We start from the raw sequence: 57671 nt of genomic DNA on the forward strand, positions 1-57671 counted from the left end.
CCCCGCATCGCCCTCCATCGTCACGATCCAGCAGCCCGCCTCGACCACCGTCGGCAGTTCGATCGCCGACAAGGCGATCATCAGCGGGGGCTTCAACCCGAGCGGGACCGTGACATTCCGCCTCTACGACAACTCGGCGGGCACTGGCACTCCGCGCTTCACGGATACCGAGACGCTCGTCGGTGGCGTCGCAACCAGCGCCGGCTATACCGCCACCGCCACAGGCACTGACTACTGGGTCGCCACCTATAACGGCGACTCCAACAACGCCAGCGTCACCAGCGGCGTCGCCGACGAGCCCGTCATCGTCAGCCCCGCATCGCCCTCCATCGCGACGGTACAGCAGCCCGCCACCATCACGGTCGGGGGTTCGATCGCTGACAAGGCCATCATCAGCGGTGGATACAACCCGAGCGGGACGGTAACCTTCCGCTTGTATTCTAACCCCAACGGCACGGGCACTCCGCTCTTCACTGACACTGAGAGCTTGGTCGGCGGCGTCGCGATCTCCAAGGGGTACACCGCCACGGCTACGGGCACAGACTACTGGGTCGCCACCTACAACGGCGATTCCAACAACACCAGTGTGACGAGCGGTGTCGCCGACGAGCCGGTCATCGTCAGCCCCGCCACGCCTTCCATCGTGACGATCCAACAGCCGGCGTCCGCCACGGTCGGAAGTTCGATCGCCGACAAGGCGATCATCAGCGGGGGCTTCAACCCGAGCGGGACCGTGACATTCCGCCTCTACTCCAACCCCAACGCCACGGGCACCCCGCTCTTCACAGATACCGAGACGCTCGTCGGTGGCGTCGCCACGAGCGCCGGCTACACCGCGACTGCGACCGGCACCGACTACTGGGTCGCCACCTACAACGGCGATTCCAAGAACATCAGCGTGGCCAGCGGCCTCGCAGACGAACCTGTCGTCATCAGTCCCGCCACGCCTTGCATCGTGACGATCCAACAGCCGGCATCCGCCACAGTCGGATCGCTGATCGCCGACAAGGCGGTCATCAGCGGAGGATATAACCCGGGCGGAACCGTGACCTTCAAGTTGTACTCCAACCCAAATGGCACGGGCACTCCGTTGTTCACGGATACCGAGACGCTGGTGGGCGGCGTCGCGATCTCCAAGGGGTACACCGCGACGGCCGCGGCGACGGACTACTGGCTGGCGACGTACAATGGCGACTCCAACAACACCGGCGTCACCAGCCCCGCTTCAAGCGAGCCGGTGACCATCACCAAGGCGTCCCCGACGATCGTGACGATCCAGCAGCCCGCCTCCGCCACGGTCGGAAGCTCGATCGCCGACAAGGCCGTCATCAGCGGAGGCTACAACCCGAGCGGTACGGTGACGTTCAGCCTCTACAACAACCCCAACGGCACCGGCACCCCGCTCTTTACCGACACCGAGACCCTGGTGGGCGGCGTCGCCATTTCCAAGGGTTACACTGCAACGGCCACAGGGACCGATTACTGGTTGGCGACGTACAACGGTGATTCGAACAACGCCGGCGTCTTCAGTCCCGCCTCCAGTGAGCCCGTGGTCATCACCGCGTTGAGCCCAACCATCACCACGACACCCGGCGGGACGGTCGCGCTGGGCAGTTTCACCATCAGTGGGACCAAGTACCTCGACACGACGGGGGACGGCTTCTCGTCCGCCGATACGCCGCAGGCCGGCGTGACGATGAACCTCTACTACAACACCAATAATTCGACCGGATTGCAGGCCGGCGACATTCTGGTCGGCTCGACGACGACCACGAGCAACGGCACGTACAGCTTCACGCTGACGAACCCGGGTACCTACTTCGTGCAAGAGTCCGTGCCCTCGGGCTACCTCCAGACCGGCGGAGGGCCCGGCGGCAGCGTCGGGAATACGTATTACACGGTCAACGCAACCGCCGGGAACAACTATACGGGCAATAATTTCGCCGACTTCATGACCAGTTGTTGCAACTGCGACTGCTCGTCCTTCTCCTTCAAGGTGACCGCGCCGAATGGCTCGACCCAGACGGTCTCCGACCTGTCGGACAACACGGTTCAGGGCAGCACGGTCTCGGTCACGCTGCCGGCAGGGTCCACTCAGCAGTACACCCTGGTCGTCTACACGGCCCCGAGCGCAACCTTCAGCGACTCCAATGCTTACCAGCAGACGATCTACCAGGTGGCCACCGGGACCTACGCCTCCGCGCCAAATCACAAGCTGACGGTCACGATCCCGAAGACGTATTACCAGATCGATTTCGTCTGCGGATCGGCGATCACTCAGCTCGAGCCGAACCAGAACAACAACGCGTACGGCCCGGACAGCGCGAACATCCTCTACCACGCCCAGGATCGCTTCATCTCGGGCGACAACGGTGGGACCACGGCCCCGAGCACGATGCCCACCGGTACTCCGGTCGCTCCACCGACCCCGCAGACGCCCGCTCTGCCGCCGGTGACGCTCACCGACTCGGCGACCCTCGCGGGCGGGAGTACCCCGACCGGCACAATCATCTTCTACCTGTTCGCGCCGGGCGTCACGCCTAATGGCAATTACAGCAACAACGTCTACACGACTACGGTCCCAGTCAATGGCACCGGAACCTACACCACGGCCAAGGGGACCAGCAGCACCGGCAGCAATATCCCGACGCAAGCCGGCACCTACCAGTGGGTGGCCGTCTACAGCGGCGACTCCAAGAATGGCAGCGTCACGAGCCCATACGGTAGCGAGCCCGAGACGGTCTCCAAAGCCTCTCCGTCGGTCTGCACCACGCCGAGTATCTCCGACAGTTGCGGGACGACCTCGACGATCATCAAGGATACGGCGATCATCTCGGGCGGCTACGCGGAGACCGGAACTCTCACGTTCAAGCTGTACGATCCCAAGGGCAACCTCGTGGACACCGAGACCGTGGCGGTCAACGGCAACGGCACCTACTCGACCCCGACCGGCTACAAGCTCCCTTCCACGGCGTGCGTGACCGGCACCTATCAATGGAACGTCACCTACAGTGGCGACGGCAACAACGTTTCGGTCGCCGACCTCAACAACAAGGGTGAGCAGATCACCATCGGTAGCAGTTGCACGGGCCAGGTTCAAGGAGTTTCCTACTGGTGCGGTACGCAAGGCCAGAATCTGATCAAGTGCCTCAACGGCAGCTCGTCCTGCACGAACCTCGGCAACTGGCTGGCCTCCTCCTGTCCGAACCTGTTCGGCAATCTCAAGGGCTGCAGCAACTCCTACATCGCGTCCTACTGCAAGACGCTCTCCACCGGCACGACCAACCAGAAGGCGTGCGGGCAGGTGCTGGCGACAGCCCTGTGCGCGTATGTGACCGACCGTGACCTGGCGGGAACCTCGGGCGCCTCGTATGGCTTCGCGATCACGGGCAACGGGTTCGGGTCGAGCAGTTGGAACGTCGGCACGAACGGGTCGGCCATCGGTCTGACCAACAACCGCATCTGCAACATCATCGACTTGATCTGCCAGGTCGACAGTCAGTGGCAGAACGGTTCGTTCGGCACCGCGTGCAGCGCGGTCAACTCGATCTTCACGGGGGTGAACAACCAATAATGAGCCGATCCCGTTAATCAAGGCTTCCCGATGAGGCCGAGAGTCTTCCTGAATCTTTGAACGGAATTGGTCGGGGCCTCTCTCGAGCGGATCTTGATGGGCACTAACCCTCCCATCCATTTCCGCACGGAGGTGCCCCGATCGTCGACATGCCGCACGCTCGGAGGATCTGGCTGGGCTTGCCCCGACACTTCGCCTGGTTCCTCACCTTCTGACGGGGATGAAAATCGAGGTTTGGGTCGTTCTCTCCAGTCGTGGGGATCACGTCACCAGGCCAAATTCCATTGCACTTGACGTGGTTGAGCAGCGGAGGCAAAACCGGCCGCCTACCTCCCGGCTCTACCCGGAATTGTGCGACCCTTTTTCGGGTCGGGCCGATGAGATTTCAGAGACAGCCTACGCGATACGACTGAGGGAAATCGCACGGATTCGTGCGGCCTGGCAGGTAGGATGACTGGGCCGACCCGGTGTCGATAGCGGACTTCAAGGCGTCCGTCGGATCACGAGATCGTCGGAGGCTCGGCGTCGAGATCGTCGCACTCCGACGGTGATGTGGGCAGGGGTGAGAAAGCCGGGGCGGCGACCGCGACCATGCATCGAGCCGCCTGGCTTTCGATTCGGGAGCGTTGAGGGGAGGAGATCCGTTCTCGTCAGTGCCGTTCTTCCGGGGTAGGCAAAGCCCGGGTTTGACACATTTCCTCAAGGCTAATTGTGAGCCGAGAGCGGGGTGCGACTTCCGTTGAGTTGCCGGTTGATGATGCTTGCCACGAGGTGTTTAACAGGAAGCAGAGCCGAGGTGGGAAGTTCAGCGTGTCGAGATCAGGGATCAAAGAGCAGAGTCGAAGGTGAGGACACGAAGACGGTGAGAGTGGAAAGCCATTGAGATATGCGTCTGCGTTCCGAGAGACACGGCACCGATCAATAGGTGGTCGAAGACCGTTTCAGGGCGACGTTGCGAGTCCCGAGGATCGCCTGAGCCGGGAAGTGCTTGCCGGGGCAAGCAGTGGGGGACTTCGCGAGTTGGGCGTGGGTCCCGACGTGATCGGCGGGGATGGCGTAGCGCTCGCCGAGGTAGGCGATCAGGGCACGAGCCGCGGCGACTTGGCGAGGGGTGGGGGCCTTGTTGTCGAGGTCGCCGACGAGGCAGATGCCGATCCCGTACTCATTCATCGCCGAGTTCTTACTATCGCGGCAGTGGACGCCGTGCTTCTGGTTCGACCAGCGCTGGGAGACTTCGATCTGGCCGTCGGGGCTGCCCGTGCCGTTGCCGATGATGAAGTGGTAGCCGCAGCCTTCCCAGCCCAGGACCTTGCGGTGTTCGCGGTCGATCTCGTCGTAGTTCCCCGTCTCGTGGGCGCTGTGGTGGACGACCACATACTTCCAGGGGCGGTCGGCCTTCGGCGGGAGGAAGAGGTCGGCCGGGTCATTCACATAGGAACGGACGTCATCCCTGAGGCTGGCCTGCCGCAGCCGCCCGGTGGAGGTGCGCCGGGCGCTCGGGTCGACCGTGGACTTCGGCGTCAGCATCGACGTCCCGCCGCTCGATCGGGCGGCCGGACCACCAGTCGGCCCTTCGAGGGGCGGCTCGCTGGGGGCCGGCGGTGTCGAATTCGAGGAGTTAGGTGTGCTCGGGATCACGGCCGACGGAGCCCGTTCGGGCAAGTCGGATTCGGCGGCGGGGGCGGGACCGTCGAGTGGAGCGGTCTCAATCGTCGTCGTCGGGGGCGAAACCACGGTCGCAGGGGCCGGGACGACCGTCACGGGACGGGCCGGACCGACATAGACCGGACGCATCGCCGATCGTCGACTGCCACTGCATCCCACCACGGAAGACGCGAGCAGGACCGGGACCAGGAGTAACGCCATTCGGCGCGGGCGCACAACGATCGGGGCCAGCGATTGCAGGACCATGACACATCTCCAATGCCAAGGTTCGGGGAAGTTCTCTCGATGACGGGTTAGGCGATTGCCCTGGTTGCAAGCGGGGTGCCGAAGGTTCGTAAAAGGCTCGACATTCGATCTCTCCCAGAACCGGGCTTTCGACTCAAGTCTACACGCCGATTGGTCGATGGGCGGAAATCGCTCGAGTTTTTCTCTTTTTTTCCTCAAGCCCAGTCGCGTCCCGACCGGGTGTCCTTTGTAAGTTCGACTCGATGATTTGTAGGGGTTGACATACCCCAGCACGATCGTGCAATCCCCGAAAGTCCCCGTATTCCGGACGGCTTACGGCCAATCACGCCTCCTGGCCAGGAGGCGACGATCGCGTTATCCTGGAGGGCCTGTGTGTGGATGCCCCCGAACTCGCGGCGGGCTTTTTTTGTCAGATTTCCGAGTTGAGCTGCGCCCGTTTCGGGAGTGCCGGTCATGCCTGCGTATCACGTCCAACGGATCGAGAAGAAGTGGCAAGCCTACTGGGAGCGGAACAAGACGTTCCGGACTCCCGACCTCGTCGCCGGCAAGCCGAAGCTCTACGTCCTCGACATGTTCCCCTATCCCAGCGGCGCGGGCCTGCACGTGGGACACCCCGAGGGGTACACGGCCACCGACATCACCTGCCGTTACAAGCGGATGCGCGGCTTCAACGTCCTGCATCCGATGGGCTGGGATGCGTTCGGCCTGCCGGCCGAGCAGTACGCGGTCCAGACCAATCAGCACCCGTCGATCACCACCCAGCAGAACGTCGACAACTTCCGCCGGCAGATCAAGTCACTCGGCTTCTCGTACGACTGGGACCGCGAGATCGATACGACCGATCCCAACTACTACAAGTGGACCCAGTGGATCTTCCTGCAAATCTTCGACACCTGGTACGACCCCGAATACGAGTGGACCGACGCCGAGGGCCGTCCTCATAAGGGGAAAGGCCGGCCCATCGCCGAGTTGCCGATCCCGCCCGGGACCGCCGACCCCAACGTCTACCGCGATGGGAAGCGCCTCGCCTTCCGGGCCGAGGTGCCCGTCAACTGGTGCCCCGAGTTGGGCACCGTTCTCGCCAACGAAGAGGTCATCGACGGCAAGAGCGAACGCGGCGGCTACCCGGTCGTCCGCATGCCGTTGAAGCAGTGGATGCTCCGGATCACCGCCTACGCCGATCGCCTGGCCGACGACCTGGAGCTCGTCGATTGGTCGCGCGCGATCAAGGACATGCAGCGCAACTGGATCGGCCGGAGCGAAGGGGCCGAGGTCGACTTCTACGTCGGCGACGATCGGACGAGCTGGACCTCGGGCCGTGCCTCGAATGGTTGGCCCGAGGCCACGGGCATTGACGTCATCCGCGTCTTCACGACGCGGCCCGACACGCTCTTCGGTGCCTCCTACATGGTGCTCGCCCCCGAGCACCCGCTCGTCGACCGCCTGACGACTCCCGAGCAGCGCGACGCGGTGGCCGCCTACCGACTGTCCACGGCCTCCAAGAGCGACCTCGACCGCACCGACCTGGCGAAGACCAAGTCCGGCGTCCCCACCGGGGCCTATGCGATCAACCCCGTCAACGGGTCGAAGATCCCGATCTGGATCGCGGATTACGTCCTGATGGGATACGGCACGGGCGCCATCATGGCCGTCCCGGGCCATGATATTCGCGACTTCGAGTTCGCCCAGACGTTCGGACTGCCGATCTACCGCGTCGTCGCGGCGAGCCTGGACGACGCCGGCAAACCGCTCGAGGTCGCCGAGGCGGAGCACGGCGTCGCGGTGAACTCGCGCAACGACGAGGTCCAGCTCGACGGCCTCGCCACGGCCGAAGCGAAAGCGAAGATCACGGCGTGGCTCGCGGAGCGCGGGATCGGCCGCAAGACCGTGAACACCAAGCTCCGCGACTGGCTGTTCAGCCGCCAGCGGTACTGGGGCGAACCCTTCCCCATCCTGCTCGGTGAGGGTGAGTCGATCCAGGCCGTGCCCGAGTCGGAGCTCCCCGTCTTGCTGCCCGACCTCGACGACTTCCGCCCGTCTGGCAAGCCCGAGCCGCCGCTCGGCAAGGCCGAAGATTGGGTCCGCTACTCGGAGAAATACCGGCGCGAGACCAACACGATGCCCCAGTGGGCCGGCTCGTGCTGGTACTTCCTCCGCTTCCTCGACCCGAAGAACGCCGAGCGCCCCTGGGATCCGGAGCTCGAGAAGTACTGGATGCCGGTCGACCTCTACATCGGCGGCGCCGAGCACGCGGTCCTGCACCTGCTCTACAGCCGGTTCTGGCACAAGGTCCTCTTCGACCGCGGGCACGTCAGCACGCCCGAGCCGTTCCGGAAGCTGGTGAACCAGGGGATGATTCTGGGCGAGACCGAGTACACCGCGTACATCGACCCGAGCAATGGACAGTGGTACAAGCGAAGTCGGGTCATCTTCGATGAGTCGGACACCCCGAGGGTTGACGGTCGTACGTTGGAACGGCTCTCCAACGCCGAGTCGAGCATCGTCAAGAAAGAGGGTGAAGTCGAGTTCACGAAGAAGCCCGAGACCTTGAAAAACACGCTGATTCGCGTCCCGGAAGGCGAGTGCGAAACTCGCTCTCACAAGATGTCGAAGAGCCGGGGGAACGTGATCTCCCCCGATCGTGTCGTCGACGAATACGGCGCGGACAGCCTTCGCCTCTACGAAATGTTCATGGGTCCACTCGAAGCGGTGAAGCCCTGGAGCATGAAGGGTGTCGAGGGCGTCTACCGGTTCCTGGGCCGTGCGTGGCGGATGGTGATCGACTTCGAGGCCGATGAGATCCAGCTCGATCCCAAGGTCCAGGACGTCGAGCCGACCCGCGATCAAGCGAAGGTCATCGCGAGGACCGTCGCGGCCGTTACAGACGACCTCGAAGCCATGCGCTTCAACACGGCGATCAGCCGCCTGATGGAGTTCACCAACGTCTTCACGGGACAGGAAGTCCGGCCGAAGTCCGCGATGGAAACATTCACCCTGCTCCTCGCGCCGATGGCGCCCCACCTCGCCGAGGAGCTCTGGGAACTGCTCGGTCACCAGGAAACCCTGGCTTACGCCCCCTGGCCGAGCTTCGACCCGGCCTTGCTGAAGGACGACGAGCTCGAAGTTCCCGTCCAGATCAACGGCAAGCTCAAGACTCGCGTGGTCGTCCCCGCCGAGTCCTCGAAGGACGCGATCGAGGCCGCCGCTCGCTCCGACGAACGGGTCATCGCGCTCCTGAGCGGCAAGACGATCCGCAAGGTCGTCGTCGTCCCCGGCAAGCTCGTCAACTTCGTCGCCACCGACGGCTGAGGCTGACGGAGGGGAGGATTCACCACAATGGCACAAAGGGCACAAAGGGCACAAAGGGCACAAAGAATACCGAAATAGGACTTACAAGCATTTCTTGTTTTTCCCATTGTGTTCTTTGTGCCTTTGTGGTGAATCCTCCCCTCTCCACTCCCTGTCATTTCGCGAGGGTGCCAAGAAGCTGATATGATAGGAACCGGGACGCGAATGAATCGAGGTCCCGGGGGATGGCTGAGGCATGGCACGCTCACGTTTTATCGTCGGGATCGACCTCGGGACGACCAACTGCGCGGTGTCGTACGTGGACACACGAGGGCGAGAGCGGCCGACGGCCGATATCCGGGCGTTCGAGGTCCCGCAGCTCGTCGCCCCGGGGGAGACGGCGCCCCGGGCGATGCTCCCGTCGTTCCTGTACCTGCCCGGGACACATGACCTGCCCCCAGGTGCGGCGCTGCTGCCCTGGAAAGCCGACGCGGATCGGATCGTCGGGGAATTCGCCAGGATTCAGGGGGCGAAGGTCCCCGGGCACCTCGTCGCGAGCGCCAAGAGCTGGCTCTGCCATCCCGGCGTCGATCGGGAGGCGGCGATTCTCCCGTGGGGCAGCCCCCCCGAGGCCCGCAAAGTCTCGCCGGTCGAGGCGTCCGCCGACTTCCTTCGACACATCCGCGACGCCTGGAACGCGAATTTCGCCGTCGACGACCCGACGCGGCGGCTCGAGGTCCAGGAGGTCGTCCTCACCGTCCCGGCCTCGTTCGACGAGGCCGCCCGCGAGCTGACCCTCGACGCCGCGAAGCAGGCTGGCCTCGAGTCGGTCACCCTTCTGGAAGAACCCCAGGCGGCGTTCTACTGCTGGATCGTCTCCCACCAGGAGGGTTGGCAGCGCGAGGTCCGAGGGGGAGAGCTGATCCTCGTCTGCGACATCGGCGGCGGGACGACCGACTTCAGCCTCATCACCGTCGTCGAGACGCCGACCGGCCCGGGATTCCGACGGGTGGCCGTCGGCGACCACCTCATGCTCGGCGGCGACAACATCGACCTCGCCCTCGCCCACCGCGTCGAGAAGAAGCTCGGCGGGGCACGGCTCGACGCCGAGCAGTGGAGCGCCCTCCGGTACGCCTGCCGGACCGCCAAGGAGAAGCTCCTCGGCGACCTCCCCGTCGAGCGCTGGCCGGTGACCATCGCCGGCCGAGGGTCGAAGATCATCGGCGGGAGCATCCAGTCCGAGCTGACCCGCCCCGAGGTCATCGAGATCGTGATCGACGGGTTCTTCCCGAGGACGCCCCGAGGCGAGGAGCCGAATCGAGGGGCCAAGCTCGGCCTCCAGGAGTTCGGGCTGCCGTTCGTCGCCGACCCGGCCATCCCCAAGCACCTCGCGTCGTTCCTCAGGCGGCATCGCGCCGAGGCGGTCGGGCAGGGGGGATTCTCCGGCGACGATCGACCCGCGCGGCCCGACGCCATCCTCTTCAACGGAGGGGCCCTGACCCCCGCGATCGTCCGCGACCGGATCGTCGAGGTTGTCTCGGCCTGGTTCCAGGACGACCCGGGGACGGCGTATGCCCCTCGGGTCCTCGCCAACGCCTCGCTCGACCTCGCCGTCGCCCACGGAGCGGCGTACTACGGGGTCGTCCGGCGCGGGGGTGGGATCCGGATCGGCGGAGGGACGGCCCGGTCATTTTACGTCGGCTTCCAGGCCGAGGAGTCGTCGGCCCCCTGGCTCTGCGTCGTCCCCCGAGACGCCCAGGAAGGAGACGAGATCACGATCGACCACCGCGATTTCGACCTCCTCATGGGCCAGCCGGTGGCGTTCCCGCTCGCGAGCAGCTCGGTCCGCCCCGACGACAAGCCCGGGGACCTCGTCGCCTCCAACCCCGACTCGATCCGGGAACTGCCCCCGTTGCAGTCGCTCATTCGTGTCGGCCGCAAGGCCAAGGCCGAGCGCGTCCCCGTCCGACTCGCGGCGCGGGTGACCGAGGTTGGAACCGTCGAGCTCTGGTGCCAGTCGCGTACCGACGACCGGCGCTGGCGACTCCAGATCCAGCTCCGAGGACCCGCCGGGCAGCCCGCCTCCCGCTCCCTGGTGACGGGCGAGGAATCCGACCGCGTCATCATCGAGCAGTCGGAGCTCGACTCGGCGGTCGCGGCCATCCGCGAAGCCTTCGGGCCGACGACCCCGAGCGAGGAGGCGGGCCCTTCGCGCCTGGTCAAGCGCCTCGAGGACCTGCTCGATGTCCCGAGGGATCAGTGGCCCCCTTCGGCCCTCCGAGCCCTCTGGGAACCGCTCCGCGACCTCGCCGAGTCTCGCCTCAAGGGGCCCCGGCACGAGTCGCGCTGGTTCAACCTCGCGGGGTTCTGCCTGCGGCCGGGGACCGGGTATCCCCTCGACGAAGGCCGGATCAAGGCCCTTTGGCCCGTCTTCCACCAGGGGGTCAAGTACGCGAAGGATGTGCAATGCTGGGTCGAGTGGTGGATCCTTTGGCGCAGAGTCTCCGCCGGCCTCTCGAAGGCCCACCACGACGAGATTTATCGTCGGGTCTCGCCTTATCTCCTGCCCAGTAAGGGCGGGGCGGCCAAGAAGGGGGGCAGGCCCAAGGTCGAGACCCACGAGCTCGCCGAGATCTGGCGGACCGCCGCGAACCTCGAGCGGCTCTCCCCCGACCTCAAGGTACAGCTCGGCTCGGTGCTCGTGAAAGAGCTCGGGAAACCGAGCCTTGCCAATCACGTCTTGTGGTCTCTCGGCCGGCTCGGCGCCCGGGTTTTGCTCTATGGACCGGCGAACACCGCGGTCCCTCGCGAGACGGCCGAACGTTGGCTGCTCGCCCTCCTCGATCGCCCTTTCTCCGAAGGCCGGGAGACGACCGACGCAATCTTCGCGCTCGCGCAACTGGCTCGCGTTTCGGGCGACCGTGCCAGGGATGTCGACGAGGCGATTCGCACCCGGGTCCTCGCCCGGCTCGAGGAGCTTGGAGCGGACGAGGCAGAGCTGCGCCCCGTCCGCGAGTTCCACGAGCTGGAGACCGAACAGCAAGGCCAGGCGCTCGGCGACGCCTTGCCCGTCGGCCTGCGGCTCATCAGCGGGACGACCGCACAAGGCGTCTGACGTCGACCTTCGAAACCCGGTTTCTGAGGAGTAGAGCGGTTAACGTTTGTCTGACACACGGCACGATGTGACCCGAACCCGAGAGCGGAGACGGAAACGAGGACTGGCTCCGCAGCGAAGCGCAGGTGCCTGGCGCCATTTCCGCCGCAGCGGACGGCGACGGCCCGGAAAATGGGGACAGGCACCCGGCCTCGACGTCGATCGCGAGAGTCCGGGTCCGACCCTGCCGGGAGCCAGTCCCCGCTTTCCTCCGACGTGCGCAATGAAAGCGAGAGCCGCTCTAGGCTCCGAGATCCCGGAAGGGGTCGACGTTGACCGCGACAGAAACCCGGTGTTGGAGAAAACACCGGGTATCGAAGACGGAGGGACGTTGGTGTTGGGTCGTACTTATCTCGACGCCTGCTTTGATGAATCACTCTGAATCTTGACGACGTCCGTGCCGCCCGAGTCGAAGGTGATCGGGACGTTCCAGACGAAGTTTTTGACCCGGCAAAGGCTCGAGTTCTCGCTGCAGACGAAGGTGCCGAGGGAGAGCTTGATCGAGGTCGACTCGCCGGTCGCGGGGGTCTTGGCCAGGGCGACCTTGATGTCGAGCGACTTCGAGGGTTTCTCCTGGCGATGGCCGGAGGCTTCGTCTCCGGCGAGGAGGCCTTCCTGCTTCGGCGACTCGAAGAGGTAAGGCATGGCGACCTCTTCGTTGAGCTTGTAGCCCGCCTCGAGCGGAACCTCGACGTGGAAGGCAACCTGGGCCGATGGCTTGACCTTCACGGCGGGCAGGTCGATGACGACGGGGTTGGGGAACCGGGGGGCGCGCCTCGGGGGCGTCGGCGGTTTCAAGCCCTGGAGTTCCAATGTCTTGACGGCGTTCGTATTCAGGTCGACGACGCGGATCGCCTGGTTGTTCGTGTCGGCCACATAAAGCTTCGTCCCCGCGACGCTCAACCCACCGGGCTGGTAGAACCGAGGGGGGTTGTCGGTCTTGCCCGAGCCCACGTTTCCAACCAGGGTTTCGACGCTCTTGGCCGCGGGGTCGCACACCTTGATCTTGTTGTTGTAGGTGTCGGCCACGTAGAGCTTGCCGTTGCCGTAGGCGACGCCGAGGCAGTGCTGGAGGCGGACATCTTCCCCGACGCCGTCGCGGTCGTCGAACTCGAAGAGGCCCAGGCCGACGATCGTGTGGACGTAGGGCTTCTTGCCGAGCTCGATCGAGCGGAGGGCCGAGACTTCCGAATCGGCGACGAACAGGTGATGGCCGTCGGTCGCCAGGCCGCTGGGCTGGGCGAAGAGGGCCTGCTTGATCGGGCCGTCGCGGAGGTTCTCCTCACTGGTCCCGGCCCAGACCTCGATGACCTTCGTCGGGATGTCGTAGCGCCAGATCTGATGCGGGCCGGCCATTGCGATGGCCAGTGCGTTCGTGCCGGGGATCAGGACGAGGTCCCAGGGGCTGTTCAGTCCGGTCGACTTGCCGGCCCCCGTGCCGCTCCGACGGTGCGACTGCTGGCCGTTCCCCGCGAGGGTTTCGACGGTCCTGGCCTTGAGGTCGACCACGCGAAGGGCGTGGTTTTCGGTATCGGCCACGTAGAGGAGGTCGTCGATGAGGTACATCCCCTGCGGGCGGTGGAACTGGGCCTTGGCGAAGTCGCCGTCGACGAGCCCGGCGACGCCGTTGCCGATCGCAACGGCCCCGGCCCCGTCGAGGTCGGTCATCACCAGGCGATTGTGCGCGGTGTCGGCGATGAAGAGTCGATTGCTCTTCGGGTCGGCGACGACCTTGCCCGGGTAGGATAGGGGGGTCTCGTCGGGCTTGTCGCTCTCGGGGAAGAAGGTCAACGGGCTGAGATTCAGGTCGCCCTTCTCCTTGTGCTTCGCCACGAGCAGGCCGATGTGGTGGTCGAGCGCCTCGTAGTTTCCTTCGCCGCTCGCCGACCCGTAGTAGTGCCCTTGGGGATCGACCAGGACGATGGTCGGCCAACTACGGACCTGGAAGCGGTTCCAGATGACCTGGTCGGCGTCGTTCACCACGGGGTGCTTGATCTGGTACTCGTGCACCTTCTGGCGGATGTTCTCGGTGTCGCGCTCGCCGAAGAACTTCGGCGAGTGGACGCCGATGACGACGAGCTCGTTCTTGTATTTCTGCTCGAGCTTGGCGAGGTCGGGCAGGACGTGGTGGCAGTTGATGCAGCAGAAGGTCCAGAAGTCGAGGAGGACGACCTTGCCTCTGAGCTCCTCGAGTCGGATCGGCCCGGTGTTGATCCAGCCGGTGCCCCCCTCGAAGCTGAGCGCCGGCTGCTCCTGGAACCGAACGGTCTTCTCGACGCGGATATTCCCGCCCCGACGCTTCGGCGGCGCGGCCGAGCTCGACCGATGGACGCCGGCTACGACGATCGCGGCCGATACCATGGCAAAGACACTCAAGAGCCATCGGGCTCTGGATTTAGGCTGACGCATGCCGGCGACCCCTTCGGGATAGAACGTCGAGGCGGAGGATTGCGGACAAACGTTATGACTCAATCCATTGTAATCGGCCCGCATCGAGGGGGAATCTTTTTTTCCTTCCGCGACCTCGCCGAAGCGAGCGTCGGGCCGGCTGGCAATGGTTTCCCTCCCCCGGTTAAGATAACGTGTAGCCTCGGGTCATCGCGACGCGAGAGCGCCCGGGTCGGTCGATTTCGGATGAGAACGCCCTCCATGGACAAGTCCCTGATCGGTTGCAACAACTCATCGAAGCAAACCGACCCGTTCGGCGAGCTGAAGATCTTCGCGGGGAATGCGAGCGGCGACCTCGGCAAGAATATCTGCAGCCAACTCGGCATCGACCTCGCCAAGTCGGAGACGAAGGTCTTCAGCGAGGGGAATGTCTTCGTCCGAGTGCTGGAGAACGTCCGGGGGCGGGACGTTTTCATCGTGCAGGGGACCGAGTTCCCGGTCAACGACAACTTCATGGAGTTGTTATTCTGGATTGATGCGTTCAAGCGGGCGAGCGCGACGCAGGTGACGGCCGTCATCCCGTTCTTCTCGTACGCCAAGGGCGATAAGAAGGACGAACCCCGGGTCTCGATCCGCGCGAGGGTGTGTGCCGACGCGATCGAGGCGGCCGGCGCCGACCGGGTCTTGACGATGGACTTGCACAGCCCGCAAATCCAAGGGTTCTTCAAGATCCCCGTCGACCACCTCTACGCGATGCCCGTTTTGGTCGACTACTTCCGCAAGAAGCAGATCTCCGACCTCGTCGTGGCCTCCCCCGACGTCGGCTTCGGCAAGCAGGCCTACCGCTTCGCACAGCTCATGCGCGCCCCGGTCGTCTTCGGCAACAAGGTCCGCACCGAACATGACGAGCGGGCCCAGATGCTCGACATCATCGGGACCGTCGAGGGGAAGAACGTCCTGATCGTCGACGACTTCACGATCTCCGGCGGCACCCTGATCGAGATGGCCAACGCGTGTCGCGCCCGCGGCGCCAAGGACATTTACGCGTGCGTCTCTCACGGGGTCTTCTCAAAGGGCTCGGGCGAGAAGATCGCGCGGAGCCCGATCAAGGAGCTGGTCATGACGGACACGATCGGATACCGATTCGAGCCACTCGCGCCGTGCTGTCGGGTCGTCAGTGTGGCCAACATGTTCGCCGAGGCAATCCTCTCCATCCACCGCAGGGAGAGCGTGAGTCGACTCTTCGACTTCTGAGCATCCGTTCGGGGCATGGCCTCCGGCTGGCCGACCCCGCCACTCGTTGACTTCGCTCTGGCACACCCCTAGCATGACCAGGGGCGCCCTCGGAACGCGCCGAGCGAATCCAACCGGAGTGTGCAGCATGGCGACGGAGCGGCCCAGGACGCTGGGCGAATTGCGGTCGAGCGGCTATCGGTCGGAGTCGGTCAAGGACGAGATGCGGCGGAACCTGATCGCCAAGATCCGGCAGGGACAGCCTCTCTTCCCCGACATCCTCGGCTATGAAGAAACCGTGGTGCCGCAGGTCCAGAACGCCCTCCTCTCTCGGCACGACATGCTCTTCCTCGGGCTCCGCGGTCAGGCCAAGACCCGGATGCTCCGCCAACTGGTCCACCTGCTCGACGACGCGATCCCGGTCGTCGAGGGCTCGGAAGTCAACGACAACCCATTCGACCCGCTCTCGAAAGAGTCGCGCGACAAGGTGACGCAGCTCGGCGACGCCACCCCGATCGCCTGGGTCGGCCGCGACGAACGTTATCAGGAGAAGCTCGCGACGCCCGACGTCACGATCGCCGACCTCGTCGGCGAGATCGACATGATCAAGCACGCCGAGGGACGCTACCTCTCGAGCGAGCTGACCATGCACTTCGGCCTGATCCCGCGCTCGAACCGCGGGATCTTCTGCATGAACGAGCTCCCCGACCTCTCGCCGAAGATCCAGGTCGGCCTCTTCAACGTCCTCGAAGAACGCGACATCCAGATCCGCGGCTATCCGATCCGGATGAACCTCGACCTCTGCATGGTCTTCTCGGCCAACCCCGAGGATTACACGAACCGAGGCCGGATCGTCACCCCGCTCAAGGACCGGATCGGATCGGTCGTCCGCACGCACTATCCCCTGACTCGCGAACTCGGCATCGCGATCAGCGACCAGAACGCCTGGCTCGACCGCTCCGCGGGACGCCTCGCGATCCCGCTCTATATCAAAGAGATCGTCGAGGAAGTTTCTCGGCTCGCGCGGGCGTCGTCGCACGTGAATCAGCAGTCGGGCGTCTCGGTCCGGATGTCGATCGCGAACCTCGAAAACGTCGTGTCGAACGCCGAGCGTCGTGCCCTCCTGAACGGTGAGAACTGGATCATTCCCAGGGTCTCCGACCTCGTCTACGTCGCGGCCAGTTCTCGAGGCAAGCTCGAACTGTCGATGAACGAGGACGATGGCCACGAGGACAAGCTCATCGGCCGGATCGTCGACGAGGCGGTCAAGAACGTCTTCGCCCAGCACCTCGACGCCCGTGAGTTCCGCGCGGCGGTCGACTTCTTCGAGTCGGGCAAGGGGATCGAGGTCGGCGACATCCTCTCGGCCAAGGACGTCCTCAGCCGAATCGAGAAAATCCCGCAGCTCCGCAAGCGGGCCGAGGAGTTCGCCCGGCAGGTCCAACCCGACCTGGCCGACGCCGACGCGAAGGACGCCGCCACCGCCGCGGCGGCCGAATTCATCCTCGAAGGGCTGCACGTCCACAACAAGCTGAACAAGAACGTCAAGCCCGGGTCAACGTCCTACAAGCGATGAAACCCAGCCATCTCCCCGAAGGGCCGGCCATGAAGGCCGGCCCTTCGTCCGAGTCCAGCCTCCCGCCGCGCGGTCGATCCACCCGACGAGGTGATTGATGTCTTTCCATGAATACACGAAGTGGGACGGCTCCCAGGAGTTCCAGCCCCAGTCGGCCGACAAGGCCTTCGACCAGATCACCGAGTATCTCCTCCAATACGGCGACGACGTCCTCAGGAACCTCGACCAGTTCGACGAAGACGACCTCCCCGACGTACTCGACCAGATCCAGAAACAGGGGCTGATCGAACAGGACGGCGAGGGGAAGTGGCAGGTCAGCCCCAAGGGGATCCGTCGGATTCAGCAGAACGCCCTGACGGACCTCTTCCAGACGTTCCAACGCGACGCCGTGGGCAAGCACGACACGCCCCAGAAAGGCGAAGGGAGCGTCCGGCTCGACGACTCGCGCCCCTACGTCTTCGGCGACTCGCTGGCGAACCTCGACCTGCACGAGACGCTCAAGAACGCGATGATCCGCCAGGGGGGCGGGCTCCCGATCCGGCTCAAGTCCGAGGATTACGTCGTCCACGAGACCGAGTACCAGACGCGCTGCGCGACGGTCGTCCTGATCGACATGAGCGGTTCGATGGGCCGCTATGGCAAATATGCCATGACCAAGAAGGTGGCGCTGGCCCTCCAGGCCATGGTCAGGGCCCAGTACTCCCAAGATACCTTGCAGATGGTCGGGTTCTACACGTATGCCAACGTGATGACCGAACGCCAGTTGCTCGGCTCGGCCCCGAAGCCCGTCAGCCTGTTCGACAGCCGGGTCCACATCCGGTTCGATATCGACAATCCGCCGAAGCGCGTCCCCCAGCACTTCACCAACATCCATGCGGGCCTTCGCCTCGCACGGAACATGCTCACTCGCCAGGGGGCCCAGAACAAACAGATCATCGTCATCACCGACGGCGAGCCCACGGCGCACATCGAAGGACGCGACGTCGTCCTGATCTATCCCCCCTCGGAGAAGACCGCCGCCCACACGCTGACCGAGGTCCGTCGCTGCGCCGCGGCCGGGATCCGCGTCTCGAGCTTCGCCCTGATCGAAGACTACTTCTACCTCGGCCTGGTCAACTTCGTCGAGGAGATGGCCCGCGTCTCCCAAGGCGTCGCCGCCTACTGCTCGGCCGACGACCTCGGCAAGTACGTCTTCGACAGCTTCGTCGGCGGACGTCGTAGCCGACGCATGAGCCATTGAGGATCAGGGGAGGATTCACCACAAAGGCCACGAAGGGAAAAGGCAAGAAAAGAACAAGCGTTTTCTTATGGTTATCGTGCTTCAGCGGAGAATCCGCCAAAATCGGGTTCAGAACCCGAACAGGACGCGAACGATGGAAACGCCCCACAGGACGCTGAGGAGGAGCGATCCGACGACACCGACGAAGGCCGAGTATTCCCAGATACGTTGATAGATCGAGCTTCGTGTTCGAAAAAGTTCGAAGAGGATTCCGCCACCGCTCAAAGGCGGCAACGGCATCAGATTGAAGGCCGCATTCTTCGCGGCAATCACGCCGAAGGCTACGGGAAACGGCTGGTTTCGGAGGAGATCGAACATCGATCGGACGAGTGAATCCCGGACCGGCATCGGGGATACCGCCCCGATGAGGATTTGCCTGAAGCCGTGATATACCGAAGTGAGCCCGTGTAAGGGCCCCAGGCAGACCATCGCGATGACGACGCTGGCGTAGCACCCGGTCGCGATGATGAGGATTCGAGACCACCTGCCGAGGTCAACCCACCTCGTCCCAAGCTCATGAGACGGCATGTCGAGACTGGTAGGTTCCGCCCGAGCCTCATCCTCCTCCTCGCCCCGAAGCTTGACCGATCCGCCAGGGAATGGCACGGCCCGCCACTCGAACGGGATGCCGCCGACTCGGAATCGAGCGGCCACCGGACCCATGCAGAATCCGACCGATTCGATCTCGGCCCCGATCAACCGAGCAACAATGGCCTGGACGATGAGGCCGAGGTCCGAAACCAGAATACAAAACACATAGAATAATAAAAATAATTTGAACATCATATTACCCAAATCTCATCGGACCCCGAGAATTCGATCACCATGGGGCCATCCATCTCGGATGAGGATCAGGCATCGCGTCTCGGCCGAGTCCGACGTGAGGGAGCCTTCCCCACGAAGAGAACAGACTACCCACAAACGAACTATCCGCTTCTTCTTTACATCCTTTGTGCCTTTGTGGTGAATACCTTCCCCGCTCGACTCCTATAAAACCAGCTTCGCGCGCCGTCCAAGCGCATCATACGCGGCGTATTTGTAGACTTCGGTCAGCGTGGGGTAGTTGTAGCAAGTCTGGATGAAGATGTCGGCATTCTGGTTAAGGAGGAGGGCGGTCAGGCCGACGTGGATGAGCTCGGTGGCTTGCTCGCCGATCATGTGGACGCCGAGGAGCTTCATGTCGTCGGTGCGGAAGAGGAGCTTCAAAAAGCCCTTGTCGTCGCCGATGATCCTGCCGCGCGCGTTGGCGGCATACGTCGCCTTGCCGACGACGTAGGAGACCCCGGCCGCCTTGAGCGACTCTTCAGTCTCGCCGGCCATGGAGCACTCGGGGATGGTGTAGATGCCGTACGGGAGGATGGTGGCGACGCTGCTCTTGTACTTGAGGTCGAAGGCGTCGACCATGGCGACGCGGGCCTGCTCCATCGCGGTCGACGCCAGGCCGGGGGAGCCGATGACGTCACCGGCGGCGTAGATGTGCGGGACGGCGGTCTGATATCGCGAATCGACGTGGATCAGCCCACGCTCATCCACGGGCACTCCCGCCTTGTCGAGGCCGAGGGTCTTCGTGTTTCCCCCGCGACCCGACGAGACGAGGATCGTCCCCGGGCTCAGACGGGCCCCGGACTTGAGCTCGACGTCCAACGTCGAGCCGGCCTTCACCGAGACGACGCCGTCGTTGAAGAGGAAGCGGACGCCGATCGACTCCATCTGGGCCCGCAACGACCCCGCCACCTCGGCGTCGAGGGACCCGATGACCCGGTCACGCCGCTCGACGACGGTGACGTCGACGCCGAGGATCGCGAACATGCAAGCATATTCGCATCCGATGACGCCCCCGCCGACCACGAGCATGCTCTTGGGCAAGTCGGTGAGCTGGAGGATCGTGTCCGAGTCCCAGACCCTCGGATCCTCGAACGGGAAGAGGCTCGGACGGAATGGTGAGGAGCCGACCGCGAGCAGGACGACGTCCCCCTGGATCGTCGTGTCGACACCGTCCGGCGACTTGACGGCGACGGTGTGCGGGTCGAGGAACGAGGCGGCCCCGTGGAAGACCCGGATGTGGTGTCGGGCCAGGTTGTTGACGATCCGGATCCGCTCGTCGCGCGTGACGTGCTGCTCGTGGACGAGGAAGTCGCGGATCGTCACCTGATGCTTCAGGCTGAGATTTACCCCGGAGAGGTCTCGGTTGCGAAATCCGGAAAGGAAGAGCGCCGTCTCCCGCAAGGTCTTCGAGGGGAGCGTCCCGGTGTTCGCCGCCGCGCCGCCGTAGACGGATTCTTTCTCGATCAGGGCCACCGACTTGCCGAAGTAGGCGGCCTGGGCCGCCCCCTTCTCGCCCGCGGGCCCGGAACCGATCACGATCAGGTCGAATTTGCTCGGATCCATGTCAAGATCACGCTCCCGGACCAGGGCCCCCTCGGCCATCCCGAAGCCGGCCCGATCGGGTGAGACTATGCCCGACCCGCGATCGTGTCAAGGCTCACCGATTCAAACGTATACGCATCTTGGGGCCACCGGAGGAGCTTAGCTGCCCTGTTTCTCGAGAAGATAGGGCATGACCTTCACCCCTCGGCCCGTGCGGAGCGACGTCAGGGCCTGTTTGAATCGGGCCTGCTGCGTGTCCCATGCCTGTCCAATGAGTGGCGAAAACCCGAGAGCCTCCGCACGAGGGTCCCGAACCTCTTCGGCATCGAGCAAGGCGATCAGGTCGCCCTGGCCGAGCGGGAGCTCCTGGAACAGTTCAGTGGTCGATGCAACGTGACGATCGGAGTGCTCGAGACCTCCGGCACCGACGAGCACCGCCAACGAAACTCCGAGTCCCGCCTGTTTCGCGTCGGCCACGGTCGCGATCAGGTCGTCGTCCCGCCAAGTCTTCCCGTAAAGGACACGCACCTGGGCATCCCCCGACTCCACCCCGAAGGTGATCCGGCGGAGGTGGAGCTTGCGGAATCGTTTCCAATCCTCAAGCCCAGCGGCCATCCCGACGAAGTCGTCGAGGAACGCGTGAATCCCTTCGAGCGCCGGAGTGACACCGACGATGTCTCGGTTCCGAGGCTCGCTACGTTCCGTGATCGGGAAGACTCGGCCGATCGTCTCGAGATACGAATCGACTTCTCCTGCTGGCCTGCGCAGGACGTCACTCGCACCGAGAAAGATATTCCGACACTGGAGTACCCGATGTCCGAGTAGGGTGGAGACGGCCCGCGCATGCTCCTCGAAGTCGGACGCCGAGCGGACGCGATGCTCGGTGACCGGCCCTCGGCCGAACGCACGACCTCCGAGGTTGCCCACGCTGGCCTGGAGGATGACAGCGTTCTGGCACTCCGGGGGGAGGAGCGGAATCGGGCCGTAGGTGTCCTGGTACGTCACGCGATTCTCGGTCCAGCGCGAGGCATCCCAACGCGACACTCCCTGGAGGAATTCGCAAAGGGGCTCGACTTCGAGCGGCCTGGCGTGTTCCGGAGGTCTGACTCGCTCGAGACGCGAGGACTCCAGGGCGTCGATGAGCTCGAGGGCCGTCGAGCGGACCCGAGCGTCGAGGCCGGCGGCCTCGGAGTCGTCGAGCGTGCGCCGCTTGAGGACGAGGTTCTCGCCCTCGCGGACTCGATCGATGGCGCGAATGGTGGTGTCGAGCCCTTTGAGGTAATGGACGCCGTCGACGTAAGCACGCTGCCAGCGTCCTTCGCCGTCGAAGTGATAGATCGGTTCGTCGCCGAAATAGAGGGAGAATGCCCCGGCCTTGAACCCGGCGAAGATCGGATCCCCCTCGAGTGGGCGGAGGAGGACCCTGCGGCCGTAAAGGGCTCCCGACTCGAGCAAGCAAGCGGCCTCGGTTTGCTGGACCATCAAAGACACGCTCCTCGAACGACCCGTCAGTCAGCCGAAGTCAGGGATGAGAGAGAATCGCGCCGGCCCGAAACGAAGGGGTTCATCCCCGCAAAAGCTCTCTCCTCGCGGTTAGGGAACTTCATTATACTCCCCGGCCGAATCCACCGCGTCCGGAGTGTCGCGGCGAGCGAAGCAGTGAACCGTCCTGGACACACGGAGGGAACCGTGTCACCGACGCCGCCAACCTCGGCATCCCCCCCCACGCAAAACCGGTCGAGTCGACGATTGCTGGAGCCCCTCTTCATCGGGCTCCTGGCCTTGACGCTCAACCTGGCGGGCAACGGGAGGGTGAGCCTATGGGACCGCGACGAGCCGCGCTACGCCGGCTGCGTCCGGGAGATGCAGGCGAGAGGCGACTGGATCCACCCGACTTTTAACGACGAACCGCGTTACCAAAAGCCTATCCTCATCTACTGGTTGATGCGGGCGGGCTACGCCATCGGGGGAGACAATCCCTTCGGCGCCCGGCTTGTCTCGGCCTTCGCGGGGACGGCGACTTGCCTCCTCGTCTGGAGCCTTGGCCGGCGGATGCTCGGCGAACGCGCGGGGAGGCTCGCGGGCCTGATGCTCGCGACCGCACCGATCATGGTCGTCGAATCCAAGCTCGCGACGACCGACGCCACGTTGACCTTATGGCTCGTGGGGGCACAAGTCTGCCTCTGGGAGCTTTCCCGACGGTCTTCGCGATGGCTCGCGGCGACCTTCTGGGTCTTGCTGGCCCTCGCCACGCTGACGAAAGGGCCGGTCGGGATCGCCATCATCGCGTCGGCGGGACTCGTCTCGTGGTGGTGGGGCGGACCTCGCGAATGCTGGGGACGACTCCACTGGCGCTGGGGGCTGCCGCTGTTCGTGCTCCTGACCGCCCCCTGGTTCGTGGCGGTCGGACTCCTTTCCCACGGCGATTTCTTCCGAGTCGCGGTCGGCGAGCAGGTGATCAACCGGGTTACCTCGGGCATGGAGAAGCACAACGGCTTCCCCGGCTACTACCTCGTCACGATCTTCGGGACCTTCCACCCGTGGTCCGCGCTCCTGCCCGCAGCCGCCCTGGCGGCGTGGACTCGTCGCCGATTGGGGCCGGAATACGGCTTCCTGCTCGGCTGGATGATCGGCCCGCTCATCCTCCTCGAATGCGTCCGGACCAAGCTCGTCCACTACTACCTGCCCGCGATCCCCGGCTGCACGCTCCTCGCGGCCTGGCTCGTCGTGGCGGTGGCCGAGAGCGGGCTCAGCTTGAGACTCTGGCCGCTCGGACGGCTTGGGGTCGGGCTCCTCGGCGGGACGAGCTTCGTCATGTCGATCGCGTTCGTCGGGGGGGCCGTTTGCCGGGACTCGGCACTCAGCCTGCCCCTCGTCACGCTCGCGGTCGTCATGACGTCGGGGACGGCCCTAGCCGTCTGGCGACTCTTTTCCGGGGCCACCGAACGTGCGGTCATCTCGCTCGTGGCGACCTGGGGTGTCGTCATGCTGGGCATGGGCGGCTGGCTCCTCCCCGCCGCGGAGCCCTATCGGGCACCCCGGCACGTGGGCGAGCGGCTCGCGGCGCTCGCGAAGGATCTCAACGCCCAGGCAGCCCTCCATTCGTTCCAGGAGCCGAGCACCATCTATGCCTTCGGGCACCCCTTGCCGACGATCCGCAAGTGGTATGAGCTCTACGACCTCGTCCTCGAACGGGGGACCGTCGTCACGGCGGTGCTCCCGCACGAGCTGAAGGAGTTCCTGAAGAAGCCCTATCTCAACGTCGAGCTTCGCGACCGCCTGACCTGGCTCAACCTGAACAACGGGCAGGAAGAGACGCTCCAGTTCATCCTGGTGCGGGCCAGGCAATCAGCGGGCATCGTGCCGCCCAAGAAGCCTCTCGTAGAGTGAGCGGAGCTCGCTCGTCATCGTCTCGTGACGGAACTGATGCGCGAACCGCCGCCGCCCTTCCTGGCCGAGCGCCTCGCGACGCGCGGGGTCTTCGGCCAGGCGGAGGACCGCGGCCGAGAGTGCCGGCAGGTCTCGAGGCTTGAGCAAGATCCCGGTCTCGGGGAGCACGACCTCGCGGGCTCCGTCGACGTCGTAGCTGATCACCGGCCGGCCCACGAGCAGCGACTGCGGGAGCACTCGGGCAAGCCCTTCGCGGAGGCTCGGGTGCACGACCGCGTCGATCGCGCCGAGCAGTTCGGGGATCCGTCCGGGCGGGACCAGCCCGACGAAACGGAAGGCGTGCCGGACGCCCAGCCGTTCGGCCTCGGCGATCAGGGGATCGCGGAGTATGCCATCCCCGATGAAGACGAAACGGATCTTGGGGTTCGCCTTGAGGACCTCGGGGGCGATCGCGAGGATGTCGTCGTGCCCCTTGCGTTCGAAGAGCCGGGCGACCGTGCCGAAGGCGACCTCGTCGTCGGCCAGACCGAGCTCGCGACGGACCTCGTCGCGGGGCCTCGGCGGGTTCAGGAAGGACTCGACGTCCATCCCGCTGTAGACCGTCGAGAACTGTTCGGGTCGGCCTACCCTTTCGGCCAGGGCCTGCTCGGTCATCGCGTCGCAGACGCTGACGATCGCGTGGCAACGCTTCGCCGCCCAGCGTTCGAGGGCGATATAGAGCCGATTCTTCGCCGGCGACTCGGAAGGCCCGAAGGGCAGGCCGTGGATTGTGTGGACGACCGCCGGGACTCGCTCGTGCCATCCCGCGGCCCGGCCGATAATCCCGGCCTTCGAGCTATGGGTGTGGACCACGTCGGGCTGGAGGCGACGGATCGATTCGCGGAGCCGTCGATACGCTCGAAAGTCGACCCGAGGATCGATGGCGCGGATGAGCTCCGGCATCAGCTCGATCTTCAGCCCTTGCCGCTTCGCCCGGTCGAAGAGCTCTCCCTCCGGGCCTTCGGCCGGCCCGGCGATGAGCGTGACGTCGTCGCCATGGTGATGGTGCAGGCCCTCGACCGTCAGCAGGGTGTTCTCCTGGGCCCCCCCGAGGATCAGCCGGGTGATGACGTGGACAATTCTCATCGACGGTGACTCGCGAGGGAGACAACGGGAGCATCCGGTCGCGTGTTCACATCACGACGCGTAGCGGACCCGGACCAGGAAGAGCCCCTGCGGAGGGGCGGTCGGCCCCGCCTCTCGGCGGTCCTCGGCGACGAGGGCCTCGGCGACCCAACTCTCGGGGCGTCGACCGTTGCCGACCATCAGGAGCGTCCCGGTGATCGAGCGGACCATGTTATACAGGAAACCGTCCGCCTCGACGTCGACCCAGACGAAGTCGAGCATCCGGCTCACCGCGATGTGGGTGATCGTCCGGACGCTGCTCGTGCGGTTCGGCCAGTGGGTTTCGAAGCTGTGAAAGTCGTGTCGCCCCTTGAGTGCCTGGGCGGCGCGGTTCATCGCCTCGATGTCGAGGGGCTGATAGACGTGGTGGCTGTAGCGCCTCTGGAACGGGTCGGCGATGACTCCGTTGTCGATTACGTAACGGTAGAGCTTCGACTTGGCGTCGAGAGTGGCGTGGAACGCCTGCGGCATCTCCCAGGCCCCCTTGATCCGCACATCCTCGGGGAGCATGGCGTTCAGGGCCTTGACGAAGACCTCGGGTGGATGGCGAGACGCCGTATAGAAGTGGACGACCTGGCCGAGGGCATGCACGCCCGCGTCGGTGCGGCCGCTCGCGTTCGTCGACGGTTCGACGCCGGTGAGTCGTCCGAGGGCCTCCTCGAGCTCCTGCTGGACCGTACGCCGGTCCGCCTGGCGCTGCCAGCCGGAGAACTCGGTCCCGTCATAGCTCAAGAGGAGCTTGATGTTCCGCATGAAGGTTCAGAGCCAGCCCCGAAACCCGGTTTTTTCTCAAAACCCGGGTTTCTGTCAGAGTAGGCGATGACGTCCCGCCGGGGGTTGTCCGCATTGACTGGGTCAGAAACCCGGTTTTGCAGAAAAAACCGGGTTTCAGGGAGGATGCTCAGGCCCGGACCGGGTCGAGCTTCAGCAGTTCCTCGGCGATCTGGACGGCGTTGGTGGCCGCCCCCTTGCGGAGGTTGTCGCTGACGCACCAGAAGAGCAGGGCGTTGGGGCGTTGGAGATCCTGTCGGATCCGGCCGACGAAGACCTCGTCGCGGTTGGAGGCGGAGGCAGGCAGCGGGTAGCCGCGAGCGACGGGGTCGTCGACGACGACAAGGCCGGGGGCAGTGGCCCAGATCTCTCGGGCGGCGTCGGGGGTGATCGGACGCTCCGTCTCGATGAGGATCGACTCGCTGTGGCAGTTCAGGACCGGGACCCGCACGCAGGTCGGGCAGACGTCGATCGAGTCGTCCCCCATGATCTTGCGGGTCTCGTGGACCATCTTCATCTCCTCCTTCGTGTAGCCACTCGGGAGGAAGTCGTCGATCTGCGGGATGCAGTTGAAGGCGATCGGGTGGGCGAACTTCGACGGCGCGGGGGCTTCGCGGCCGTTCACCTGGGCCTCGGTCTGTTCACGGAGCTCGTGGATCCCTTTCTGTCCGGCGCCCGAGACGGCCTGGTAGGTGCTGACGACCACGCGTCGGATCCGGAAGGCGTCGTGCAGGGGCTTGAGGGCGACGACCATCTGGATCGTCGAGCAGTTCGGGTTGGCGATGATCCCGCGATGCTTGGCGACGTCGCCGGGGTTGACCTCGGGGACGACCAGGGGGACGTCTGGGTCCATCCGGAAGGCGCTCGAGTTGTCGACGACCACGGCGCCGGCCCTGGCGGCGATCGGGCTGTACTCTCGGGAGATCGAGGCCGGGGTGCTCGAGAGGACGATGTCGACACCTTCGAAGGATTCGGGGGTCAGCGGCTCGATCGGGTACGACTCGCCGGCGAACGTGAGGGATTTGCCCGCGCTCCGCGCGGAGGCCAGGAATTTGATCGAGCCGATCGGGAACTTCCGCTCCTCGAGCAAGCGGATCATCACGTCTCCCACGGCCCCACTGGCCCCGACCACGGCAAGGCGCTTCACGGCGATCTCCCCTCGTACGGCTGATTCGGTCCCGAACGGTCCTCGACCGCGCCCCTTCGGCCCGGCGCCCGGTTGCGAGGACACCACCTGCGGCGGTCGGGTTCGCGGCTCAAGGGTACCCCCATTTTGGGAAGGGTTCTATCATACGATCGGGCCCGAAAACTTTCCAACATCGCCCCGGGGTCGCGATTTTTGGCCCTGTGCGGCCGGGCGAATCGCCTTTAGAATGGGGACGCCCTGTTCGTGCCGGAAGATCCTTGATGAGGTGGTTGCGTTGAAAGTCCTCGTGATCGGCAAGGGAGGGCGAGAGCATGCCCTCTGCTGGAAGTTGAAACAATCGCCCCGGGTCAAGGCCGTGTTCTGTGCCCCGGGCAACGCAGGCACCGCACTCGAGGCGAAGAACGTCTCGATCGAAGCGGGGGACATCCGCGCGCTCGTCCAGTTCGCGAAGCGGGAAGGGATCGGGCTGACCGTCGTCGGCCCCGAAGAACCCCTGACGAACGGGATTGTCGACGCCTTCCAGCGCGAGGGCCTGCGAGTCTTCGGCCCGCGAAAGGACGCCGCCGAGCTTGAGGGGAGCAAGGTCTTCGCCAAGGAGCTCATGCGGCAGGCGGGCATCCCCACGGCCGACTACCGGATCTTCCGCTCCGCCCCCGACGCCGAGCACTACATCCTCTCGCGCGAGGTCTCGCTCGTCGTCCGCTCGAAAGGGCGCTCGACCCTCCGCCACACGCTCCTCTGCCGGACCGCCGCGGAGACCCTCGAGGCCATCGACCGGATCATGGACCCGCGCGAGCAGCTCGGGCCGGGCGTCCAGGTCGAGATCGAGGAGCGGAGCCAGCGACGGCTGTTCAACACGGCGGCCGAAGCACGCGACTACGTCCTCGGTCGTCCGCTCGGCCTGGTCTTGAAGGCCGACGGGCTCGCGGCCGGCAAGGGGGTCTATGTCTGCGACAACCTCCGCCAGGCGCTCGACGCCATCGACCAGATCATGGTCCGCCGGATCTACGGCAAGGCCGGCGACCGCATGATCCTCGAGGAACGGCTCGACGGGCAGGAGACGAGCATCCTCGCCCTGACCGACGGGCGGACGATCATCCCGCTGGAGTCGAGCCAGGACCACAAGCGTGCCTTCGACCACGACGAGGGGCCGAACACGGGCGGCATGGGGGCCTATTCCCCCGCGCCGATCGTCACGCCGGAGCTCATGGAGCAGGTTGAACGCGAGATCCTCGTCCCGATCGTCCACGCGCTCAAGCGGGCACGCCGGCCGTTCCGAGGGGTCCTCTACGCGGGACTCATGCTCACGAACCAGGGGCCGAAGGTCCTCGAGTTCAACGTCCGGTTCGGTGACCCCGAGTGCCAGGCCGTCTTGATGCGGCTCAAAACGGATTTGTTCGAAGTCCTCGACGCGGTCGTCGACGAGCGGCTCGACACGGTCAACCTCGAGTGGGATCCCCGCCCAGCCGTGACCGTGGTCATGGCCTCCGAAGGCTACCCGGGCCACTACGAGCGGGACCGAGTGATCAACAACCTCGAGGAAGCCGACCGGATGGCCGACGTGAAGGTCTTCCACGCCGGGACGATGCACCGGGCCGACCCGACCCTCGGCCGGGACGGCCGGATCGTCACCGACGGCGGCCGAGTGCTCGACGTCACCGCCCTGGGGACGACCCTGGCGGACGCCCAGGCCCAGGCCTACGAGGCCGTGCGCTCGATCCGATTCACCGGCGGCTGGTATCGTCGTGACATCGCCGATCGGGCCCTGCGCGCGTCTCGAGATTGAGACGAGCGTGTCGCCCTCCGGGGTGAGAATCCGAACGGATGGAAGACGGCTGAGACTCCGCAACGGCGGAGCCGGCCGGCCTTGGCCCATATTCCCCCGGCCGCGTCCACCGAAACGTGAACGTGCCGGGGCGTAGGTCCGGGTGCGCGCCCCGCGACCGTCGAGGGGCGTCCCGGGGCGATTCCGGTCCTGGGCTGTAACCGAAAACCCCCTCGGTGCCTCCTTCTTACGTGAAGGATTCCGAGGGGGTCTCATAGCTAGACTAGATCGCGCGGAGGGCGTCTTTAGTTGTTCTGGTTCTTGAGGACTTTGCTCCGATTCCGCACGCCCGCGAGTCGAATCGGCCTCTCCGGCCCGACGTACGGCTCTTGGGGCACGTTCGGCGGAGTGACGGGGCCCTTGGCACTCTTGACTTCCTTGGCGAAGACCGCCTGCGTGCTCGGCCCGTTGACGATGGCACTGTTGTTGACGGTGCCCTCGATCTTGGCGTTGATCCGGCCGAGCGGCAGCGTGAGGTCGCCGTCTCCGAAGATGAGATTGTTGTTGCTGTCCTGGCCGACGGGCTGGACGGAGGCCGCGAAGACCGAGTTGGTGACGTCGCCCGCGACGAGCACGGTCATGCCGCCGCCGGCCTGGGCCCCGGTCGGCAACGGTGCGGCCACCGGCTGGGGAGTCGTCGAGAAGGTATTGATCGACGCCTGACCTGTCACATCACTGAAGATGGTCGAGTAACTCTGTGCGTATCCCGTCAAGAACGTCGAACCCTGGACGTCACCGCCCAGTTGGAGCCGGCTGATCGTGCTGTCCGAGACGACCGTCGAGTCGATGGCCCCACGATTGGCCTGAATGTTGTTGATGATGTGACTATAAATCTGGACCTGGTCCATGCCATGCCCGAAGTAGAAGTTGCGCGAGCCGTTCGGGGCGACGGCCAGGACGTTGCTCGTCTCGCCGCCGATCGAGAAGTTGCTGATCCTCGCCGCGTTCGTGCCCGTGGAGTCGAAGACCGCGACCGAGAGGTTCGTGGCGTTCCCGCCGACCCGGAGGTCGCCGATCGAGCCGGTGACAGACCCGCTCAGCCCTGCGACGTTGAGGAAGGGGCTGGTCCCGGTCGTGCCGGAGACGACCCAGGTCCCGCCGAACCCGGTCGCGTTGGAGACGACGTTGGAGAACTGTCCGGGCGGGGTCGCGGAGTTGCCGTCGATCTCGTTCGCCTGGAACAGGTCGATTCGACCCGACACGGCGAAGACCACGGCATTCTGGAAGGTCGAGGTCGCCGTCGACGAGCCCGTGGGGGAGAGCGCGGTTTGGGCGCTGCTGATCACCTTGTCGAGGATGATCCGCGTCCCGCCGTACTGGGGGGCTCCCAGCGTGATATCGGTCTCAGTGCTCGCGGTCGTGCTCGTGGGCGTGCTCGGCAGGTTGTGCGTCGTGTCGACGCCGCCGAACTGGAGGGTCGCCACGCCGTCGGGAACGCTGATCGACGGGGCGCTCGGGGCGGTCGTGCTCGAGCCGGCCGGGGTCGTGTTCCCGAGCCAGAAGCCGGGGATGCTGATCGCCAGCGGCCCGTTCCCCCCTCGACTGTCGGAATGATTCGGTAGTTCGACGAGATTCTGGAAGAAGACCTTGCCATCACCGCTGGCACCCTTGTGCACGGTGCCGATGAGGCGGCTGCTCAGAGGGTTCGTACCCCCGATCGTGATCGTGTCGATTTCCGACGGGGAGCTGAGATCCGCTCCGTTCTGCTTGGTGACCCCGATCGAACCAGGACCGATCAAACGGAGAGTCCAAGTGTCTCCATCGATGTCGACCCCGGACACCGATCCGGTGAGCAGTCGGCGATCTTCCAGGCCTTCCGCCGAGGGCTTGAGGGCCCGATTCCGTGGCGAGCTTTTCCGCGTCGGCATTGACCTGACTCCCAATGCACAAGGGGCAGACCGGCCCGAGCGACCGGCAAGGGAAGCGCACCCATTCGCGCTCTCGCCCGTGCCCTGGCAATTCCGTTGGCCTTTCCTCATAATCGGCAGCCGAATCCGTTCGCTTGAGAGAATCCGCAAAATCGTTCCAATCGACACAATCGCTACGACATCTCAATCACGCCGGGAGACGATCCCGGTACGGAGTACGCCCCCTCTGCATCGTCAGAGCGAGGACGCGGGCACCCCGCCGACTCGGGGGACTCGAGGCCTCGTCGAGGAAGCGCCGCCATGAAAGCCGCATCGAGTCGTCGACGACGCCCCGCCGTTCATATCACCCTGGCTCGCGCTGCGCGGCTGCACCGCCTCGTGATGTTCCTCGCCGAGCGCCCCCGGAGCCGGGATGCCGTCCTCGCGGAGCTGCGGATCGGCCTGCGAACCTTCTATCGCGAGCTCGAGTTGCTCACCCGCTGCGCCGTCAAGGTCCAGCAGAAGGACAAGTCGTATACACTGCTCGCCACCGCCTGGGAAGCGGAAGGGCGACTCCCGTTTCCCGACCCACAGCTCAGCTTCGCGGAAATGGCCGAGCTTTCGCGAGGGCAGGGCGAGGCCGCCAAGCGGCTCGCGGAGTTACTGGCAACCGTCACGAGCCACACCTCGGCCTCCGCCAAGGGGGCGAAATCTCGAAGCCGGAAGACGACCAAGACCGGCCGAGACGAGTGATCCGGGGAAGTTCGCGGACAGGGGAGATCGGTCTCGCCGCGACCTCGCCTTACCCCAGACTAACCGAGACGTCCGCGCCCAACTCGCTCCGCGACGGTCCCCGAACCCGGCCGAACCCCTGGGATTCTGGAGCCGGCCGCGTCCGGGACGCTCGGTTAGTGGTGCGCGCTCCGCTTGAGGACGCCCCCCTTGGCATCGGCCAGGGGGAAGACGATGACGAACGCCCCCTTGTCGATCCCCTGGGCGATGTCCATGACCTTGCCGATCTCGAGGCGGGTCACGACGCAGAAGAGGATCTCTTGCTCGGTCCCCCTCATCCCTCCCCGTCCTTTATAGATGGTCACACCTCGCCCGAGCGTCCCCGTGATCGCCTGCCGGATGGCGTCGTTCTGCTCCGAGATGATCGTGATCGCGTTGAACTGCTCGATGCCGTGGAGCAGGAAGTCGAGCGTCCTCGACGCCGCGACGTAGGTCAGGATCGAGTAGAGCGACGACTCGACGCCCAGGAAGAAGGCGGCGGTCAAGAAGATGACGATGTTCAGCCCGAGGATGATGTCACCGACCCGGAACAGGTGGCTCCGCTTGCTGATCAAGAGCGCCGCGATGTCCGTGCCATCGAGCACCGCGCCGCCCCGCATCGCCAGGCCCATCCCACCGCCGATGAAGAATCCGCCGAAGACCGCGGTCAGGAGCCGATCGGGGGTGACGTCGGGGAAATGGACCGTCGCCAGGCAGATCGAGAGCCCCAGGATCGCCAGGGAGCTGCGGATCGCAAACGCCCGGCCGATCTGGCGATAGCCTAGCGCAATGAATGGGAGGTTGATGACCAGGATCAGGACCGGGAGGGAGATCCCCAGGATCTTCGCGAGCAACATCGAGACGCCGGTGACGCCGCCGTCGATGAAGTGGCTCGACAGGAGGAACCCTTCCAGGCCCATCCCGGCCGAGAGGATGCCCACGACGATGAGGATCGTATTCTTGATTTCACGTAAAACAGTTTTCATGCGGCCGACGAGACCCCGCGAGTCATAGGGCACGCGACCAGGCCCGAAGGCTTCGGGTCACATCCCGGTTTCGATGGCGAAGGCGAAAATCCGGAGGCGACTTCCGCCCCTTCGGTTCAAGCTCGGCGGAGAACCCTGAGCGAGGAGAACCCCGAGCGAGATGAACCCGTTGGATCGGGCTCGGTCCACCCCAAAGGATCCTCGGGGTGCCCTCAAAGGTTCGGGGCGACGAACCGAGGATTCGCCGTCGATCTTCGGGCGAGCCAACCGGCGGGACCGATCATAGGTGGGCCGAATGGCCTCGTCCAGGCACTCGGCCCGCATTCGCTCCCCGACCCGGGAGGGGGTCGAGGTGGCGTGCTGGCAAGTCTCGTTGTCAGTGACCGGGGAGGGGCTCGAACCCTCGACCAACGGATTAACGTACCGCATCGGCTTTCGCCGACCCCCCGAACCCCTGTCGCGACGACTGACTGGTTCGGGCGTTGCTAGTCTGGACTATCCCATCGCCATCGCAGGCGTGCCGCGTCTAGTCTCTGGGGCTGGGGCCGACGATCCGCCGGTCCCTTGCCTGCTGATTACCCAATCCCCCACCTTTTCAAACCGTCACGCTTGCCGTTACCGGCGACGTTGTGGTGGCGAGGGCTCTCAGGGCGTTCCAGCAAACTGCGGCATCCACTCGTCGCGGTTCGGGTTCTTCCCGCGCGAGGCTCCATGATCTTCTGCAGATCTCTCGGAAGTCCGTTGCTCTACCGACTGAGCTACCCGGTCAGGGCAGACCATACCTACATTAAGTCCCCCGAGCCCTCGCGTCCAGACCGTGCCCCCGACTTTTCGAAGGCCCGCTTGCTCCTGGCCGTTTTGTTCTCGACCCTCGGGACCACTCGGCCCGCTCGAAAGTCGAGCAGTTCCCGTGTGCGTGGCAATCGGCACGAGGCGTCCATGACCCAAGAGCGAAGCTCGGAAACGGGAGGATGGCCCGAATGACTCGGGGTCAAACCACGGATTCAACTCGTCCTGAGCGGAGGACAACGACAAAATCCGGGCAGGCAGCCACGGTAAAGATTGGTAAATCCGACCTTGCACAGGTGAGATTTCGATCGTCCCCGTGGCAATGGATGATACTCTCTCCCGTGTCTCACGAGTGACAATCCGTCGGCGTTCCAGACGACCTCCGGATCCCGATAAGCTCGCCAGTCATTCCTCCGAGTTCGCCCGCGATTCCTTTCCTCATTCCAGCGTGTTGGGCAGGTCGACCGGCAAACGTCGAATGACGATCCTGCTCAGGAGGGTCGCCTCCGCGCATTACGAGGGGATGCAAACGACTTCTTTCGACCTAGGCGGGACGGTGAGGAGAGCCGGGAACGTCCCCGAGGAAATCGTCTCCCTCGAGAGGTTGTTTATAGCATTCGAGGGGCGTGCGTGTTTAGTTGTTCGAATGGTACGAGATCGGCATCATTGCTCGCACAGGACGACGGGCGACTTTCGTCGATGTCGGGGTTTCGCGGAACTCCCGACGTGGCGTAAAGTCGTCGGGCGCTCCGCCAACCGGGTCCCTGAAAACCAGGCTCATGCGATTTCCAAGGTTCTCAACCCAGCGGATCATGATGCTGGTCGCCGGCGCGGCCATGATCCTGGCGACCGTGAGCCTCCTCGAGTCACGAAAGAATTTGTTCACCCGGAAAGTTCGCGAGTTGGACATGGCCGCCTGGGAACGAGCGGGGGCCGCGTCGCCGAGTCGACCGAGGTCCGAGTCCACTCAGGCCCAGGTTTGGCAGAATTACTACGCCAACCTCCGCGCGAAGTACGTCTTCGCCAAGCGCTATCCCTGGCTCCCCGTCACTCCCGACCCGCCTCCGCCCGAGTGAGGGCTTGCCGCCAAGATCGTGCTCCGAGCCTACAGCCCACGTTGCCGAAGCGCCGGGGGATCGACATAGGATGGACCCCGCCCGAGAATTGATTGCGATCCTCGAAGAAGCCAGGGCATTCCTCACCCTCCCCGGAAATGAGTTTGCCTGGTCCTCATGGCGAGATGCCGAGGAGGCCCTTCGCGAGATCGACGGACTACTCGGCCTCCTCCAATTCGGCGCCCTTCCGAATCGAAGCCAGGTCTCCGTCCTCTTCGCACCGACCGGCCCGATCCAAGAAGTCAGTCTCAGCAGCGGGTGGGGCGATGACTTCCTGAGACTGGCGGATCGGTTCGATGAAGTCGAGCCACAGCTCGCCCCTGAGTTGCCCTGAACATCTGCCCCAAGCCTTATCCCTTCAACGACTTCCCCACATGAACCAACCGGGTTCTGCAGTGATCTCACCAAAAGCAGAGGTCTCAACTCGACGTCAATGACATGATTATGTTCAGGCACCCCAAACCAGTCCCCGCGAGTTTCCAACAGTTCAACGCGCAACCGTTGGTGAAAAAATATTCAACAAAAAGGTTGTCACTTGGGGGTCTCGAAGTTAAAGTTGCCGTGAAGACCCGCCTGAAATTGGGGTGCGCCGCAGCCGCAGGAGATACGAATGATGCGACGAGCGCTCACGGCGATGGTGAGGCCGTGGTCAAAGACGTCCCTGACGTGGACGAGCCGGATCGTGCTCTTTACGCTCAGCCTCTCGGGCACCTCGATGGTGAGGGCCGAGGCACCGCAGGGCGCGGAGGCGGGGCCGGCGACCTTGCGGATCGTACCTCCCAAGGCGGTGTTGCGCGGTCCCGACTCCGTGCAGCAACTGGCCGTCGAATCGTCGAAGGCCGGGAGTTCGGCGCACGACGTCACCGGTCGGGCCGAGTATGTCTCAGCCGACCCCAAGGTGGCGGCCGTGGCCCTTGACGGGATGATCTCGGCCAAAGGAGACGGTTCGACGACGATCACGGTCCGCTCGGGAGGGGCCGAGGCCAAGATCGAGATCACGGTGACCGACTTCGCCTCGGGCGTCCCCGTGAACTTCTCGAATCAGGTCGTCCCGATCTTCACGAAGCTCGGGTGCAACTCCGGAGGTTGCCACGGTAAGTCCGGTGGCCAGAACGGGTTCCGGCTCAGCCTGCTCGGGTTCGAGCCCTGGCTCGATTACGAAACACTCGTCAAGGAAGGCCGCGGACGACGGCTCTTCCCGACGGTCCCTTCCCAGAGCTTGCTGCTCCTGAAGGGCACGGCCAAGATGCCCCACGGCGGTGGGCGCCGCATGGAGCCGGACTCGCAGGAGTACCGGCTCGTCGAGCGCTGGATCGCGGCGGGGATGCCCTACGGCAAGGAGACCGACCCGACCGTCGCCCGGATCGAGATCTTCCCCGACTCCCGGGTCATGGCCCGCGGGTCGAAGCAACAGGTCGTCGTGACGGCCCACTACACCGACGGCCACACCGAAGACGTCACCCGATGGGCCCAGTACCAGTCGAATGACAACGACGTCGCGGAGGTGGCCGAAGGGGGGTTGGTCGACTCGAGGACCCTCTCCGGGCAGGCGGCGATCATGGCACGATATCAGGGACAAGTCGCCGTCTTTCGCGCGACGGTGCCGCTCGGCGTGCCGATCAAGGAAACCACCGAGTTCCCCGCGACCAACGTGATCGACCTCGCGGTGAAGAACCAGTGGAAGGCGCTCGGGATCGTCCCGTCGGAGCCCTGCACCGACGCCGAGTTCATCCGGCGTGCCTCGCTCGACATCATCGGCACGCTCCCGAAGGCCGAAGAGGTCAAGGCGTTCGTGGCCGACCCGTCGGCGAACAAGCGGGACACGCTTGTCGATCGGCTCGTGGATCGACCCGAGTATGCCTCGTTCTTCGCGATCAAGTGGGCCGACGTCCTCCGAAACAAGCGTGAGGGCAAGCCGACCTATCAGCGCGGGACGTACTCGTTCTATGACTGGATCCGCGAGAACCTGTCGAAGAACACCCCGTACGACCAGTTCGTCCGGGCAATCCTCGCGGCGAGCGGCACCCCCGAGTCGTCGCCGCCGGTCCAGTGGTATCGTCGGATCAAGGCGACCGACGCATTCGTCGACGACACGGCCCAGGTCTTCCTCGGCATGCGGCTCCAGTGCGCCAAGTGCCATCACCACCCGTTCGAGACCTGGAGCCAGAACGACTACTACGGATTCGCCGCCTTCTTCGCGAGGGTCGGGCGCAAGCCGTCGATGCACGCCCAGCGCAACGGTTCCGACGACGAAGTGATCTTCAACGCCCGATCCGGAGCGGTGTCGAACCCCAAGACGGGGCAGGTGATGTCGCCCAAGGGGCTCGGCAGCGAGGTGATCCCGGTCTCGGCCTCGGCCGACCCTCGGCAGAAGCTCGTCGACTGGATGGCCGACCCGAAGAACCCGTTCTTCGCCAGGGCGCTCGTCAACCGCTACTGGGCCCACTTCTTCGGTCGAGGCGTTGCCGAGCCGCTGGACGACCTCCGGCAGACGAATCCGCCGTCGAATCCCGAGCTCCTCGACGCCCTCGCCGGCGAGTTCGTCAAGAGTGGGTACGACCTCAAGCAGTTGATCCGCTCGATCGCCAAGAGCCGGGTCTACGGCCTCTCGAGCGTCCCGAACGAGTACAACGCGAAGGACAAGCAGAGCTTCGCCCGGCACTATCCCAAGCGGATGGCGGCCGAAGTTTTGCTCGACGCGATCTCCCAAGTCTCGGCCGTACCGACGGCCTTCGACGGGCTCCCCTCGGGGACCCGAGCGATCGAGTTGCCCGACGAGAGCGTCGCCTCGACCTTCCTCGACACCTTCGGACGGCCCAAGCGCGACACCCCTTGCGAGTGCGAGCGGGTCAGCGACGCCAGCCTCGGGCAAAGCCTGATGCTCCTGAACTCGAGCGAGGTCCAGGGCAAGCTCGCCTCGGCCGAGAGCCGGGCGTCGGTCCTCTCCAAGGCCTCGGGCCCGGACGCCCCCAAGGTTGAAGAGCTCTTCTGGTCGGCCTTCGCTCGGTCCCCGTCCACCGGCGAAACCGCCAGCGCCATCGCCCACCTCGACGCCCACCCGGACAAGAAGAAGGAAGCGTTCGAGGACATCATCTGGGCCCTCGTCAACGCCAAGGAGTTTCAGTTCAACGATTGATTGTTCCCCCTTCCGAGGGACCATTGGGAGGGCTAGGAGCCCTTCGTCGAGCGTGCCTCGGGCGGACGTGAAAGGAGCCATCCCGATGTTGGAACTGATCGGCGGCCCGTCCTCGACGCGTTGCGACGGCCTGAGTCGTCGCTCGTTCCTCAAGGCGGGTGTGCTCGGCACCACCGGCCTCGGCCTCTCCGACGTCCTCCGCGCCAAGGCGGCGGCGAACGCGGCGGGCAAGGCCGGGCCCAAGGACCTCTCCGTCATCCTCGTCTGGCTCGACGGCGGCCCTCCCCAGCACGAGACTTATGACCCCAAGCCCGACGCCCCCGCCGAGTTTCGAGGGCCGTTCAAGCCGATCGCCACGTCGGTGCCGGGAGTTTATTTCTCGGAGTACCTGACCGCCGAAGCGCGGGTGATGGACAAGTCCACCATCATCCGTTCGATGTACCACCACCAGGGCGACCACTTCGCCGCGGCGCACTGGATGCTCACCGGCTACCTCGGTTCCAACTCGGTCGACCTGGCCCCGCAGTACCCCTCGGCGGGGTCGATCATCACCAAGCTCAAGGGGGCGAAGGTCCCGGGGATGCCCGCGTATGTCGGGCTCCCGAACACCCACTCCGTCGGCCTCGTCCCCGGCTACCATAGCGGCGCATATCTCGGGGTGGCCCACAACCCGTTCTCCGCGGACGGTGACCCGAACACCGACACGTACCAGGTCCCGAACCTCGCGCCCCCGGCCGGTGTCGACCTTTCGCGGATCGACAAGCGTCGCGGCCTCCTCGCCTCGTTCGACAAGACCCGACGGGATGTGGACTCGTCAGGCCTGATGGACGGCCTCGACCAGTTCTCGCAAGACGCCTTCACCATGGTCACGAGCCCGGCCGCCCGCGCGGCGTTCGACATCAGCAAGGAGAGCCCGAGACTCCGCGACCGCTACGGGCGGAACAGTTGGGGGCAGAGCGCCCTCATCGCGCGTCGACTCGTCGGGGCCGGCGTCCGATTCGTCACGCTGACCTTCAGCGGCTGGGACGTCCACTCCAGCCTCGTCGACTGGTCCAAGACCGCCTTGCCAAATATGGACAACGCCGTCGGGACCCTGATCGACGACCTCGACCTCCGGGGCCAGCTCGACTCCACCATCGTGATCGTCATGGGCGAGTTCGGCCGGACGCCCCGGATCAACCAGGGGTTGCCGGGGATCGACCCGAAGCCCGGGCGCGACCACTGGGGCGAGGTCATGAGCGTCCTCGTCGCCGGGGGCGGATTCGCCCGAGGCCGAATCGTCGGCTCGTCCAACGCCCGAGGCGAGGTCCCCAAGGACCGGCCGGTCACGCCCCAGGACCTGCTCGTGACCGTCTACCATCAACTGGGGATCGACCCCGAAACCAGCTTCAAGAACAACTCCGGCCGGCCGATCTCGATCGGATCGACAGGCCAGGTGATCAAAGAGCTGTTCTGAATTTCCAAGAAGAATGGGGCGACCCTGCCCAGACGGCTCGAACCACCGATTAAGGTGGTCGAGCCGTTTTTTCTTTTCGATGACCCGGCAATAGGACGAGGGAGAACGACATTTTAGCCGCGGATTAAACACGGATGATATCAATAAAAATCAAAAATTCATTAAAATGAAATTCCATTTTTTCATCTGCGTCAATCCGTGCCATCTGTTGAAAACCATCTTCTCTTATCCGTGTTTCATCCGTGTTCCATCCGTGGCTAAAAAATGAACGATCCAGCAACGAGCCTACCACCGGCAGGATACCCGCTTGCCTGTCGCGCCGGGATCGGCGAAAGTCGTCTGCAGTGAGGACGGGGACGCGGCTGTGGTCGTGGGAGGCGTTCGAGAACGCCTAAGATATCGGCCGATGAGCCTCCGTCTCGAAGCCGATCCGCAACGCGGGAGGTCCCGGCGAACGCCCGCCGAGAGGGGCCCGCATGGACTCCTGGAGGGCCGTTCCGATGCTCCAACTGGGTATCGTCACCTATAACATCGCCAAGGACTGGGACCTCGCGACGATCCTTAAGCGTCTCGACGAGCTCGATTACGAAGGGGTCGAGCTGCGGACCTCGCACGCCCACAAGGTCGAGGTCGACCTCTCGGCGAGCCAGCGGCGTGAGATCAAGCAGCGGTTCGCCGACTCTCCGGTCGAGCTGGCCGGGCTCGGGAGCGCGTTCGAATACCAATCGACCGATCCCGCCGTGGTCAAGAAGAACATCGAAGGGACCAAGGCCTACGTCCGACTCGCACACGACCTGGGTTCACCCGGAGTGAAGGTCCGGCCCAACGGCATCCCGAAGGGGGCCGACCTCGACGCAACCCTGCGCCAGATCGGCAGGGCGCTCCACGAAGTCGGCGAGGACGCCGCCAACTTCGGCGTCGAGATTCGGGTCGAGGTCCACGGCGCGACGACGTCCCTCCTGCCGAACATCGCCAAGCTCCTGGACTACGCCGACCACCCCAATGTCTTCGTCTGCTGGAACTCGAACCCCACCGACGTCGTCGACGGCTCGATCCGCGAGACCTTCTCGCTCGTCGCCCCCAGGATCCGCGAAGTCCATCTCCGCGACCTCTTCGACGAGACTTACCCCTGGGTCGACCTCTTCGCCCTGCTCGACGCCCAGGGCTACCAGGGCTATACACTCGCCGAGATCCCCGACAGCCCCGATCCCGAACGGGTCCTGCGCTACTTCCGTTCGCTCTGGCTCGCGTTCCAACCCAAGAACCGGGCGAAGTAGACCGTTTGGGACGCCGTGGGCAGAGGCGGCGCGCGAACCGCTTTCATGCTGTAGGGTGGGCATCGCCCACCAGTGTCCAGGAGATCTGGTGGACGGCGTCCACCCTACATGGAAACGAATGCGGGGCAGGAGTGCCATGCCTACCGGGCGGCGAGCCTCAGCGCGGGAAGCACCAGGAGATCAGCGCCATTAGGGAAGGGGCGAGCAAGAGGAAGATGATCACGCCCTTCATGACGGATCGGCGGAGGGCCCAGGGTTCGGGGGCGAGGTCGTCCCAGGCATCGTCGAAGTCGTCGTCCTCGACGGGGGTCTTCCAGGACTGGGCGAGGATCACCCGGGCGTCGGAGACGAGAGCCTCGGGGACCTGGAGCTTCACGCCGCCGGTCGCCACCTGATACATCGAGCGGCTCCCCATCCGTTCCCCTTCGAGGAAGGTGGTGATCCCCTCGGCCTCGAGACGGATGCGGGGGGCCTCGGCCTCGAGCGTGTCGTGATAGGTGGCCACGGTGACCCAGGTCGGGGTTTCCCCCGGAGCAAGCCCTTCGAAGAGCGGTGCCGGCCCTTCGTCAAGCTCGACGTCGTGCTTGGGGCAGAGCATCCCCGGGGGGATGCGCAAGAAATCCTCGCAGATCGCGCAGTAGCCCTGTTCGACGAGGATCTCGCCGCACTCGGGGCAGAGGGGGTCCGCCAACATCTCGGCCCGGCCACAACGCGGACAGTATCGGGGAAGGCTGTAGCCCGTCACCGACTCGCGACTCGTCGTTTCCATCTGTTCCCTCCGAATGACCTGGCCGTCCATGATAACGGCACTCGACAGGTCGTGAGTAGGGCTTGGCCTTAGGGACAACCTTCGCTCCTACGAAGGGATTTCGGTTCCTCGGGCGATTCCTCGCGAGAATTCCGGATGACACGAACAATCGCCACGGTTTCAGGAGACGGGTTCGGAGTATCCTCAACCCGTCCATCCCCGAGGAGACGGTGACATGGCCGATGATCGCCGACGTTCCGGCGCCAAAGTGGGCGATCCGGGTCGCCCCCGAAAGCCGACGAAGGTCGAGCTCCTGGCAGCCCGAGATAAGACGTTGCCGGACGTGATCGGCCCCGGCTTGAAGGTCCTCTTCTGCGGGATCAACCCGAGCCTCTACTCGGCGGCGGTGGGACACCACTTCGCGCGACCAGGCAATCGGTTCTGGCCCGCACTTCACGCCGGCGGTTTGACGGAGCGCATCCTGTCACCGTCCGAAGAAGGGGCATTCCTGGCGCAAGGGTTCGGGATCACGAACGTCGTCGGCCGGGCGACGGCGACCGCCGACGCGCTCGCGAATGCCGAACTCGTTGAGGGGGCCAGGGCGCTCGCGGCCAAGGTCGAGCGATTTCGTCCCAGGGTCCTCGCCGTGCTCGGCGTCTCGGCCTATCGGACGGCCTTCGGCCTGCCGAAGGCCGCGATCGGGAGGCAGGAAATCCCAATCGGGTCGAGCCTCGTCTGGGTCCTCCCCAACCCGAGCGGCCTGAACGCCCACTACCAGCTCGAAGACCTCGGTCGACTCTACGGGGAGTTGACGCACGTGCTCGAGGAATGACCGGGGCCGCACGGAGGAAAGCCCGACCGTTTCTCGGATTCACGGATTTGGATCGCCGGATGGCTCCGCCGAGCCAGGCTCTTGTGGAGGCCCCAAGCCTGGGATACAAGGGGTAGCGACTACGGCCGTCGGCCGAGGCACCGATGGCCTTGCGGACCACCCCGTTGGGGGCCAAATTACGATGGACTCGAGCCGAGAGACGCGTCGCGCGTTCCTGGAAACCGTCGGGCAATTCGGCGCCGGGGCGTTGCTCACCGGCATGGCGACCGAGTCGGCGCGCGGGTTCGCGGCCAACGACACGATCGAAGTCGGGTGCCTCGGGACCGGGGGCCGTTGCCAGCTCTTGATGAAAACGGTCGCCAAGATCCCGAACGTCCGGATCTCCGCGGTCTGCGACGTCGACAAAACTCGACTCGAGAAAGCCAGGACCCTGGCCGACCCCGCCGCGTTCGCGACCGCGGATCATCGCGAGCTCCTCGATCGCAAAGATGTCGATGTCGTGATCATCGGCAGCCCCGACCACTGGCACGTGCCGATGACGGTCGACGCCTGCAAGGCCGGCAAGGACGTCTACGTCGAGAAGCCCCTCACCCACGACTTGACCGAAGGGCGGGCCGTCATCGAGGCCCGGAACACCCATCAACGGATCGTCCAAGTAGGCACGCAACAGCGGAGCATGCCCCACCTCCAGAAGGCGAAGGAGCTCGTCCGGAAGGGCCAGATCGGCAAGGTCTTCAAGGCCCACCTGACCTGGAATCGCAACTCGCACAATCAAACCACGCGCATCCCCCAGGGGGTCGATCCCCGGCAGGTCAACTGGAAGGCGTTCCTCGGCAATGCCCCCGACCAGCCGTTCGACGAGTATCGCCTGAGGAACTGGCGCTGGTTCTGGGACTTCGGCGGCGGCCTGTTGACCGACCTGATGGTCCACTGGATCGACGTCGTCCATTGGTTCCTCGACCTCGACCACCCCGAGTCGGCGACGACGATCGGCGAACATTTCAACAGCGAAGGTGCCTGGGAGACCCCCGACACGATCCAGTGCCTCCTGACGTACCCGGGCAACATCCAGGTCTACTTCGAAGGCACCTTCTCGAACGCCCGACACGGCGCGATGACCGAGTTCATGGGGACCGAGGCGACTCTATACATCGACCGAGGGCGCTACGAGGTCTATCCCGAGTCGGCCAAGGTCGCCTCGGACGCCTGGATCCTCGGCAGCGACCCGCACCGTGGACGGGACTTCTACGACAACCCCGACGGCGAGTTGCTCCACCTGGCCAACTGGATCGAATGCGTCCGGAGCCGCTCCCGTCCCAACAGCCCCGCCGAGACCGGCGTGAGCGCCGCGTCGGCGGCCCACCTCGGCAACATTGCGTTCCGTTCGGGACAGGTCGCCCGATGGACGACCCCGTAGCCAAAGGGGCTGAGAGAGTCGGCGCCGGCACGCCAACACCTTCGACATCCTCTTTTTTTAACCACCTCTCCTGGATCCATCAATCGACAACTAGGGTGATGAGAGACACGAACGTGAAGACCCAATGGACGCGGCGTGATGTCATGGCGGCGATCCCGGCGACCCTCGGCGCCGTGGCCTTGGCCGGATCTTCGAACCCCAACGTCGCACGCGCGGGAGCCGCAGCCGATCGGGACGCCTCACCGTTCGGCTTCTGCTTGAACACGAGTACGTTGATGGGTCAGAAGCTGCCCGTCGACGAGGTCATCACGATCGCCGCGAAGGCGGGATACACGGGGCTGGAGCCCTGGATCCGCGAGCTCGACCAGTACGTCCAGTCGGGCGGATCGCTCAAGGACCTCGGCAAGAAGATCCGGGACCTGGGGCTCACGGTCTCGAGCGCGATCGGCTTCTTCGACTGGGCGGTCGACGACGAAGGGCAGCGTCGCAAGGCGTTCGACGAGGCCAAGCGGAACATGGACCTCGTCCGGCAGATCGGCGGCCTGCGGCTGGCGGCCCCGCCCGGAGGGGCGACCGACCGATCCGACCTCGACCTCCGCAGGATCGCCGAGCGCTACCGCGCCCTGCTCCAGATCGGCGATACGATGGGGGTCGTGCCCCAGGTTGAGGTCTGGGGCTTCTCGAAGACCCTCGGGAAGCTGAGCGAGGCGACGTTCGTCGCCATGGAGGCCAATCACCCTCGCGCCTGCATCCTGCCGGACGTCTACCACCTGTACCGGGGCGGGTCGGGGTTCGAGGGGCTCAAGCTCCTCGGGAAGGACGCGATCCACGTCTTCCACATGAACGACTACCCCGCGTCCCCCCCCCGGGCCGAGATCACCGACTCCGCTCGGGTTTATCCGGGGGACGGGATCGCCCCGCTCGGGGATCTGTTCAAGACCCTCCGGGCCATCGGCTTCCGCGGGATGCTTTCCCTCGAGCTGTTCAACCGCGAGCTCTGGAAACTGGACCCGATGACGGTGGCCCGCACCGGGCTCGAGAAGATGCGCGCCGCCGTGCAGAAGGGCCTCGCCTGAGCCCGAGCGCTTCGACCACGTCCCTCTGGAATTCGGGGTTATCGCGATGATCTCTCGACGACAATTCGTCAGCACATCCGTCGCCGCCGGGGCCGCGCTCGCCGCGCCCGCGGTCCTGCTCGGGGCCAAGGCCGAGAAGAAGTACCGAACCGCCCTCATCGGGAGCGGCTGGTGGGGCACGAACATCCTCCGCGAGGCGATCCGCTCCGGCGAGTGCCAGACGGTCGCCCTCTGCGACGTCGACGACAACCAGCTCGAGGTCGCGCACAGCGAGGTCACCAAACTCTCGTCCGACTCGCCGAAGCGCTACAAGGACTTCCGCGAGCTCCTCGAGAAAGAGAAGCCCGAGATCGTCCTCATCGCCACGCCCGACCACTGGCACCCCCTGATCACGATCGCGGCGGTCAAAGCCGGTGCGCACGTCTACGTCGAGAAGCCCGTGGGGCACACGGTGTACGAGGGGAGGGCGATGGTCAAGGCCGCCCGCGACAACGACCGCATCGTCCAGGTCGGCACACACCGACGGGTCTCGCCCCACAACGTCTCGGGGATGAAATTCCTCAAGGAAGGCCGCGCGGGCAAGATCGGGATGGTCCGCGCGTTCGTCCACGAGGCCGCCAGCCTCCCCGACGCGATCCCCGACTCCGAGACCCCCAAGGGGCTCGACTGGGACATGTGGTGCGGCCCGGCCCCGCTTGTTCCTTATAACCGCGCGATGCACCCGAAGGGGTTCCGCCAGTTCCTCAACTATGCCAACGGCCAGCTCGGCGACTGGGGGATCCACTGGATGGACCAGATCCTCTGGTGGACCGATGAGACGGCGCCCAAGAAGGTCTCCTCGACCGGGGGCCGCTTCCTCAAGCACGACAACACGACCTCGCCCGACACCCAGGTCGCGACCTTCCAGTTCGACTCGTTCACGGCGACGTGGGAGCACCGTCTCTACGCCGGAAACGAGGCCGAGAAGCATAACATCGGCTGCTACTTCTACGGCACCGAGGGGACCTTCCACATGGGTTGGCTCGACGGGTGGACGTTCTACCCGGCCAACGCGAAGAAGGCCCCGATCCATCAAGATCCCCACCTGAACGAGCCCGACGCCCAGAACATCCGCGAGCTCTTCGCCAACTTCCTGGAGAGCGTCAAGACCGGCCGTCGGCCGATCTGCGACATCGAGGTCGGCCACCGCTCGACTAACATGAGCCTGCTCGGGATGCTCTCCCTCAAGCTGGGACGCAGCATCGAGTGGGACGGCGAGAAGCAGGTGATCCTCAACGACGCCGAGGCCAACAAGCTTCTTAGCCGCGATTACCGCAAGCCCTGGGACTATCCCACGGTCTGAGCGCCTGACCTCAAAGCCCCCCCCGCGCTGGGCGGGGCTTCTGGCGAAATCGAATCGAGACATGTAACATTTACATATGAACTAGTGGACAATGCCCACCGGAAATATCGCATGGTGGCGAAGACCGATTCCTCTCCCGCTTGACTCCGGTAACCCCGTAGACGAGATGCACGAGAGGATCCTTGCAAACCGAATCGATCGAACTCCGCTTGAGGTTCGGGACGGGCGAACGATACATTCGATGAATCGGACGGCCTGAGCCGTCGTCGCCACCAGTCGGAAGGGAGCCACCCGGTGTCGCAAATACGGATCCTCAACGTCGGCCAGTGCGGGTTCGACAATAGCAACCTCACGCGGTTCTTCGACCAGCACTTCCGCGCCCGGGTTTCCAACGTCGACACCTTCGACGAGGCCGTTGCTTCGCTTCGAGCGGGTCCCTTCGACCTCGTCCTCGTCAATCGGATCAGCGACGCCGACGGGTCGCCCGGGTTGGAACTGATCGGGACCCTCAAGGCCGACCAGGCGCTGTCCGAGGTGCCCGTGATGCTCGTCAGCAACTTCGCCAATGCCCAGGCCGATGCCGTCGCGCTCGGGGCCTTGCCCGGCTTCGGCAAGTCGGATCTCCGCGACCCCAAGACGATCGAGAGTCTCAAGGCCGTCCTCTCCTCGGCCGATCGGACGGAGACGGGGACTTCGGCCAACTCGTGACCCGCGCAACGCACGAACGAGCCCACGCGGAGGGGCGCGATGACTTCGGAGTCGACCTCGCAAGGTCATCCGGCCCGGCCCCTGGGCCTTGGCGAGGTGCATGTCTGGCACGCCTCGCTCGACCAACCCCGGAACATTCAGGACCGCTTGCGCGAGCTCCTCAATGAGGAAGAGCGCCGGAGGGCGGACCGCTTCACGATCGAGAAGGGGAAGCGGCAATACATCGTCGGCCGAGGCCTCCTGCGCATCATCCTCGGCCACTACCTCGCACTCGACCCCGGGAGGCTCGCCTTCCGGTATAATCCCTACGGCAAGCCGGAACTCGACACGGGCGAGGACGAGGCACCGCTCCGGTTCAACCTCTCCCACTCGGGGACCGTCGTGTTGTTTGCGGTGAGCCGAGACCGGGACGTCGGGGTCGACCTCGAAACGATCCGCCCCGACTTCGCGACGGACGGAGTTGCCGAGCGATTCTTCGCCCCTGGGGAACGGGCCAGGCTCCGCGAGTTGGATCCCGACGTGCGCACGCAGGCGTTCTTCACCTGCTGGACGCGCAAAGAGGCGTTCATCAAGGCTCGCGGACGAGGCCTGTCGATCCCACTCGATGCGTTCGAGGTCTCGCTCACCCCCGACGCCTTGCCGGAGATCCTCGCGACCCACGACGACCCGGATGAGGCCGGACGCTGGTCGCTCTACGAGCTCGAACCCGGCCCGGGTTATGTGGGGGCCCTCGCCGTCGCGGGCGGACGATGCCCGGTGTCCTACGGAGCCTGGCCGTTCGAGTGAGGCCCGCTCACCTCGGGATGAGGCCTTCCCCCGGTCGGCCGCCTAAACTTCTCCAACTTCCTATTTATGGGCACCGTCATGTGTGATTCCGGGGCGCATTCCGAGCCCAAAGGTGTTCATCTCCTGATCCTGGTCCTTCGTGTCCTCCTCGCGTTGATCCTGGCGGTCCTCGCGATTCGAGCAAGTCAGGGTGGGCTACTCTTCGACTCCGCTCGAGTGAGTGGAGTCTCCGAAGGCAATCAATCCGTTGCGAGGAGCGCGAGCGTCGCCCAGCCCGTCGTGGATAGTCGCTGCGCGTAGCTCTCGCCGCCGGACGGCCGCGTCGTCTCGGGCCAACCGCCGTCGTCTTCTTGTGCGGCGATCAGGTAGGCCCGGCCTCGCGCGAGGAGCGGCCCAAGCTCCTTGCGTTCGGGGACGTCGGCAAGGGCGAGCACGGCCAGCGCGGTATCGAAGACCTCCGGTGGCGAATTGGCGAACGGCCCCCAGCCCCCGTCGTCCGACTGCCCCTTCCTGATCATCTCGACCCACTGCCGACGTTTGCCTGTGTCCTCCGGACGGGACGGGGGAAGATTCGCTAGAAGCAGGGCGGAAACGTCGAGTACGCTCCTGGCGTCGCGTTCACGGAGCCAGTGCTCGGCCCTGGCGATCTCCGCGGCGAATCGAATCGGGTCGGCTGCGACGAGGGTCCGACGAGCCAGGACGGTCGCCAGAGTCGGCCCGTAAGTCGCGGGAGAGCCGATCAGGGCCGTCGCCTCGATCGGCCAGGAGCCGTCGGCCGACTGGTCCTCGACGAGAGTGCGGGCCGCGAGGACGAGCCTCTCACGATCCTTGACAATGCCGACGCGAAACGCATCGGCGAGGGCGTCCGCAAACTGGAGCCGTGCGAGCGACTTGTCGCTGAACGCGGCATCAACCCCGTTGTGTTGCCACCGCTCGGGATTGGCGAGGAACTCGACCGTCGTCGCGAGAGCCTCGGCCGGGACGGCATGCCTCGACTTCGTCGCCGCGAAGAGCGCCCGGGCCGCATCGCCATTGTTGTGGCAGGAGAAGCAGCCGTTCTCCCTCGACCATCGGGGCACCTCCCGCGCGAGGTAGGCCAGGGCCCGAGACTCGGGGCCCTTCGCCCCTTGATCGACTTCCGTAGCGTCTCCAGAGGCTCGGACGGGCGGAAGCAAGATCGAGAGCAAGACGATTGAGGCCAAAACTCCCGTAGCAGGGTTCTTACGCCAGAGCAGGGGAGGGACGACTCGACGGACCTCGGATTCGAAAATCATTAGCCGAGAGACTCCTCTGCCTCGCTGCGCAAGCGAAGAGCGAGACCGCGTTGTGCGGCCTCGCTCCTCCTCGAGGATCTCTGTCATGTTAACGTCGGCTCGCCGAGTCGGGAGGAGGGAGACTCCCGGTGGTGCTCGCGGGGAACTTGAGGGGAGGCGTATCGGACGCGAGCTTGCCGAGCATCGTCTGCTCGAACCCTTTCAGGTCGGTCCAGAGAGTGCCCGGGCCCGCGTAGAACACGCCCAGCTTCAGGTCGGGCGGCAGTCCTTCGGCGAAGACGTAGTTGTTATAAGCCTCCGGGCCGCCGAGGGCCTGGACATACTGCCGGAACCGATCCGCCTCGGCCTGACGCGCCAACTGGATCTTGCCGGCGGTCGCCTCGCCGAGGACCATCGTCGTCTGGGCCTCGACGGTGGCAGTCTTGGCGTCGATCTCGGCCTTGATCTTCTCGGTCATCGCCTCGATCTCTTTGGCCTTCTTCTCGCCGTCGGCCGCGAGCTCGGCGACGAGCTTCCCGGTCTCGGCGTTCGTCCGGCGCTCTTCGAGCGTGACCTTGGCCTTCGCCTCGATCAGCTCGGCCTCCGCCTTGGCGGTGAGCTGCTCCTGCTCGCGGGTCTTGGTCAGCTCGACGGCGATCTTCGCCTTCTGGATCGGCTCACGGACCTGGTTCGGGACGTAGATGTGTCGCGTCAGCCCGAAGAGGAGCGAGAGGTCCTTCGCCTCCAAAACCTTACCCAGCTCCTCGGCCGTCTCGTTCTGGAACTCCTCGCGGGAGTCCCCCACGAGGAGGTCGACGGCCCCTCGTTTCGACCCGTGCAGCCGGCAGATCGAGCCGATCTGGGGCAGGATCACCTTCTCCTCGACGTCCTTGAGCGTGCCGAACCGACGCACGACGTCGGGCGCCTGTTCGGGCAGGATCCCCCAGATCGTCGTGAAGTCGAGATGGATCAAAAAGCCATCATTCGAGGGGAACTCGATTCCCTTGCCCACCACGTAGGTCGGGTCCTTCTTGATCGACTTGCCCAGCCGATCGCCGCGGGGGTCGACGACCGGAAGCGGGTTGGGCTCCTGCTCCGGATCCTGTCGCGCCCGCTTGTCGGTCTCGACCATGAGGGTCGTCTCGTTGTAGCCGACGCTCACGATGTCGACACGTTTCTCCTCGGGGTTGAGGAAGTAGATACCCGGTTGGAGGACGACATCCTGGATCCCTTGGAGCTGCTTCGTCCTCGGGTCGTCGGTCTTGTTGGTCACGACCCCGACATAGCCCGGGGGAATCAAGGTCGCCTGGCTCGGGGGCTGGGTGAGCCGAGTCCTGGGTTCGACGCAGGCACTGACGTCGACGAGCTTGACGTCAAAGGCGTACGAGTTGATCCGGTATCGGCCCGGGGTCAGGACTCGCCTCCAGATCCCTCGGTAGCCTTCGGCGTCCACGAGGTAGGTCCCGGCCGGCAAGGGCTTGCCGACCTTGGAGACGACGATCCCAAGCTTGCCCGGCGTCACGATCTGGTCGGGCACCAGCGCGGTCTCGTACTCGAGCGGCGAGTAGAAGTGCCGGCCCGGGCCCGGCATCGTCTCGAGGATCCCGACCTCGAGCGGCCGGCCTTGGGAGTCGGTCCTGGCCAGGGTCCCCTCGGTGGCCTTCGAGACGCTGCCGAAGGGCCAGGGGCCCCGGTATCGAAGAAGGAGGCTCGAGCCCGGCGGGACCTCGATCCGGCAGAAGATCCACTGCCAGACCCCGACGTACAGGACGAGGAAGGCCAGGGACAGGGCCGCGGCCGCCGCGATGAGCGTCCGACGCGCGTTCAAGAATCGGGTATTCACGGCTTGGCCTCCGTCGACGAGAAGGGCGGGTTGGGCAACTCGTCCTTGTTGGGCGAGGCGGCGGTCGTGGTCGTCTCGTGCGACGCCTTCGGCCGAGGGGCCTCGCGGGTGAACCGGGCGAAGAGGTCCATCAGCGGGCCATCGGAGTTCGAGAGGATCGTCCGGAACGACGGGGCGAGCTTGCTTACGAGGATGTTTCGCGCGAGTGCTCCACCGTCGCCGTCGAAGGCGGAGACGCGGGCCGCCAGGCCGGAGACCTCGGCCGTGTTGTTGAAGCGGATCACGTCGGCATCCGCCTTCGCCTTCGCGGTGATCGCCGAAGCCTTGTCCTTGGCCGCCTGGAATTGGGTCTCGGCAACTTTGAACTTCTGCTCGGCGAGGGTCTTCGCCACCCGTTGCTCCTGCTCCGAGCGCGTGGTCTTCTCGACGACTTCCTGCTCGGCCTCGACCAGCCGTTTCTTCTGCTCGGCCATGAGGACCTGGACTTTGAGCTGCGCCTCGGAGAGTTGCTGGAGCTTCTCCTGTTGGAACTGGGCGAGTTCCTGCTTTGCGACTTCACGCAGCCGCACTGGCTTGGCGATCTCCTCGGGGGGCTGGATCGAGGTGATCGCGACGGCGAGGATCTCGATCCCCTGGTGCTTGCAATTTTCGGTCAGGCTCTTGACCAGGTCGCGCTGAAACTGCTCGCGGTCGACGCCGCTGATGAACTGTCCGCCGGAGAGCTTAGAGCCCCCGATCCGGCAGAGCGACCGGCTCTCGGGAGTGATGATCTTCGAGATGATCTCCTCGTCGACCTGATCGCCGTTGGCGTCCTCGTTGTACTTGACGAAGACCTCGGCGACCCGCTCGGGGATGACCCGGAACTCGACGGCGCCGTCGAGGGTGATCGGGAACCCGTCCGAAGAGAGGAAGTCCATCTCCCCCTCCTGCCCGAGATTGAACCGCTTCGACCGGCAGTCGACGAGGCTCACCAACCGTTCGTAAGGGTTGTAGTAGAACGTGCCCGGCTCGATCGTCCTGGGCTGGACACCCCGCTCGCCTTCCTCGACGAGGAACGAGTTGGGGTTCGCAGGCTCGCGACCAGCCAGGAGCGTGACGACCCCTCGGTAGCCTGCGGGGACGGTCACCGGGTCGTGGAGCTCGACCGACTCGGCATACGGGTTGTAGGGGGAACGTCCCGGCTTGAGGACCTCGCGGAGGATCCCCTTTTGACCGGGGTCGGCGAGAATCTGTCCCGCCGGCAGGTCGGCCCCGCTCAACGAGATCCGGATGCCGATCTTGTCGTTGGGCACGACGAACTGCGGGCCGATCTCCCAGGACCAGTAGAAGGGGTTGTAGAAGTATCGTCCTTCGGTCAAGACGCCGTTGTTGGGCCCTTCGGTCTGGACTCCCTTGTAATACGCCGTCCCCCCTTTCCTCGGGGGAGCCAGCTCCATGTCGCGCTCGAGGTCGAGCCCGACCTTGCGGATCAGGACGGCCTGCTGGCCGGTCTCCACTTCAATCCGGCAGAGTTGATACAGAGTGAACGCCGCGACGAGCAGGGATACCAGGCCCAGGCCCACGAGCCTCTGGGGCGTTCGCCTCCGGGCAGGGCGTTCGGGCCGCTCATCCCATTCCCCCAACGCACTCATCGTTGATCAAACTCCTCGCTCGAGATCGGAGTGCTCAAAACCCTTTGAGTTGAGCGACCCGATCTCGGGAAGGTCTTCGCACGTCGACCCGAAATCTTCTTGGAATCAACGCGTTACGCGACTCGACCCGCCCCGCGGAACATGACCGCGGACGCAATGCGCCAAGGGGCGGCGAACGTTTCGGCCGCATCTCTCGAAGATAAGGTTGGAGCGGTGAGTGAATGGATGCCAGCGGTTATCGAGAGGAGAGCAACCACTGGACGCAACCTGATCCGCGTTTCCGATGCCGCGAAACCAATGGACATCGACCGCCCATTGGCCGGGGGCTGGTGGAGCAGAGCGGGACGTGACCGGACGATTCAGAATTCTGGCATGAAAGCTGCTACTTATTCCATCAGCGTAAGCAACCTCCTCCAACGTGTGAAAGAATGCAGCTCGAATGTGTCAACGTCGAGTGGGTCTAGTCCGATGATTCCTCCCAAGAAAACCATGCTGGTCGTCGACGACGACCGTTGGACACGATTCGCCCTCGAGAGCATCCTGAAGCACCGAGGCTGGAACGTTCTACTGTCGCCGACCGTCGCCCAGGGGCTCGGCATGCTCGAGGTGACGCAGCCCGACTGCATCATCCTCGACCTTCACCTCCCCGACGGCAGCGGCGAGCGCATCCTCCGGAAAATCCGCGACGCGAGCCTCGACATCCGGGTGGTCGTCTGCACGGGGGACGACGAACCCCGACACCTCGCCCAGGTGAAGGACCTCCACCCCGACGGCGTCTTCGTCAAGCCGATCAACGTCGACGAAGTCCTCGCCGCATTTCACCCTACCGAGGTTGCATGATCCGACGTCGCTCTCTCCAAGCCGTCCGGGACCGCCGATGGACATCGGCTCCCCCGGACGATCACGTCCCCGGCAACGTCAGAGTCACGTCGAAATCCTGATCGCCGCGGCGAAACGAGAGTGAGACATCCTTACCGGCCTCTCCCAGCCGTCTTCGGACGGAGCGGATCCGGAGGTTGGCGGTATCTTTTCCCTCGACACGGACGAGGATGTCGCCGGGCAGGATCCCCGCCATCGAGGCGGCCGACCCACTGCCGACGCCTTGCACGACGAGGCGGCCGTTCTTGGTCTTGAGCTGGAGGCCGCTCCGATCACTTTTGGGGTCGTCGAGGGCCGCGTTGAACTGGTTCTTCTGCAGGTAGACGACCTGGTTGGGGAAGTCGAAGGTGACGTTGTATCGCTTCCAGAATCCCATCCCGAGGATGTCGCTGCTCACGTGGTCGGAGAAGATGAGCCCCTCGTGGGTCTCCGAGCCGACCGTCAGCCTTTTCACCGCGCCATAGCGGGTCGCCAATTGCTGACTCGACAGGTCGGCCCCCAGCCCGCTCCCGAGCACGGTGAGGCCCCGGCTCTGCAACAGGCCGTCGAAGTCGGCCGAGCGGAGGTTGCCGCTCCCAATGCCGACACTCCCCGAGTCGCAGAGCAGTCTCCGCGAGCCCAGTCCTTCGAAGTACACATTCACGTGCGGCATTTGCCGGATGATCTCGAGAGGCACGGGAGTCCCCAACCGAGGGGCACCGGTCCGGAGGAAGGCGACCTTGCCCTCATCGAAGTTCAGGAAGACAACTCGGTTGAGCAAGAACGACATGCCGATGATGCCGTAGAACTCGTGCCCCGTCACGCGCCTGACCCCGGCCAGGTCCATGCACGTGACCCCGTCCGAGGTCCGGAGGTTGAGCCGGCCCAGGAAGGCTTTCGGCGGATCGTAGAGCTTGAGTGTCTCGCGCCCGCTCGCCGTCTTGACCTCGATCACCTCCTGGATCGGCCCCAGGAATGAGCTGAGCTTCGTGTCATAGGCGTTGAGTGTCGTCCCCGTGTCGAGAATAAACGGGACGGCCTCACGACCGATCGAGACGGGCACGACGATCAGGTCGCCGTCCGGGTCCATGTCGTACTGCTCGAACATCTGCTCCCGAGGGATCGCCGACGAGCCCCCCTGTGCGAAGGCCCCCTGGGCTGCGACCAGCACGAGGACCAAAGCCAGCGCCGACCGACTTGGGGGACGTCCAGCGCTCGGATCGGGCGCGGACACGCGAAACACTCTTCCCTTCCTCATAGGTTGTCCCGGCCTCGGTGTGGTCGTCGTCGCATCCCGCTCGCATCGAGTGGCGATCTCAGTCATACCAGTCTAGGACTGATTTCTCGCGAGCGGTAGCCACCGACCCAAGCGCGGGCGACCGCGACGTTCCTCAGCCCCGGCAGCCGAGTACGCGTGTCACCTGAGGCTCACGCCGCCAGGCGACACGGTGCCGCACTCTTGGAACTGGTAAAGAGGAGTGGGGAGGGGGCGAGGAGAGAGGGTGAGGAACCTGGGGCCCACGCCCCGCACTTCGTCCAGTTAGTGGGCGCCGACGGCATCCTCGACCTGATCAGGGGGTAGCTTCGAGTGCGAAGTACATCTTGAACGTCGGCTGGGGAGTGGTCCTCGAGTACATAAGGCCGAGGAACAGGCCCGGCGCGACCTCGCGAATCTCGTCGCGATAGGAGGCGTAGAGGAGCGAGGTATCCTGGTAGTCGAGGATCAGGGAGGGCCGGCCGTCCATCCAGCTTTCACCGTGGTAGAGCTTGCCCTTGATGATCCGGACGCCGAAGAACTTGTTCACGGCGGTGGTGCCGTCCTCGTGGAAGATCTTCCCTTGCCACATCATCCGTGCCACCCGGGACGCGGGCACGGCCATCTTGGTGCCGGGATACATGATGACCCGGCCGGTCACCTTTCCGCTGGGGATCGCCCCCGGCGTCGACTGCTGATAGAGCAGGTCGAGCTCCGGTCCGCTCATCCGCACGAGCTGCTTCAAGGATGAGATCGGCCCATTCACACCCCCGGCCACGTTCGCCATGCACGCCCCACTTCCCGGCTGTTGCCCGGAGGCCGACTGCGAAGACGGCAGGACCACCTGCGGGGAAGGCCCCGCGCCCCGGGGCATCTCTTGGATCGCCACCGAAGACTGTTGCGAGGGGACGTACGACGGTCCATCGGCCGAGGCGCCCGGCGAAGGAAGAAGGTTCCACGCCAGCAAACCACAACCGACCGAAATCCGCCGACGCCAACGACTCGACATCACTCGCATCACCCTCGACTCCGCTTCAAGGTGACCCGTCCGGAGATTCGGCAAGGTCGCGTTGCCGGACGGGCCTCGCCCATCCCTGCCCGGGCCTCCGCCACGTCAGGGATATCGGCCACCTCCGAAGCTCTCTTGATCGAGGGAGCGGAAAGCCGACCGATCCGGCGTTCGGACGGTTCATCTCGGGCATGGTATCCCGGGCCGCTGGGCCCGTCTTTGCCACCGATGGCTTGGTTGCGGGCCGGGGCATTGGCGGGCCGCTCACCGCTGGTTTACATTCGACGGATCCTAAGAATGAAAAGGATCGACGACGAGGTTTCATCACCCGGGCTATCGAAACGGACGGCCCACTGAAACTTGGAAGGCTCGGACAAGAATGAGCTCCTACGCCATCTTCGCGACCGTCCTTGTCACCGCAATCCCGGCCGAAACGGCCGAGAGTCCTCGATCACGGGCCTTCGAGCTGACATACCGCGCCACAGTGCGAGACATCCCGAAGGAAGCGATCGACCTCCAACTCTGGCTCCCGATCCCGCAGACCGATCGGAATCAGTCGATCGACCTGATCACCATCGAGTCCCCGTCGTCGGTTTCCATCGGGCGTGAAGCCAGGTTCAGCAATTCGTGTCTCCAGATCAAAGCGAGCCATCCTTCGACCCCGCTCTTTGTGAACCTGACCATCAAAGCGACGCGCCTCGAGAACTCGGGGGGAGACCGGTCGCTGTCCGACGCGGATCGCGTCAACTATCTGAAAGAGGAGCCCCTGGTCCCACTGGATGGACCCGTCCGCACCCTTGCCCTGGAGGCGGTCCGAGGGTGCGAGACCGAGGCCGAGAAGGCGAGGGCCCTCTACGACACCGTCGTCCGGACGATGAAATACGATAAGACCGGCATCGGCTGGGGCCGCGGGGATGCCCGCTTCGCGTGCGACGCAAAGCGGGGCAACTGCACCGACTTCCACGCCCTGTTCATCGGCATGGCCCGCTCCGTCGGCCTCCCGGCGCGATTCGCGATCGGCCTCCCGCTGCCAAAGCAGAGAGGTCGGGGCGTGATCGGCGGCTATCACTGCTGGGCCGAGATCTACGTCCGGGATCAAGGATGGGTCCCGGTCGATGCCAGCGAGGCGGCCAAGGACCCGAGCCGTCGCGATTACTTCTTCGGACACCACGACGAAGACCGCCTGGAGTTCACCCGCGGGCGGCACCTCACCCTAGCACCCACGCAGCAGGGAGCTCCATTGAACTTCTTCATCTATCCTTACGCCGAGATCGACGGAAAGCCCCACGAAGGCGTCGCCCATTCGTTCACGTTCGCGGACCTCGAGTCCAGGCCGGAGGACCCGAGGAGACTCCCATAAGCCGGTTTGCCATCTTATTTTTGACATCGTTTTACATTTCATTTTCATCGCTCAAGCTTATCCCCAAGTTTGGTCCATTTCTTCCGCTCGCCGACACCCCGCCATAAACCCTCGTCGCGCAAACTACCAGCGAATCAGGCATTTGCCCAGGCAACGACTGTTGGCTTGGAAATCACTACAAGTGCCGACGTCGCCTGAGCTCTCTCTGATCGAATCCCTTTTGATATTGATTCCAACCACGATCGTGTCCTGCTGATTTCGCGTCCTCTTCCAATTGTCAAAGGATCTCGTTAGCGTGACGGCTGCGTAACTCACTTCTTTCAGTCGACGAGGGACGAGCCATGACAGTAACGTTGCTTTCAGCGGTCCTGTTGGGAGGTCTCGGTATCGGCGGGTCGGCGGAATTCCAGCCACCCACTCGCCTCAACGCGGGCGGAGCCCCGGTCAGGGTCGATAGTCCGGGTTGGGCCTGCCCCTCCCGGGCGGATGTCGATGGTGACGGCAAGAAGGATCTGCTCGTCGGGCAGTTCCGCGGTGGCAAGATCCGCGTCTACAAGAACCTCGGCGACGACACGCTCCAAGCGGGGGAATGGCTCAAGGCTGACGGGGCCGTGGCGGAGATCCCGGGCGTTTGGTGATGCACCAGTTCTACTCCACAGTTTGTGGACCTCGACCGCGACGGCCGGCGCGACATCCTCTCCGGCTCCTATTCCCGCATGGAAGACGCCATGGCGGGTCTCTTCCAAGTCCTCTACGGCAAACCCGACGGCACCTTCCGCAAGGCGGAAGTCCTCAAGGGGACTGACGGCGCGCCTCTCATTATCCCCGTCAGCAGCAAGCCCGGTGGCGGAGACGACTGGGTCAACAACATCTGCACTCGACCCTTCGCGGTCGACTGGGATGGCGACAACGACCTCGACCTCGTCGTCGGTTCCTTCCCCGGCCTGTTCTACCTCTTCACGGGTCAGGGGGACGGCAAGTTCCTTCCGAAGCCGGACGTCATCAAAGCCGGCGAGCAGCCGCTCAAGGTCGAAGGCCATCATGGCGACCCGTTCGTCATCGATTGGGATGGCGACGGCGATCTCGACATTCTGAGCGGATCGAGCGAG

40 protein-coding genes (1 of these 40 running past the window's edge) are annotated in these 57671 nt (G+C 64.8%); 24 read left to right on the forward strand and 16 right to left on the reverse strand.

Features of this window, described 5'->3' with window-relative positions; all coding sequences use genetic code 11:
- On the forward strand, window positions 1–3574 hold a 3574-nt coding region (locus ACYOEI_RS32150), incomplete at its 5' end, for a beta strand repeat-containing protein (RefSeq protein WP_462853994.1).
- Between the two features lie 918 nt (window positions 3575–4492).
- On the opposite strand, the gene ACYOEI_RS32155 is transcribed toward ACYOEI_RS32150, so the two are convergent.
- Window positions 4493–5485: a peptidoglycan recognition protein family protein gene (locus ACYOEI_RS32155; protein WP_462853996.1), complete on the reverse strand. Its 993-nt coding sequence runs from the start codon at window positions 5483–5485 to the stop codon at window positions 4493–4495.
- 453 nt (window positions 5486–5938) lie between these two features.
- Here ACYOEI_RS32155 and leuS point away from each other — a divergent pair, with 453 nt between their 5' ends.
- Both leuS and ACYOEI_RS32165 read left to right on the forward strand, forming a co-directional pair.
- Window positions 5939–8794, forward strand: coding sequence for a leucine--tRNA ligase (gene leuS, locus ACYOEI_RS32160; RefSeq protein WP_462853997.1), 2856 nt, complete (start codon window positions 5939–5941; stop codon window positions 8792–8794).
- A gap of 235 nt (window positions 8795–9029) precedes the next feature.
- Window positions 9030–11888: an Hsp70 family protein gene (locus ACYOEI_RS32165; RefSeq protein ID WP_462853999.1), complete on the forward strand. Its 2859-nt coding sequence runs from the start codon at window positions 9030–9032 to the stop codon at window positions 11886–11888.
- Window positions 11889–12275: 387 nt separating this feature from the next.
- On the opposite strand, the gene ACYOEI_RS32170 is transcribed toward ACYOEI_RS32165, so the two are convergent.
- Window positions 12276–14336 carry a thioredoxin-like domain-containing protein gene (locus tag ACYOEI_RS32170; RefSeq protein ID WP_462854000.1) on the reverse strand — a complete coding sequence of 687 codons (2061 nt, stop codon included), beginning with the start codon at window positions 14334–14336 and terminating at the stop codon, window positions 12276–12278.
- 240 nt (window positions 14337–14576) lie between these two features.
- On the opposite strand from ACYOEI_RS32170, the gene ACYOEI_RS32175 reads away from it, so the two are divergent.
- The 3 genes from ACYOEI_RS32175 to ACYOEI_RS32185 all read left to right on the forward strand — a co-directional run bounded on the left by ACYOEI_RS32175 (window position 14577) and on the right by ACYOEI_RS32185 (window position 18364).
- Complete coding sequence (locus ACYOEI_RS32175) at window positions 14577–15569, forward strand: ribose-phosphate diphosphokinase (protein ID WP_462854002.1); 993 nt, start codon at window positions 14577–14579, stop codon at window positions 15567–15569.
- 127 nt (window positions 15570–15696) lie between these two features.
- Window positions 15697–17124 carry a sigma 54-interacting transcriptional regulator gene (locus ACYOEI_RS32180; RefSeq protein ID WP_462854004.1) on the forward strand — a complete coding sequence of 476 codons (1428 nt, stop codon included), beginning with the start codon at window positions 15697–15699 and terminating at the stop codon, window positions 17122–17124.
- Window positions 17125–17221: 97 nt separating this feature from the next.
- Window positions 17222–18364 (forward strand): VWA domain-containing protein, encoded by a 1143-nt coding sequence (locus tag ACYOEI_RS32185; RefSeq protein ID WP_462854005.1) that lies wholly within the window; start codon window positions 17222–17224, stop codon window positions 18362–18364.
- A gap of 108 nt (window positions 18365–18472) precedes the next feature.
- Here the strand turns inward: ACYOEI_RS32185 and ACYOEI_RS32190 are convergent, their stop codons facing one another.
- The 3 genes from ACYOEI_RS32190 to ACYOEI_RS32200 all read right to left on the reverse strand — a co-directional run bounded on the left by ACYOEI_RS32190 (window position 18473) and on the right by ACYOEI_RS32200 (window position 22252).
- Window positions 18473–19189, reverse strand: coding sequence for a site-2 protease family protein (locus ACYOEI_RS32190; RefSeq protein WP_462854007.1), 717 nt, complete (start codon window positions 19187–19189; stop codon window positions 18473–18475).
- Window positions 19190–19390: 201 nt separating this feature from the next.
- On the reverse strand, window positions 19391–20791 hold the full coding sequence (gene sthA, locus ACYOEI_RS32195; RefSeq protein ID WP_462854009.1) for a Si-specific NAD(P)(+) transhydrogenase: 1401 nt from the start codon (window positions 20789–20791) through the stop codon (window positions 19391–19393).
- Window positions 20792–20929: 138 nt separating this feature from the next.
- Complete coding sequence (locus ACYOEI_RS32200; protein WP_462854010.1) at window positions 20930–22252, reverse strand: radical SAM protein; 1323 nt, start codon at window positions 22250–22252, stop codon at window positions 20930–20932.
- Between the two features lie 267 nt (window positions 22253–22519).
- Between ACYOEI_RS32200 and ACYOEI_RS32205 the strand changes: the two genes are divergently transcribed.
- Complete coding sequence (locus ACYOEI_RS32205) at window positions 22520–24160, forward strand: ArnT family glycosyltransferase (RefSeq protein ID WP_462854011.1); 1641 nt, start codon at window positions 22520–22522, stop codon at window positions 24158–24160.
- On the opposite strand, the gene ACYOEI_RS32210 is transcribed toward ACYOEI_RS32205, so the two are convergent.
- From ACYOEI_RS32210 to ACYOEI_RS32220, 3 genes are all read right to left on the reverse strand, one after another.
- Window positions 24119–25285 (reverse strand): glycosyltransferase family 4 protein, encoded by a 1167-nt coding sequence (locus ACYOEI_RS32210; RefSeq protein ID WP_462854013.1) that lies wholly within the window; start codon window positions 25283–25285, stop codon window positions 24119–24121. The genes ACYOEI_RS32205 and ACYOEI_RS32210 overlap by 42 nt on opposite strands.
- Window positions 25286–25336: 51 nt before the next feature.
- Complete coding sequence (truA, locus tag ACYOEI_RS32215) at window positions 25337–26077, reverse strand: tRNA pseudouridine(38-40) synthase TruA (protein ID WP_462854014.1); 741 nt, start codon at window positions 26075–26077, stop codon at window positions 25337–25339.
- 148 nt (window positions 26078–26225) lie between these two features.
- Complete coding sequence (locus ACYOEI_RS32220) at window positions 26226–27242, reverse strand: aspartate-semialdehyde dehydrogenase (protein ID WP_462854016.1); 1017 nt, start codon at window positions 27240–27242, stop codon at window positions 26226–26228.
- A 274-nt stretch (window positions 27243–27516) separates the two neighbouring features.
- Here ACYOEI_RS32220 and purD point away from each other — a divergent pair, with 274 nt between their 5' ends.
- Entirely contained in the window at window positions 27517–29028 is a 1512-nt protein-coding gene (gene purD, locus ACYOEI_RS32225; protein WP_462854149.1) for a phosphoribosylamine--glycine ligase, read from the forward strand.
- Window positions 29029–29312: 284 nt separating this feature from the next.
- Here the strand turns inward: purD and ACYOEI_RS32230 are convergent, their stop codons facing one another.
- Window positions 29313–30935, reverse strand: coding sequence for a hypothetical protein (locus ACYOEI_RS32230; protein ID WP_462854017.1), 1623 nt, complete (start codon window positions 30933–30935; stop codon window positions 29313–29315).
- Between the two features lie 300 nt (window positions 30936–31235).
- Between ACYOEI_RS32230 and ACYOEI_RS32235 the strand changes: the two genes are divergently transcribed.
- Window positions 31236–31667, forward strand: a complete 432-nt coding sequence (locus tag ACYOEI_RS32235; RefSeq protein ID WP_462854019.1) for a hypothetical protein — start codon at window positions 31236–31238, stop codon at window positions 31665–31667.
- Between the two features lie 155 nt (window positions 31668–31822).
- On the opposite strand, the gene ACYOEI_RS32240 is transcribed toward ACYOEI_RS32235, so the two are convergent.
- Window positions 31823–32671: a YitT family protein gene (locus ACYOEI_RS32240; protein ID WP_462854022.1), complete on the reverse strand. Its 849-nt coding sequence runs from the start codon at window positions 32669–32671 to the stop codon at window positions 31823–31825.
- A gap of 1568 nt (window positions 32672–34239) precedes the next feature.
- Between ACYOEI_RS32240 and ACYOEI_RS32245 the strand changes: the two genes are divergently transcribed.
- The 5 genes from ACYOEI_RS32245 to ACYOEI_RS32265 all read left to right on the forward strand — a co-directional run bounded on the left by ACYOEI_RS32245 (window position 34240) and on the right by ACYOEI_RS32265 (window position 40444).
- Window positions 34240–34536: a hypothetical protein gene (locus tag ACYOEI_RS32245; protein WP_462854024.1), complete on the forward strand. Its 297-nt coding sequence runs from the start codon at window positions 34240–34242 to the stop codon at window positions 34534–34536.
- A gap of 70 nt (window positions 34537–34606) precedes the next feature.
- On the forward strand, window positions 34607–34909 hold the full coding sequence (locus ACYOEI_RS32250; RefSeq protein WP_462854026.1) for a hypothetical protein: 303 nt from the start codon (window positions 34607–34609) through the stop codon (window positions 34907–34909).
- A 276-nt stretch (window positions 34910–35185) separates the two neighbouring features.
- A complete protein-coding gene (locus tag ACYOEI_RS32255; RefSeq protein ID WP_462854027.1) occupies window positions 35186–37711 on the forward strand; it encodes a DUF1549 domain-containing protein in 2526 nt (841 codons plus the stop codon).
- A gap of 85 nt (window positions 37712–37796) precedes the next feature.
- Window positions 37797–39167 (forward strand): DUF1501 domain-containing protein, encoded by a 1371-nt coding sequence (locus ACYOEI_RS32260; RefSeq protein ID WP_462854029.1) that lies wholly within the window; start codon window positions 37797–37799, stop codon window positions 39165–39167.
- 500 nt (window positions 39168–39667) lie between these two features.
- Window positions 39668–40444 (forward strand): sugar phosphate isomerase/epimerase family protein, encoded by a 777-nt coding sequence (locus tag ACYOEI_RS32265; RefSeq protein WP_462854030.1) that lies wholly within the window; start codon window positions 39668–39670, stop codon window positions 40442–40444.
- Window positions 40445–40601: 157 nt separating this feature from the next.
- On the opposite strand, the gene ACYOEI_RS32270 is transcribed toward ACYOEI_RS32265, so the two are convergent.
- Window positions 40602–41213, reverse strand: a complete 612-nt coding sequence (locus ACYOEI_RS32270; RefSeq protein WP_462854031.1) for a hypothetical protein — start codon at window positions 41211–41213, stop codon at window positions 40602–40604.
- Window positions 41214–41526: 313 nt separating this feature from the next.
- Here ACYOEI_RS32270 and mug point away from each other — a divergent pair, with 313 nt between their 5' ends.
- From mug to ACYOEI_RS32300, 6 genes are all read left to right on the forward strand, one after another.
- A complete protein-coding gene (mug, locus tag ACYOEI_RS32275) occupies window positions 41527–42024 on the forward strand; it encodes a G/U mismatch-specific DNA glycosylase (RefSeq protein ID WP_462854150.1) in 498 nt (165 codons plus the stop codon).
- 181 nt (window positions 42025–42205) lie between these two features.
- Window positions 42206–43441, forward strand: coding sequence for a Gfo/Idh/MocA family protein (locus tag ACYOEI_RS32280; protein ID WP_462854032.1), 1236 nt, complete (start codon window positions 42206–42208; stop codon window positions 43439–43441).
- Between the two features lie 98 nt (window positions 43442–43539).
- Entirely contained in the window at window positions 43540–44517 is a 978-nt protein-coding gene (locus ACYOEI_RS32285) for a sugar phosphate isomerase/epimerase family protein (RefSeq protein WP_462854034.1), read from the forward strand.
- 49 nt (window positions 44518–44566) lie between these two features.
- Complete coding sequence (locus tag ACYOEI_RS32290; protein WP_462854151.1) at window positions 44567–45859, forward strand: Gfo/Idh/MocA family protein; 1293 nt, start codon at window positions 44567–44569, stop codon at window positions 45857–45859.
- A gap of 294 nt (window positions 45860–46153) precedes the next feature.
- Window positions 46154–46567 (forward strand): DNA-binding transcriptional response regulator, encoded by a 414-nt coding sequence (locus tag ACYOEI_RS32295; protein ID WP_462854035.1) that lies wholly within the window; start codon window positions 46154–46156, stop codon window positions 46565–46567.
- Window positions 46568–46606: 39 nt separating this feature from the next.
- Window positions 46607–47353: a 4'-phosphopantetheinyl transferase family protein gene (locus ACYOEI_RS32300; RefSeq protein WP_462854037.1), complete on the forward strand. Its 747-nt coding sequence runs from the start codon at window positions 46607–46609 to the stop codon at window positions 47351–47353.
- Between the two features lie 239 nt (window positions 47354–47592).
- Here ACYOEI_RS32300 and ACYOEI_RS32305 read toward each other — a convergent pair whose 3' ends face one another.
- The 3 genes from ACYOEI_RS32305 to ACYOEI_RS32315 form a co-directional block, all read right to left on the reverse strand.
- A complete protein-coding gene (locus tag ACYOEI_RS32305) occupies window positions 47593–48627 on the reverse strand; it encodes a prenyltransferase/squalene oxidase repeat-containing protein (RefSeq protein ID WP_462854039.1) in 1035 nt (344 codons plus the stop codon).
- 88 nt (window positions 48628–48715) lie between these two features.
- Entirely contained in the window at window positions 48716–50449 is a 1734-nt protein-coding gene (locus tag ACYOEI_RS32310) for an SPFH domain-containing protein (protein WP_462854040.1), read from the reverse strand.
- Window positions 50446–52080: an SPFH domain-containing protein gene (locus tag ACYOEI_RS32315; protein ID WP_462854041.1), complete on the reverse strand. Its 1635-nt coding sequence runs from the start codon at window positions 52078–52080 to the stop codon at window positions 50446–50448. Before ACYOEI_RS32315 ends, ACYOEI_RS32310 begins: the two co-directional genes overlap by 4 nt.
- Before the next feature lie 468 nt (window positions 52081–52548).
- Between ACYOEI_RS32315 and ACYOEI_RS32320 the strand changes: the two genes are divergently transcribed.
- A complete protein-coding gene (locus tag ACYOEI_RS32320; protein WP_462854042.1) occupies window positions 52549–52920 on the forward strand; it encodes a response regulator in 372 nt (123 codons plus the stop codon).
- A 61-nt stretch (window positions 52921–52981) separates the two neighbouring features.
- Here ACYOEI_RS32320 and ACYOEI_RS32325 read toward each other — a convergent pair whose 3' ends face one another.
- Together ACYOEI_RS32325 and ACYOEI_RS32330 are read right to left on the reverse strand one after the other, a co-directional pair.
- A complete protein-coding gene (locus tag ACYOEI_RS32325; protein WP_462854043.1) occupies window positions 52982–54172 on the reverse strand; it encodes a PDZ domain-containing protein in 1191 nt (396 codons plus the stop codon).
- 337 nt (window positions 54173–54509) lie between these two features.
- Window positions 54510–54980, reverse strand: a complete 471-nt coding sequence (locus ACYOEI_RS32330; protein WP_462854045.1) for a hypothetical protein — start codon at window positions 54978–54980, stop codon at window positions 54510–54512.
- 601 nt (window positions 54981–55581) lie between these two features.
- Here ACYOEI_RS32330 and ACYOEI_RS32335 point away from each other — a divergent pair.
- The 3 genes from ACYOEI_RS32335 to ACYOEI_RS32345 form a co-directional block, all read left to right on the forward strand.
- The gene (locus tag ACYOEI_RS32335; protein ID WP_462854047.1) at window positions 55582–56562 is read left to right on the forward strand and encodes a transglutaminase-like domain-containing protein; all 981 of its coding nucleotides are present in this window, start codon (window positions 55582–55584) and stop codon (window positions 56560–56562) included.
- Between the two features lie 341 nt (window positions 56563–56903).
- Window positions 56904–57200: a hypothetical protein gene (locus ACYOEI_RS32340; protein ID WP_462854048.1), complete on the forward strand. Its 297-nt coding sequence runs from the start codon at window positions 56904–56906 to the stop codon at window positions 57198–57200.
- 90 nt (window positions 57201–57290) lie between these two features.
- Window positions 57291–57671: the 5' portion of an FG-GAP repeat domain-containing protein gene (locus ACYOEI_RS32345; RefSeq protein ID WP_462854049.1), read on the forward strand. It continues 435 nt past the right edge of the window; the window shows 381 of its 816 coding nt (coding positions 1–381); its start codon is at window positions 57291–57293; its stop codon lies off the right edge, out of view.

It is taken from the genome of Singulisphaera rosea, assembly GCF_054877945.1.

Coding starts and splice junctions, on each gene's coding strand:
- ACYOEI_RS32155 (WP_462853996.1), bottom strand. CDS start 5,485: ATGGTCCTGCAATCGCTGGCCCCGATCGTTGTGCGCCCGCGCCGAATG.
- leuS (WP_462853997.1), top strand. CDS start 5,939: ATGCCTGCGTATCACGTCCAACGGATCGAGAAGAAGTGGCAAGCCTAC.
- ACYOEI_RS32165 (WP_462853999.1), top strand. CDS start 9,030: ATGGCACGCTCACGTTTTATCGTCGGGATCGACCTCGGGACGACCAAC.
- ACYOEI_RS32170 (WP_462854000.1), bottom strand. CDS start 14,336: ATGCGTCAGCCTAAATCCAGAGCCCGATGGCTCTTGAGTGTCTTTGCC.
- ACYOEI_RS32175 (WP_462854002.1), top strand. CDS start 14,577: ATGGACAAGTCCCTGATCGGTTGCAACAACTCATCGAAGCAAACCGAC.
- ACYOEI_RS32180 (WP_462854004.1), top strand. CDS start 15,697: ATGGCGACGGAGCGGCCCAGGACGCTGGGCGAATTGCGGTCGAGCGGC.
- ACYOEI_RS32185 (WP_462854005.1), top strand. CDS start 17,222: ATGTCTTTCCATGAATACACGAAGTGGGACGGCTCCCAGGAGTTCCAG.
- ACYOEI_RS32190 (WP_462854007.1), bottom strand. CDS start 19,189: ATGATGTTCAAATTATTTTTATTATTCTATGTGTTTTGTATTCTGGTT.
- sthA (WP_462854009.1), bottom strand. CDS start 20,791: ATGGATCCGAGCAAATTCGACCTGATCGTGATCGGTTCCGGGCCCGCG.
- ACYOEI_RS32200 (WP_462854010.1), bottom strand. CDS start 22,252: ATGGTCCAGCAAACCGAGGCCGCTTGCTTGCTCGAGTCGGGAGCCCTT.
- ACYOEI_RS32210 (WP_462854013.1), bottom strand. CDS start 25,285: ATGAGAATTGTCCACGTCATCACCCGGCTGATCCTCGGGGGGGCCCAG.
- truA (WP_462854014.1), bottom strand. CDS start 26,077: ATGCGGAACATCAAGCTCCTCTTGAGCTATGACGGGACCGAGTTCTCC.
- ACYOEI_RS32230 (WP_462854017.1), bottom strand. CDS start 30,935: ATGCCGACGCGGAAAAGCTCGCCACGGAATCGGGCCCTCAAGCCCTCG.
- ACYOEI_RS32235 (WP_462854019.1), top strand. CDS start 31,236: ATGAAAGCCGCATCGAGTCGTCGACGACGCCCCGCCGTTCATATCACC.
- ACYOEI_RS32240 (WP_462854022.1), bottom strand. CDS start 32,671: ATGAAAACTGTTTTACGTGAAATCAAGAATACGATCCTCATCGTCGTG.
- ACYOEI_RS32245 (WP_462854024.1), top strand. CDS start 34,240: ATGCGATTTCCAAGGTTCTCAACCCAGCGGATCATGATGCTGGTCGCC.
- ACYOEI_RS32250 (WP_462854026.1), top strand. CDS start 34,607: ATGGACCCCGCCCGAGAATTGATTGCGATCCTCGAAGAAGCCAGGGCA.
- ACYOEI_RS32255 (WP_462854027.1), top strand. CDS start 35,186: ATGATGCGACGAGCGCTCACGGCGATGGTGAGGCCGTGGTCAAAGACG.
- ACYOEI_RS32260 (WP_462854029.1), top strand. CDS start 37,797: ATGTTGGAACTGATCGGCGGCCCGTCCTCGACGCGTTGCGACGGCCTG.
- ACYOEI_RS32265 (WP_462854030.1), top strand. CDS start 39,668: ATGCTCCAACTGGGTATCGTCACCTATAACATCGCCAAGGACTGGGAC.
- ACYOEI_RS32270 (WP_462854031.1), bottom strand. CDS start 41,213: ATGGAAACGACGAGTCGCGAGTCGGTGACGGGCTACAGCCTTCCCCGA.
- ACYOEI_RS32280 (WP_462854032.1), top strand. CDS start 42,206: ATGGACTCGAGCCGAGAGACGCGTCGCGCGTTCCTGGAAACCGTCGGG.
- ACYOEI_RS32285 (WP_462854034.1), top strand. CDS start 43,540: ATGAGAGACACGAACGTGAAGACCCAATGGACGCGGCGTGATGTCATG.
- ACYOEI_RS32300 (WP_462854037.1), top strand. CDS start 46,607: ATGACTTCGGAGTCGACCTCGCAAGGTCATCCGGCCCGGCCCCTGGGC.
- ACYOEI_RS32305 (WP_462854039.1), bottom strand. CDS start 48,627: ATGATTTTCGAATCCGAGGTCCGTCGAGTCGTCCCTCCCCTGCTCTGG.
- ACYOEI_RS32315 (WP_462854041.1), bottom strand. CDS start 52,080: ATGAGTGCGTTGGGGGAATGGGATGAGCGGCCCGAACGCCCTGCCCGG.
- ACYOEI_RS32320 (WP_462854042.1), top strand. CDS start 52,549: ATGATTCCTCCCAAGAAAACCATGCTGGTCGTCGACGACGACCGTTGG.
- ACYOEI_RS32330 (WP_462854045.1), bottom strand. CDS start 54,980: ATGGCGAACGTGGCCGGGGGTGTGAATGGGCCGATCTCATCCTTGAAG.
- ACYOEI_RS32335 (WP_462854047.1), top strand. CDS start 55,582: ATGAGCTCCTACGCCATCTTCGCGACCGTCCTTGTCACCGCAATCCCG.
- ACYOEI_RS32340 (WP_462854048.1), top strand. CDS start 56,904: ATGACAGTAACGTTGCTTTCAGCGGTCCTGTTGGGAGGTCTCGGTATC.